We start from the raw sequence: 53,739 nt of genomic DNA on the forward strand, positions 1-53,739 counted from the left end.
CCAACGACCCCAAGGCGCGCGAGGCCCTGGAGCGGGCGCGGGGCGAGGCCTATCACCGGGCCGATGACTCCAAACAGACCGAGGAGGAACTGCGCACCACCCGCGCCCTGAACGCCGAGATCGCCGCCCAGAACGCCCTGGCCGACAAGGCCGACGAGGCCGCTCGGCTGGAATATGACGCCGCCGTGGCCCGGCGCCAGATCGAGATCCGGCGGATCGAAGAGGAGGCGCGAGCGGCCGCCGAGGCGACTCGCGCGGCCCAGGAGCAGTACGACCGCGACTACGCCGCCTGGCGCGAACAGGTGCGCCTGTGCCAGTCGGGCTTCCGCGAAGCCTGCACGGCCCGCCCCGCCTGGGTCAGGCCGCAGCAGTAGTCGGAATCAGCCGGCGACCAGGCTCATGTCGCGCCGGGCCATCATCCGGTCGAACTCGGTCCAGACGCCGTCGGCGCCGTGCCAGCTGCCTTGCGTCGCCGCCTTCGAATATTCGGTGGCGCGGGCCTCGAAGAAGTTGGCGTGCTCGACGCCCGACAGCAGGGCCTGCAGCCAGGGCAGCGGGTTTTCCTTGACCCCATAGACCTCAGGCAGCTTCAGCTGACGCAGGCGCCAGTCGGCGATGAAGCGAATGTACTGCTTGATGTCGTCGGGGGTCATGCCCTCGACCGCGCCCATTTCGAAGGCCAGGTCGATGAACTTGTCCTCCATCTTCACCACCGTCTTGCAGCAGTCGACGATGTCGTCGGCCACGGCCTGGGTGACGGCGCCCGTCTCCTTGTTGAAGGCGTGATACAGCTTGATGATGCCCTCGCAGTGCAGGCTCTCGTCGCGAACCGACCAGGAAACGATCTGGCCCATCCCCTTCATCTTGTTCATGCGCGGGAAGTTCATCAGCATCGCAAACGACGCGAACAGCTGAACCCCTTCGGAGAAGCCGCCGAACATGGCCAGGGTCCGGCAGATGTCGGCGTCCGAATCCACGCCGAACTGGCCCATATAGTCGTGCTTGTCCCGCATGGCCTCATATTCCATGAAGGCGCCGAACTCGCTCTCGGGCATGCCGATGGTCTCGAGCAGCAGGGCGTAGGCCGCGATATGGATGGTCTCCATATTGCCGAAGGCGGCCAGCATCATCTTCACCTCGGTCGGTTTGAACACCCGGCCGTAGCGTTCCATGTAGTTGTCCTGAACCTCGATGTCCGCCTGGGTGAAGAAGCGGAAGATCTGGGTCAGCAGATTGCGTTCATTGTCGTTCAGGGTCGAGGCCCAGTCCTTGACGTCCTCGCCCAGCGGCACCTCTTCGGGCATCCAGTGGACCTGCTGCTGCTTCTTCCACATGTCGAAGGCCCACGGATAGCGGAAAGGCTTGTAGGCCACGGAGGGCGTCAGAAGACCGGCGCGGTCGGGGCGGATGATCGGGGTGATGGCGTTCATCGAACTGGACCTGAAGGAGCGATTCCGGAGAGGCCTGCACCATGCGACTCGGCGCGCCCGGCGCCAAGTCGGAAATCATCTATGTTGCGATCACATTTTGTCCTACCGCTACATCTTGTGTGCGGCGGTTAAGAAGCTGGGGACGGCCCTGGGGATGGGCGCCCCGCCTCAGGCGGCCTGGGCGTCGTCCCGACGGTCAGACGCCGCAGCCAGGGCGGCGTCGATCGCCGCATAGAGGGCCGCCTGGGTGATGGGCTTGGCCAGATGACCGTCCATGCCGGCGGCCAGGCAGCGGGCGGCGTCTTCGGGCATGGCCTCGGCGGTGACGGCCAGGACGGCGACGTCGGCGGCCGGTCCAGCCAGACTGCGGATGGCGCGGGTGGCGGCGATCCCGTCCATGACCGGCATGCGGACGTCCATCAGGACTAGGTCGAAGGCGCCGGCCGCGACGGCCTCCACCGCCTCGGCGCCGTCACACGCCTCGGCCGTGTCGCAGTCGGCCGCCTCCAGCATGACTCGCATCAGATTGCGGTTCAGGGGATGGTCGTCAACGACGAGGATCCGCATGCGCCGCGCCTCCAACGGCTGGGGGGCGTCGCTCTGAACGATTTCGACCGGCTCGGCTGGGATTTCGACGGTGAAGGTCGTTCCCATGCCGGGCGCGCTCTCCACCGAAATGGTTCCGCCCAGTCGGTCCACATGGCTCTTGGCCAGGGCCAGACCCACTCCCGCGCCCTGATGCGCCCGGCTGGTGGTGGCGTCCGCCTGCTGGAACAGGGAGAAGACGCCGCAGAGCACCTCATCCGTCATGCCGCAGCCGGTGTCGTGAATTTGCACGCGGAGATGATCGCCCCGTCGGTCCGCCACGACCCGCACGCCGCCCAGGCCGGTGAATTTCACGGCGTTGGCGCTGAGATGGTGCAGAATCTGGCGCAGACGCCGGCCGTCGGTCCAGACCGCGCCCTGGGCCTCGGGGGCGATGCTGACGGTGAAGTCCAGGCCGCGAACATTCGCCCACTCCCGCGACGGCGCGACCGCCTCTTCGATCAAGGCGGGGATGTCGGTCGGTTTCAGCGCCACCTCGGCCCCGCCGTGGGACACCTCCAGCAGATCCTCAATCAGGCGCAGCATGGCCTCGCCGCACTGTTTGATCGCCTCGACCTGACGGCGCCCCTCGTCGTCCAGCCCAGGACGTCGGGCCAGAAGGTCGGCATAGCCGGTGACGCCGGTCAGAGGCGTGCGCATCTCGTGGCTCATCATGGCCAGGAAGCGGGACTTGGCCTGATCGGCCGTCTCGGCCCGTTTGACGGCGGCTAGGGCGGCCTCGGTGCGCACGCCCAATCGCGTCATCAGCCGCCGCCGCTCGGTCGATAAAGTGGTGATCGGCAGGGCGGTGACGACCAGAGTCAGAAGAAACAGATGCAGGACGCTCATCTGCCGCATGACGGTCGGGACCGTGTCCAGAACCGGGTCAGGCTGAAGGCGCGTCAGGGTGACGGGGCCGTGACCCGTCACGGTGGCGCCCACGGCGATGACCGTAACCCACAGAACCGCCCCTGCGGTCCAGGGCGGAGACAGTCGGAAGGCCAGCAGGATCAGAGGCGGCAGGATCATGAACAGGATCGGCGCCTGGTTCTGGCCGAAGGCCCAGACCACGGCGGCGGTCACAAGAACCATCAGGAGCACGAATTCAGCGGGTCGGGCCTGGGCGTCGGAGCGGAAGCGGTGACTGCGCGCCACCAGCAACAGGGTCGGCGTGACGATCATCATCGCCAGCAATTCCATGTCGAAGAGGTGCCGCATCCGAAAGCCTAGGCTTTCCAACGGCGGTCCGCTGACGACGACGGCGACAAGGCCGGCCAGGAGGGTGGTGAAGGCGACGGAGGGCGCCGCAGCGATCAGGGCGAACCGCAGCAGCCGTTTCGGACGACGCATGTCCAGGGCGGCGCCGCAGAAGCGACGGATCAGCAGGGTGGCGACGATCACCTGGGTCATGTTGAAGGCGACGTTGGTGACCGCGATCACGGCGGCGTCGCCGCGTATGACATTGCTGACCAGATTGATCAGGGCGCACCCGACCAGAACCCCCAGGGCCTTGTAACGCGACAACTGCAGGACGGCGGCCAGCAACACCGCATTAGCCGGCCACATCACCTTGGCGTCCAGCGCGGCCACGCTCCACAGACCCAGAAGCTGGGAGGCGACGAACAGCAGCAGATAGACGGAGGGCGGGGGACCCGCCTCCTGTCCGGCGTCATGGCGGAAGAACCGCCAGCGCCCGCGCCGCATGGATGTCGTCAGACCGACCATGCTTCACCCGTGAATGAATATCCTAAGAATACGGTTTTGCGACGCCTAGGTAGAATTGCGGAGAAGGGGCGCAGGAACCGCCGATGCGGGCCGTCGTTCCACTGCCCTCGCCAATCCAGGGCCCGCCATGTCCGACGTCATCGCCGAACCGACCTTCGAGCCGCCGCCGGACGCCCTGGCCTTCTATGAGGAAAGCCTGGGGTTGCTGAAGGAGAGCGGCATACCCTTCCTGCTCTCGGGCACCTACGCCGTCACCGCCTATACGGGGGTGCGCCGCCCGACCAAGGATCTGGACGTCTTCTGCAAGCCCGGCGACTATCCCCGCATTCTCGCCTATTTCCAGAAGCGCGGCTATCGCACCGACGTCGAGGACGAACGCTGGATCGCCAAGGTCTGGAAGGACGACCGGCATTTCTTCGACGTCATCTTCGCCATGTCGAACGGCGCCATCGCCGTGTCGGACAGCTGGTTCGGCGGAGATGTGATCCGGGTCTATGGCCATGAGGTGCGGATCACCCCGCCCACGGCGCTGATCCTGTCCAAGGTCTTCATTCAGGATCGCTATCGTTATGACGGGGCGGATGTGAACCACGTCATTCTGAAACAGTCCGACGCCGTGGACTGGAAGAGCCTGCTGGACCAGATGGACCTCTATTGGGAGGTGCTGGCCGCCCATCTGCTGAACTTCCGCTTCGCCTATCCGACCGAGCGCGATCGGGTGCCGCGCTGGCTGATGGAGGAGCTGACCGAACGGCTGGCGGCCCAGATTGACCTGCCACCCCCGCGGGTGAAGGTGTGCCGCGGCCGTCTTCTGAGCCCGCGCGACTATGTGATCGACGTCGCCGAATGGGGCTTCGGCGACGTGGTCGGCAAGGGGCTGGAAGAACGCCACGATCCCGTGACCTGAGCCCCCGCCGGAGAGCGACCCATGACCGACGCCCCCCAACCCCCTTCCTCCGCGCCTTCCCTCGCCTCTGGGCAGACGCCCCAGCCGGGGCTGGAGCCGGGACCGGCCAAGAAGATGCGGGTCGCCGCCGTGGGCGATCTGCACGTCGGCGAGGACGCGCGCCGCCCCTATCGCGACCTGTTCGAACGGGTGTCGGACGAGGCCGACGTGCTGTGCCTGTGCGGCGACCTGGTCAACTACGGCAAGACGGCCGAGGTGGAGCGGCTGCTGGAGGATCTGCGGCTGTGTCGTATTCCGATGGTGGGCGTTCTGGGCAATCACGAACACGAATGCGGCCAGCCCGATCAGATCGCCAGGATGCTGGCGGACGCCGGGGTCCGCATGCTGACCGGCCAGGCCTATGAGATCGACGGAGTGGGCTTCGCCGGGGGGAAGGGGTTCGTCGGCGGCTTCGGCCGCTATATGTTGAGCGCCTTCGGCGAGGCGGCGGTCAAGACCTTCGTCCAGGAGGCGGTCGAGGATGCCAATCTGATCGAAAACTCCATCCGCATGCTGCGCACCGAGCGGTCGGTCGTCCTGCTGCACTATGCGCCCGTGGTCGAGACGGTGATGGGCGAGCCGCCCGAAATCCACGCCTTCCTGGGCTCGTCGCGCCTGGCCGAAACCATCGACCGATACGACAACATCAGCCTGGTGGCGCACGGCCACGCCCATCGCGGCGGGCCGGAGGGGCGCACCAATCGGGGCGTGCCCGTCTATAACGTCGCCCTGCCGGTGTTGCGTACCCTGGGCGACAAACCCTATCGGGTCTTTGAAATCTGATCGGACTGTAGGAGGGTGTGACCGGGGCTGGGATGCAGCCTCGTCCTGGGCTGCGAGGGCAGTCCGTCCTGGAGTTTCCCATGCGCCTTGCCTCTTCCATCGCGGCCGTGGCCGTCCTGGCCCTGACCACCCCGGCCTTCGCGGCCGGCCAGGCCGCCGCCCCATCTTCAGCGCCCCAGGCCGCTCCGGCGCCTGCGCCTGCCGAGGAGGACGACAGCCCCGACGAGGCCGCTTTCGAAGCCAAGGCGGAGGCTTTCGGCGAACGCATGGAAGCCATGGTGGCCGAGATGCAGGCCGCGGCCGCCCAGGCCGACAAGGCCAAGGCCAAGGCCGATCTCGACGCAATCCAAGCCAAATATCAGACTGAGGTCGACGCCTTCGCCGAGGCGGTCAACACCTTCGCCACTAGCCAAGCCGCGCCCGCCGAACAGGTCGCGATGGCGATGCAGCAGATCAAAGGCATTCCGCTGCAGGCCCGCACCGAGATCGAACAAGCCGCCGCAGCGCCGGCCGCAGCGCCCCCGGCCCAACCGCAGTAGGCCCAGCCTTACCGCGATTTCACTTGAGACGGGGCGGCTGACGGCGGAGTTTGCGCGGGTCATTCAAAGGGAGATTTCCCATGATCCGCCTGCTCAGCCTGACCGCCGCCCTGGCCCTGTCGCCCCTGTCCTGCGCATTCGCCGGCGCCTTGGCCTCCCCTCAGGAAGACCGGGCCGAGGCCGCCGAGTCGAAGGCTGAAGCCCGTCTGGAGACGGCGGCCGCCGCCTTCGAGGCGCGGATGGAGGCCTTCGGCAAGCGCGCCGAAGCGATTTCCGAAGACGAGAGCCTGGACGAGGCCGTGCGCGGCCAAAGGATCGCCGCCCTCTGGTCCGAATATGCGCCGGACGTGGCCGCCTTCACCGCCGAAGCCACCCGCCACGCCTCCGAGGCGGCGGCCGAGGCTCTAAAGGATATCGACGTCGACGCCCTGGTTCAGGAGGCCCTGAACGATCCCGAGGTGAAACAGGCGATGGAGCAGGGTCTGGCGGCCGGAACCGGCATCGCCCGCAACAGCGCCTGGACCAATCCCGATCCCGAACAGATGGAAACCTATGGGCTGATCGCCCAATATGCGCTGGATCAGGCCGAAGACGCCGTCCTGACCGAGGCGGATGAAGCGCCGGAAGAGCCTGAAGAGGTCGAAGCGCCCGAGGCCCCCGAGCCGCCCGCCCCGCCGCAAGCGCCCCAGGCGCGATAAGGCGCGATAAGGCGCAAGGGGCGCCCCACCGGCCTTGACCGCTACGGCCGATGCAGCGACACGAGCCCGCATGACCGCCCTGCCCGTCGATCCGCACCTCTATCTGACCTTTCTGGGGGTGATGGTGGTGATGGCGATCACGCCCGGCCCCGCCAATCTGTTCGCCGTCGCCGCCGGGGTGGAGCGGGGGCGCGTCCCGGCCCTGATCGGCGTGGTCGGGATGAATACGGCGACCCTGGTCTGGTTCGGCGCGGCGGCCCTGGGCCTGGGCGCCCTGGTCAAGGCCTTCCCCCAGGTCTTTCACCTGATCGCCGTCCTGGGGGCCCTCTATGTGGCCTGGCTGGGGCTGAAGGCCCTGCGCGGCGCCTTCGCCACGGCCGCCGAGCCCGAGGCCGTCGAAATCCACAAGAGCCGCAACGCCTTTCTGGACGGTTTCATGGTCCAGATCGCCAATCCCAAGGCCATTCTGTTCTTCACCGCCGTCCTGCCGCCGTTTCTGGACATCTCCCGCCCTGTGGCGCCGCAGCTGGCCCTGTTCGCCCTGGCCGTGATCGGCATGGACCTGACGTCGATGAGCGCCTACGCCCTGTCCGGCGCCGCCCTGTCGCGGCGGATGCAGACGCCCCGGTTCCGCCGCGGCTTCGGCCTCTTCGTCGGCCTCTTGCTGCTGACCGCCGCGGTCCTGATCGTTTCGCGCCTGCAAGCCTAGCTCCTGCAGGTCTGGACGCGGTCGAGCTTCGGTCTAGAGTGCCGAGGGAACAGGCTCGTTCATGCCCCGTTCAGCCGCCAGCGCGCCCGAATGGGCGATCAAGGAGTTGATTTCATGAAAGCCCCCTCAAGAACGACGTCCGCGCTCAAGGTGCTGGCGACGACGGCCGTCGCCGGCCTCGTCCTGGCCGCCTGCGCCACCGCCACCCCCTATCAGCCCGCCGGCTACAACGGTCAGCGCGGCGGCTATTCCGAACAGCGCGTCGAGAGCAACCGCTATCGCGTGACCTTTGCAGGCAATTCGGTGACCTCGCGCGAACAGGTGGAAATGTCCCTGCTGCTGCGCTCGGCCGAGCTGACGGTCGAAAGCGGCTATGACTGGTTCGCCACCGTCAACCGCGCGACCGAACGCGACACCCGCTTCGTCTCGACGCCCGACCCCTTCTACGGCCCCTATTCCCGCTTCTACGGCCCCTACTGGGGTCCGTCCTGGCGCTATTACCGGAGCGGTTTCTGGAGCCCCTGGGATCGCTGGGGCCCCTGGGGTCCGCAGGACATCGACACCCGCCAGATCGACCGCTACGAGGCCAGCGCCGAAATCATCATGGGTCGCGGTCCCAAGCCCGCCGGCGATCCCAACGCCTTCGACGCCCGCGAGGTGATCCAGAACCTGGGCTCGCGCGTCACCCGGCCCGGCGCCTGACGTCGAACCGCCCCGTCCGCCGCGCGGATGGGGCGGGCCTTTCGGTCAGCCGACGCGGGGCGATTTGAGCCGGCGCTTGTTGGAATGGGTGGCCGGCGCCGCGCCCAGATCCTCGGGCACCTCGCCCTTGAAATAATAGCGCTGCCACGCCTCCTTGGCCGCGTCCGGGTCGCCGCTGGCCAGACGCTGGTTGAAGTCCGTCCGGGCGCGGTTCCAGGCCTCGAACTGACCCTTCATGACGGGATTGGACTGCAGGGTCCGGATCACCGGCTGGAACTGCTCGACCTTCTTGTGCTCGATCAGATTGATGAAGCAGAAGGGTTCGCCCCGCTCGAAGGTCACGCGGCCCGGCCGGGTGAAGATCCAGTTCATCGTGAAGGGGAAGGGCAGCCAGTCGGTTTCGATCAGCCCGACCAGGGGTTGGATGCCGTCCTTCACATGGTTGGGCGAACCCGAACACATCATGCCCCAGCCCGGCGGAGTGCGGAACAGATACTGGGGATGCATGGTCAGAACCCCCCGCGAGAAGTGGGAGGTGACGAAATGGTCCAGGTCGTGCTGGGGCCGATCGGGCGTGATGACGATGTCTTCCTGACGCGGCCCGCCGTTCCATTCGGCGGAGAAGCCGAAGGGGCACAGGATCTCCCAGCCCGTGGTGTTGGCCATGTTCAGCGGCAGGCACCGATAGGGGTGGCGGCTGATGAAGGCGTCCATCCAGTTGCGCGACTGGCGACCGGGCACGAGGTCCGGCGGCCGCGCCGTCATCGGATAGCATTCCAGTTCCAGTTGGCGGGCGGGCGCTGTATCGACCATGACCTGTTCCTAACGCCCGATGTGCGACCACTCAACCATGAGAACGACCGGCATGAGCGAACCGGCTTTCGACCGCGACCGCCTTCTGACCTGGTTCGCCGAAAAGGGCGTAGACCACCGGACCCACGACCATCCAGCCGTCTTCCGCGTCGAGGAGGGGCTCGAACTGAAGGCCGCCCTGCCCGGCGCCCACACCAAGAACCTGTTCCTGAAGGATCATAGGGGCCGGCTGTGGCTGATCTCGGCCCGTCAGGACACGATGATCGACCTGAAACGCGCCGCCGCCGCCATGGGATCAGGCCGGCTCTCGTTCGGAAACGAAACCCTGATGTTCGAAACCCTCGGGGTCCGCCCCGGCTCGGTCACGGCGCTGGCGCTGATCAACGACGCCGAGCGGCGCGTGACCTTCGTCCTGGACCAGAGGCTGTGGGAGGCCGAGATCGTCAACTTCCACCCCCTGACCAACACCGCCACCACGGCGCTGGATCAGGCGGCCTTTCGCCGCATCCTCGCCCTGTTGGAGCGGGAGCCTCTGGTGGTGGACTTCGCCGCCCTGCCCTAGGTTCAATCGACATTCAGCCTACTGCGGTCAGGCCGCTCTTCCCGCGTCAGAGGGCCTTGATGCGGCGACAGGGTTCATCACAGCGATCACGGCGGATTCACAGCGGTCACGACGCCGTCGGAACGCGCCGTGTCCGCCGTGACCTCGTCGTGCACGTTGTGATGAACCCATCCTCAATCGGCGTTCCGCCGCCAGACGTTTTCCTTTCCGCTGACGCGGGAAGGAAGACCGACACTCAATGGAATAGAATCTTCAACGCCCCGAGGCGCCTCTCCTGGGTTGGCGGCTGCGCGCCGCCCGGCAGGACGGCGGCAGGCCCAATGTCGATTAGCCCTTAGGCCCTCAGTTCGCCGGACGGGCGGCGGCCAGGGCGGCCTTCTGGCGGGCGATTTCGGCGTCGCGGGCGCGGTCCTGGGCGGCGAGTTCGTGTTCGATGCGGACCAGTTCGCGATTCTTTTCGGCCGAGGCCTGGGCGCGCGAGACGCCGTTGGGGCGGCCGGTGATCTGGGCGATGGAGATGGGCTGGGCGCAGATGCGGCTGTCCATATCGTACCATTTGCCCGCCGCCTCGCAGCGTTCGCCCGGCGTGACCCAATAGGCCTGGACCGCGAAAACCCCCGCCACGGCGACGCCGAACAGGCCCAGAAAGATCATCGACAGGCGGGGAAAGGTCAGAAAACGCTTCATCTCAGCATCCGTTAGGCGGGTTTTGCACGGGAGCTTGACCCCGCGTTACGTTGACAGGCCTTCGCGACCGCTCCATGTCCTGCCCCTACATTCAGGCGAATTCACGGATAGACCCATGAAGGTTCTCGTCCCCGTCAAACGGGTGATCGACTATAACGTCAAGGCCCGCGTCAAGGCTGACCAGTCCGGCGTCGATCTGGCCAACGTCAAGATGAGCATGAATCCCTTCGACGAGATCGCCGTCGAAGAGGCGGTTCGTCTGAAGGAAGGCAAGGAACACCACGCCGCCGGCACGGCCACCGAGATCGTTGTGGTCTCCATCGGCGTGACCCAGGCCCAGGAAACCATCCGCACCGCCCTGGCCATGGGCGCGGATCGGGGCGTGCTGATCCAGTCGGATACGGATCTGGAGCCGCTGGCGGTCGCCAAGCTGCTGAAGGCCGTGGTCGAGGAGGAGAAGCCCGACCTGGTGCTGATGGGCAAACAGTCGATCGACGGCGACAACAACGCGGTCGGCCAGATGCTGGCCGCCCTGCTGGACTGGCCCCAGGCGACCTTCGCCGGCAAGCTGGTGATCGAAGGCGGCAAGGCCACGGTGACGCGCGAGGTCGACGGCGGTCTGCAGACCATCGCCGCCGAACTGCCGGCGGTGGTGACGGTGGACCTGCGGCTGAACACGCCGCGCTACGCCTCCCTGCCCAACATCATGAAGGCCAAGAAGAAGGAGATCGCCATGAAGGCGGTCGCCGACTATGGCGTCGATGTCGCCGACCGTCTGAAGGTCCTGAAGGTCACCGAGCCGCCCAAGCGCGCCGCCGGGGTCAAGGTCGAGAGCGCCGCCCAGCTGGTCGAATCCCTCAAGTCCGCAGGAGTGCTGTAAGATGGCCGTCCTCGTCATCGCCGATCACGACGGCTCGGCCGTCCGCGACACCACCCACAAGACCGTGACCGCCGCCCTGGCCCTGTCGTCCGAGGTGGACGTTCTGGTCGTGGGCGAGGGGGCCAAGGCCGTCGCCGACGGCGCCGCCAAGATCGCCGGGGTCCGCAAGGTGCTGCTGGCCGAGAGCGCCGGCCTGGGCAAGGTCCTGGCCGAGGCCGTTGAGGCCACCGTCCTGCCGCTGGCCGGCGGCTACGACGCCATTCTGACGCCCGCGACCACGGACGGGAAGAATTTCGCCCCCCGGATCGCCGCCAAGCTGGACGTGGCCCCGATTTCGGACATCGTCGAAGTGGTGTCGGCCGACACCTTCGTGCGGCCGATCTACGCCGGCAATGCGCTTGAGACGATCCAGTCGGGCGACGCCAAAAAGGTGATCACCGTGCGCCCCACCGCCTTCGCGGCGGCGGGCGAAGGCGGCTCGGCCCCGGTCGAGAGCGTGGCGGGCGCCGATGCGCCCAAGACGACCTTCGTCGCCGAGGAAATGGTCAAGTCGGACCGTCCGGAATTGGGCGCCGCCAAGATCATCGTCTCGGGCGGCCGCGCCCTGGGCTCGGCCGAAGAGTTCCACGCCGTGATGGAGCCCCTGGCCGACAAGCTGGGCGCCGCCATCGGCGCAAGCCGCGCGGCGGTCGATGCGGGTTACGCCCCCAACGACTATCAGGTCGGCCAGACCGGCAAGGTGGTCGCCCCGATGCTGTACATCGCCATCGGCATCTCGGGCGCCATCCAGCACCTGGCCGGGATGAAGGACTCCAAGACCATCGTCGCCATCAACAAGGACCCGGACGCCCCGATCTTCCAGGTCGCGGACTTCGGCCTGGTCGCCGACTACAAGACCGCCGTGCCGGAACTGATGTCCGCCCTGGGCTGAGGCTCGAATGAAGCTGCCAGGCGGCAGGCAGGCGGTCGTTCCGGAGGGAAAGATCGAAGCCTACTGCCTGTCGGCGGACCACCCGGAGGGCCGTCACAAGGCCCGGGTCTTCGCGTCCGCCCTGGGGCTGACTCGGGCGGACGCTCCCTATCTGAAACGCCGGCTTCTGGAAGCGGCCAAGGAGGCCGAGGCCGAGGTCGTCAGGACGACCCCGTTCGGGACTCTGTACCGTGTCCGCTTCGTGTTAGAGTTCGGCGGTCGCTCGGCCCTGATCCGCAGCGGCTGGATCGTAGGATCGGACGGGGTTCCCCGCCTGACGACCGCGATGGTGGAGTGACGACCATGATTGAGGAACTCGACGTCGTGGCTCTTAGAGCCGATCTTCCGGACCTGGGCCTGAAGAAGGGCGAGCGCGGCACGGTGGTGATGATGTTCGGCCCGACCCGCTTTCTGGCGGAGTTCGCCGACGACAGAGGCGTGGAACGGGCGACCTCGACCCTGAGCGCCGAAGATGTCGAAGTGGTCTGGCGCGCCGCCGATCATCGCGCCCCGGATCGACGCGCCGCCGGTTGATCCCCTGTCCCGACTGCCCATCAAACTGCAGCCCGGCGCTTCCGGCGACCGGATCGACGGCTGGGACACAGATCCCGAAGGCCGGCCCGTGCTGAAGGTGCGGGTGCGCGCCCGGCCGGTGGACGGCGAGGCCAACGCCGCCCTGGTCAAATTCCTGGCCAAGGCGCTCAGCGTATCGCGGTCCTCGGTCGTACTGGAGCGGGGCGGGCAGTCGCGGCTGAAGATGATTGTGATCGAGGGGCTGGACGAGGCCGGGCTGAAGGCGCGGATCGCCGCAGCCACGGGCGAGGCGGGCTGAGCCGTCCGGAGCCGTGGCGGGAGACGGCGACTGTCACAGGTTCGCGGTAGACAGGTTGGGGCGGTTCGGGGGACGCGGACGACCTTGTCTGATTTGCTGGACCGACGCCCATGACCCCCGCCTCCCTCCGCCTGATTTCCGCCCTTGCGCTTGCGATCGGTCTTTGTGCTTCCGGGGGCGCCTCTGGAAGCGCCTGGGCCCAGACGGCGGCCCGTCCGCCGGTCGAACAGAGCCAAAGCGGGGGCCGGGCGAAGAATGTGATCCTGTTCCTGGCCGACGCCGGGGGCGTGGCCTCGGTCCATGCCGCCAGCGTGATGGCCTATGGCGAGCCGCTGAGGCTGCACGTCCAGCAGTGGCCGAACCTGGGGCTGAGCGAGACCTCGCCGGTCGACGCCTTCGTCTCGGACTCGGCCAACGGCATGAGCGCCATCGTCACCGGGGTGAAGACCCACAACGGGGTGATCAGTCAGGGGCCGGACGGCGAACGCGGCCGGCGCGACGGGACGCCGACCAAGACGGTGCTGGAATACGCCGAGGAGCACGGCCTGCTGACCGGAGTGGTGACCGACCGTCCGATCACCGACGCGACCCCGGCGGCGACCTACGCCCATTCCAATGATCGCGGCAAATGGGGCGAGATCTTCCCCCAGGCCTTTTCGCCGCGCTTCGGCGACGGGGTGGACGTGCTGATCGGCTCGGGCCGGGCGGAGATCGCCGAACAGATGGCGGCGAACGGGGTCAGCTTCGACAGCCTGGCCCGGGCGCACGACCGGCCGATCTATGCGACCCTGGAGGCGGCGCCGGCGGGGAACCGGCGGCCCGTGGTCGTGGCCGAAGAGGTCGACGTGCGGGCGGCGACCCTGAGGGCGCTGGACCTGCTGCAGGCCGGGGACAAGGGCTATCTGCTGGTGGTGGAATGGGACGCCCATACCGACGATCCGCGCGAAGGCCTGGAGCACATCGCCGCTCTGGACCGGCTGATCGCCGAGGTGCAGTCGCGCGTCGATCTGGACGACACCCTGATGATCTTCACCGCCGACCATTCCTTCGGCCTGCAGGTCGACGGCGGGCGGCGCGGAGAGCCCCTGCTGGAAGGCTATGAGGCCTGGAAGGCGCGGGACGGCGACGACCGCGTGGTGCGGCTGGAGAATGTGATGGTCAACCGCACCCATACGGCCGAGGAAGTCCCGGCCCTGGCCATCGGCGCCGGCGCAGAGCGGGTGCGGGGCTATTTCCCCAACACCCACCTGTTCGACGTCATGATGAAGGCCTTCGGCTGGACGCCCTCGTCCGGCGAGTAAGGCTTCGGTCCAGCGGGTTCAGAGACCGGCCTCGGACGGAACGGAGCGGCGTCTCGCGGGTTGCCCTGGCATGCAGCCCGCCGACACCCCTGCGCCCGAGGCGCCCCGCCCCGAAGACATCGACGCCGTTGGCGACGAGGCCGACCGCCTGGAAGAGCGGGCTGAAGACGACGGCGTCCTGCCCAAGCCGGCTGAAGACGACGCGGGCGTCGGTCCGCAGACCGGGGTCGTCCCCTAGGTCGATCGCCGACAGTCTGCCGTCTTCGGCCAACCAGCCGCGTTCGGCCGAGGTCTTGGGTTCGGAAACGGCGCAGGCCGCTGTTCGACAGGCGCCATATTGATACCTTTATAGTTGATGAAACTATGTATTGCAGGGTGGCGAGAGGGGCTGGAAATCGCTAGCGTAGGGGCCATGAATTCGACAGAAATCGCCCCCTCCTCCAGCGCCGAAGCCCTGCGCCCCCTTCGCATCAATGATCCGGCGCCGGACTTTATCGCGCGCACGACCCAGGGGGAAAAGCGGCTCAGCGATTACCGGGGGCGCTGGCTGGTGCTGTTTTCGCATCCGGCCGATTTCACCCCGGTCTGCACCAGCGAATTCATCGCCCTGGCCAGGCAGGCGGATGCGTTTGAGGCCCTGGGCTGCGACCTGATGGCCCTGTCGGTGGACAGTCTGTATTCCCACCTGGCCTGGCTGAAGGACATCTATCGCCGCTTCGGCGTCAAGGTGGCCTTTCCGATCATCGAAGATCCTTCCATGGCCATCGGTCACGCCTTCGGCATGGTGGATGCGGGCTCCAGCGACAGCGCCACAGTGCGGGCGAGCTTCGTCATCGATCCGGACGGAATCGTGCGGGCGGTCAGCTGGTATCCGATGAACATCGGCCGTTCGGTCGATGAACTGCTGCGGCTGGTGACGGCGCTGCAGACCGCCGACCGCGAACAGGCGTCGACCCCGGCGGGATGGTCCCCGGGCGAGCCCCTGCTGGAGCCGGCCGCCACCACCCTGGACGCGGCCCTTGCCGACGGCGAGGGCGAGACGCCCTGGTATTATCGCGAGCGCAGCGCATGAGCGACGACTCGATCGCCGCCATGGAGCGGCTGAAGGACAAGGCCCCCCAGGCCGCCGAACTGTTGCGTCAGCTGGCCAACGCCAATCGGCTGTTGATCCTCTGCCACATCGCCGCAGAGGAACGATCGGTCGGACAGCTCGAGACGGATCTGGGCATCAGACAGCCGGCTCTGTCGCAGCAGTTGGCCGAGCTGCGCCAGTACGGCCTGGTGAAGACCCGGCGGCAGTCGCGGTCGATCTACTATTCCATCGCCGATGATCGAGCCCAGGCGGTGATGGACATGTTGCACGACATCTTCTGCGGCGACGGACAGCCGGTTTCCACGCGCGCCAAGAACCCCCGCGTGGAAACGCCGGCGCGTCCCCGCGGGGATGCGGCCCAGTTCGCCCGCGTAGCGCCTGTTCTCCGCCGCTAGAGAATGATCCATGCTTCAATCTGAGCGGCCCCTCTGCGTCCCCGCCGCTCGCAGCACGGCGTCATCGGGTCGCCGGTTTTCCGTCATCCCGCAACACGACATAGATGGCGGGAATGACCAGGACGGTCAGCAGGGTCGAGGAGGCCAGGCCGAACAGCAGCGAGATCGCCAGACCCTGGAAGATCGGGTCCGTCAGGATCACAGCCGCCCCGATCATGGCCGCCAGGGCGGTCAGCAGGATCGGCTTGAACCGGATGGCGCCCGCCTCGATCAGCACGTCGCGCAAGGGTTTGTCGGGCGAAGCCGTGTGCCGGATGAAGTCCACCAGCAGGATCGAATTGCGCACGATGATGCCGGCCAGGGCGATGAAGCCGATCATCGAGGTGGCCGTGAACGGCGCGCCGAACAGCATGTGGCCGATGACGATGCCGATCAAGGTCAGGGGGATGGGGGTCAGGATGACCAGGGGCAGTCTGAAACTGCGGAACTGGGCCACGACCAGCACATAGATGCCCAGCAGGGCGACCATGAAGGCGGCGCCCATGTCGCGGAAGGTGACCCAGGTGATCTCCCACTCGCCGTCCCACAGCAGCGAGGGGACGGACTCGTCCTCCGGCTGGCCGTTGAGACGGATCGCCGGCTTTTGCAGGCCCAGGGCGTCCCAGTCGTGGGCCTGAATGGCGCGATTCACCGCCTGCATGCCGTAGACGGGCGCCTCGTACTGGCCCGCCAGTTCGGCGGTCACCATGTCGACCGGTCGTCCGTCGCGGCGGAAGACGGCGTAGCTGCCGGTCTCGCGCCGGCTGTCCACGACCTCGCCCAGTTCGATCAGGCGCGGACCGGCGGGACCGGCCGTCACGGCGACCGGCGTCGTGGCCAGGGTGCGGCTCCAGCTGCGCGCCGACTGGGGCAGGGCGACGGTGATCGGCAGGGGGGCGCGACCGTCCCCGCGCGGGGCGTAACCGACCGTGGAGCCGCCCAGGATCGCGCCTATGGAATCCTGCAACTCGCGTTCGGACAGGCCGTAATAGTCCATACGGTCCCGGATGGGGATCAGCCGCAGCCGCGGCCGTTCCTGGCCGAAGCTGTTGTCGACGTCGACGACATAGGGAACGGAACGGAAGAGCTTCTCGACCTCCAGGGCGGTCTTGCGACGGGTCTCGGCATCGGGTCCGTAGATCTCCGCCAGCAGCGTCGCCAGGACGGGCGGTCCGGGCGGCGTCTCCACCACCTTGATCGAGGCCCCGGCGGGCAGGGACAGGGCCTTCAGCCGGGCGCGCAGATCCAGGGCGACGGCATGGCTGGACCGGCTGCGCGCGTCCTTGGGCAGGAGGAAGATCATCAGATCGCCCATCTCGGGCCGGTCGCGCAGGAAATAGTGCCGCACCAGGCCGTTGAAGTTGAACGGCGCCGAGGCGCCGGCATAGACCTCCATGGCCTCGGCCTCCGGCAGGGCGCGGATCTGGGCCGCAGCCTCGTCCAGGGTGCGGGCGGTGGCTTCCAGGCTGGTCCCTTCGGGCATGTCGACCACCACCTGGATCTCCGACTTGTTGTCGAAGGGCAGCAGCTTCACCGTCACCGCCTTGAAATAGAACATCGAACAGGCCAGCAGGGTGGCCACGCCGACCCCGATCAGGAAGTTGCGGGCCGAGGCGCGCGTGCCGATCACGCGATGGGCCACGCGGGCGTACAGCCGCCCCAGCTTGCCGCCGCCCTCTTCATGGGCGTGATCGGGCCCGCCGTGGGCCAGGGTCTTTCGCGCGAACCGGATCATCAGCCAGGGCGCGATCACCACGGCGACGAAGAAGGAGAAGATCATCGCCGCCGAGGCGTTGACCGGGATCGGCGCCATATAGGGGCCCATCAGCCCCGAAACGAACAGCATGGGCAGCAGGGCCGCCACCACGGTCAGGGTCGCCACGACGGTGGGGTTGCCGACCTCCGCCACCGCCTCGACAGCCGCCTCCGTTCGGCTGCGGCCGTCGCGCATCCCCCAGTGACGGGCGATGTTCTCGATCATGACGATGGCGTCGTCGACCAGTATGCCGATGGAGAAGATGAGGGCGAACAGGCTGACGCGGTTGATCGTATAGCCCATGACATAGGAGGCGAAGAGGGTCAGCAGGATGGTGGTGGGAATGACCACGGCGGTGACGGCGGCCTCGCGCCAGCCGATGGCGAAGCCGATCAGCACCACGATCGAAACGGTCGCCAGGGCCAGATGGAACAGCAGTTCGTTGGCCTTTTCGTTCGCCGTCTCGCCGTAGTCGCGGCTGACCGCGACCTCGACCCCCTCGGGGATCAGCTTGCCTTTCAGGTTTTCGACGCGCTGACGCACGGCCTCTGACACCACCACCGCATTGGCGCCTGCGCGTTTGGCGATGGCGAGGCTGACGGCGGGCGCGCCGGCCCACTGACCGTCATGTCGGGCCCAGCGCCAGACGCGAGCCTGGTCTTCGCGCGGCCCCTGGGCCACGTCGGCGACGTCGCGCAGATAGACCGGCGCGCCGGTGACGGATCGGACGGTCAGCAGCCCGACCTCCTGGGCCGAGGTCAGGGTGCGGCCGGAGGTGACGGCGACGGCCTGACCGTCTTCGCGAATATTGCCGACGGGGAAGCTGCGGTTGGCCTGGGACGCCGCCTCCGTCACCTGGCCCAGGGGCACGCCGTACAGGTTGAGCTTGGCCGGATCGGGGGCGATGCGAATCTCGTCGGGCCGGCCGCCGGTGATGAAGGTCAGGCCCACGTCGTCGACCTTGGCGATTTCGGTGCGCAGCTTGTGCGCCAGGTCATAGAGGGCCTGATCGGTCCACTGGCCCGCCGCGCCAGGCTTGGGCGTGAGGGTCAGGACGATGGCCGGCACGTCGTCGATGCCGCGCACCGTCACCTTGGGATCGGGGACGCCCACGGGAATCCGGTCCTGGTTGGCGCGGAGCTTTTCTTCGATCCGTATGGCGGCGTCCTCGGGGTTTGATCCCACCAGGAAGCGCGCCGTCACCAGCACTCCGTTGTCTTCGGCCTGGGTGTAGACGTGCTCGACCCCGTTCACGCTCTTGACGATGGTCTCGAGCGGAACGCCGATCAGTTCGACGGCGTCGGCGGCCGCCAGGCCCGGCGCCACCACCTGGATGTCGACCATGGGCACGCTGATCTGCGGCTCTTCCTCGCGCGGGATCGAGAACAGGGCCAGGAGGCCGACGGCTATGGCCGCCAGCAGGAACAGCGGCGTCAGAGGCGAGGCGATGGTGAAGCGCGTCAGGCGCCCGGAAAGGCCCAGTTTCATCCCTGCGTCCTCGTCGCGACCAGCCGGTCCCCGGCTCTGACGCCGCTCAGGATTTCCAGCGTGTCGGGATCGTCCGTCGGCGCGGTCTGGACTGGAACGGCGCTGCGCCTGCGGTCAGGAGAGACGACCTCGACATAGTCGAGGCCGTAGCGGGTCGCGACGAAGCGGCGGGGCACGGTCAGGGCCTGCCTTTGACCGATCTCGATCGAGGCGGCGACGCGACGACCGACCAGTTCGGTGGTCAGGCCCGGAACGGCGGCGTCGACCTGAACCCGCCCGCCGACGATGGCGGGATAGACCTGGGTCACCTGTCCCTGGCGCGCTTCGGCCGGAAGATCATCGGCCGCCAGCAGGACGCGGGCGCCGGGCTTGACCTGACCGGCGAGGGATTCGGGCAGTTCAAGACGCAGGACGGGCGGACCGGCGGTGATGGTCGCGATGGACATGCCGGGGCTGACCGCCGACCCCGCCGTAACCTCGACCTTCAGCACGCGCCCGGCGGCCGGCGCCAGGATCGCCCCCTGCCCCGCCATACTGGCGCTGGCGCCCCGTTGCGCGCGAGCGGCGGCGGCCTGGGCGTCGGCGGCGCGGGCGGCGGCGACGGCCTGGTCCAGACGCGCCCTGGCGTAGATATTGTGGTCGTACAGATCCTGAATCCGCGTCAGGTCGGCGCGGGCGCGGGTCGCCTCGGCCTCGGCGGCGGCGACCTGGGCGTCATAGGCCCGAGTCTCGAAGCCGATCCGGTCGTCGACGACTCGGCCGATCTGCTGGCCCCTACTGACCCTATCCCCTTCGCGCACCGACAGGGCGACGAGAAGGCCGGGGATGCGCGCCCGGGCTTGCGACTGGTCGCGGGTGGTGATCTCGCCCGCCACCGTCTTGGTGTCGGCAAGGGCGTTCGACGTCAGAACAAGCTCCTCGCCGGCAGGCGCGGTCCGGGCGGCCGGCGTCCTGCTCTCTTCCGAGCCGCCGCAGGCGGACAGGGTCAGGGCGACCGCAGCCATGAGGGTCCACTTCTTCATCGGCGTCGTCCTTCCGTCGTCACCGCGCCGATCAACCGCGCTCGACCGGGAGGCTCGCCGACTTCCAGGCGCCCAGGCCGCCGGCCAGATGGGTGTCGATCGCGGCCTGAGCCTCGGCGCAGCGGTCCAGCGCCATGCCGGATCGCTTTCCGCCGGCGCACTGGAGGATGACGGTCTTTCCGACCGCCGCGGGCAGGCGGGCCGGATCGAACGAGGAGAGGGGCAGGTTGACGGCGCCGGCGATGTGTTCGGCTGCGAACTCTCCCGGCTCGCGCACATCGATCACCAGCGCCTCGCCTTGATCGAGCATGGCCTTCAGCTCGGCCGGGCCGATCTCGCGATGCTTTGCGCTTTTTCCAAATCCGAACATTCCAATCTCCCGAGGTCCGCAGGCCGCAGTCTCATACTTTTATGATTGTATATATCATGTAATCATTATATCCAGTCAAGCGCATAAGGGCGATGGAAACGCCTGCTGGAGGAAGACATGGCCAAACCCAGGATTGTGATCATCGGGGCGGGGTTGGGCGGAACGATCGCCGCCTACGAGATCAAGGCGGCGGTCAAGGGTCGCGCCGACGTCCTGATGATCGCCGAGTCTGAGACATATTCGTTTGTGCCTTCAAACCCTTGGGTCGCCGTCCGGTGGCGGGAGCCCGAGGAGATCCAGGTCCATTTGCCGCCGATCTTCGCCCGCAAGAAGATCGGCTTCACCGCCGTCGGCGCGAAACGGCTTCATGCCTCGGAGAAGCGGGTCGAGCTCAATGACGGCGAGAGCGTTGATTACGATTATCTTGTAATTGCGACAGGGCCGGATCTGGCCTTCGATGAGATCGAGGGGCTCGGTCCAGGCGGTTATACGGCCTCGGTCTGTCAGACGGCTCACGCCTCCCACGCCGCGACTCTGTTCGACGCCTATCTGGAGAACCCCGGCCCGATCGTGGTCGGGGCGGTCCAAGGCGCCTCCTGCTACGGCCCCGCCTACGAATTCGCCCTGATCCTGGACACCGAGCTGCGCAGGCGAAAGATCCGGGACCGGGCGCCGATAACCTTCGTCACCGCCGAACCCTATATCGGCCATCTGGGCCTGGACGGGGTGGGGGACACCAAGTCGCTTCTGGAAAGCAAGCTGCGCGATCGACACATCAAATGGATCACCAGCGCCCGCGTCGCCAAGGTCGAGCCCGGCCTGATGCATGTGGAGGAGGTGGCCGAGGACGGGGCCGTCGCCAAGACCCACCAGCTCCCCTTCGGCTATTCGATGATGCTGCCGGCGTTCCGCGGCGTGCCGGCTGTCCGCGACATCCCCGGACTGACCAATCCGCGGGGCTTCATCCTGGTCGATGAGCACCAGCGCAACCCAGCCTTTCCGGAAATCTTCGCCTTGGGCGTCTGCGTCGCCATCGCCCCCACCGGTCCGACGCCTGTGCCGGTGGGGGTGCCCAAGACCGGCTTCATGATCGAGAGCATGGTGACGGCGGTGGCCGCCAATCTGGCCGCCCTCGTCGCCGGCGAGACGCCGGCTGCGGAGGCGACCTGGAACGCCGTCTGTCTGGCGGATTTCGGCGACGGCGGCGTCGCCTTCGTCGCCCAGCCGCAGATTCCGCCCCGCAACGTCAACTGGGCCGCCAGCGGCAAATGGATCCATCTGGCCAAGGTGGGCTTCGAAAAATACTTCCTGCGCAAGGTGCGCAAGGGCGAGAGCGAACCCTCCTACGAGCGGCTGGCGATGCACATCATGGGCATCCGCAAGCTTCGCATGTGACCCTTCCTCTAGATCTGGAGCCTACCGATGAACCTCGATCGCGCCGTCATGATCTTCGCCGGATGCGTCGTGCTGGCGGGCGTGGGCCTGTCCTACGCCGTCCATCCGTGGTGGATCGCCCTGACCGTCTTCGCGGGGTTGAACATGATCCAGGCCGGGTTCACGGGCTTCTGTCCGGCGGCCATGGTCTTCAAGGCCATCGGCCTGCGCCCCGGGAACGCCTTCCGATGAGCCTGAGACGCGCCGCCCCCTGGGCCTTTGCCCTGATCCTCGCTTCGCCGGGTCTGGCCCAGGCGACGACGCTGGAGGAGGCGATCGCCGCCGCCCTCGCCCACGCGCCCGAGATCGCCGCCGCCGAGGCCGAGGCCGAGGCCGCGGAAGGCCGGTTGCAGCAGGCCCGCTCGGCGCGCGCCCCCTCCCTCAGCCTCAACGGCACGGTCGGCCAGGGCTGGCTTGATCCGAAGGCCTTCTTCGGCCTGGACGCGGCGGACGTCACGCCTCGGGCGGCCCAGCTGACGCTGGAACAGCCCCTGTTCACCGGCGGGCGTGCGGCGGCGGGAATCGCTCGGGCCCGCGCCGACATGGCCGCAGCCGAGGCCGGCGGCGAGGCCGTTCAAGGCCAGGTCGTCACGGCGGTGGTTCAGGCCTATGGCGACATGCTCGCGGCCGATGAAGTGCTGAGGCTGTATCGCGCGCTGGCGGCCCAGATGACGGAAATCGAGCGACAGGCGCGCGAGCGCTTCCGGGCGGGAGAAACCCCGAGCACGGACGTCGCCCAGGCCGCGTCGCGCGCCGCCGAGGCCCGCGCCGATCTGGCCCGGGCGGAGGGAATGCAGGTGTCCGCCCGCGCCCGTTATCGCAATCTGACCGGCCTGGAGCCGGTGGATCTGCAGCCGATTCCGCCCAATCCGCCCCTGCCCGCCTCCCTTGAGGACGCGATGGCGACGGCGCTCGGCGCCAGTCCCGCCCTGCGGCGGGCGCAGGCCGATGTCGAGGCGGCCGAGGCCGGCGCCCGCGCCGCGCGCGGCGAACGCCGGCCCACCGTCAGCGCCTTCGTCGAGGCGGGATCGGTTCGGGATCAGTTTTTCCCCGACTATCGCGCCGACAGCGCGACCGTGGGGATCCGTGGACGCTGGACCCTGTTCAGCGGCGGCCTGACGTCGGGCAGGATCGCCGAGACTGCCGCCGATGTCCGCGCCGCCCTTGCCCGCCTGCGCGCCGCCCGCATGGGCCTGGAGGAACAGGTGCTCTCCGCCTGGCAGGACATCCACACTGCCGAACTGGTGGCCCAGGCCTCCGACGAACAAGGCGCGGCTGCGGACCAGGCCCTGACCAGCGTCCGGCACGAGGTCCGCGTCGGTCTGAAGCCGCAGATCGACCTGCTGAACGCCGAACGCGAAGCCACGGCCGCCGCCGCCGCCGCCGCTCAGGCCAGAACCGCCCGGATCGTCGCCGCCTATCGGCTGAGAGCCCTGATCGGATCGGCTTGAGGTCAGAGCCGGTGATCCGCTTCCCAGACCGAGCTTGCGCAGACCTTCGGCACGCGACGAGGGCGTCAAGCCGCCGCTGGCGGAGTTCTCGGCTTTAAACCAAAGTGGCGCACCCGACACGATTCGAACGTGTGACCTTTGCCTTCGGAGGGCAACGCTCTATCCAGCTGAGCTACGGGTGCGTGGTCGGCGAGAAGGCCGGAAGAGGCCGCTTACAGCAAGCGGCGGGCGGCCTCAATCCCCGAATACGCAGATGAGGGGCGGATACCGTTCCAAACTGGCGCCGGTGCGAAATGCCGGAGCGCGCCCACGGCCTCAAGCAGCGCGAAGCGCGGTAGGCCCCCAAAAGAAAGCCATAGGGCGCCTGGGCCCTATTGCGCGGTCATGCCGCCGTCGATCTTGAATTCGGACCCTGTGACGAACCTGGATTCGTCGGAGGCGAGATAGAGGACGCAGTACGCCACGTCGTCCGGGTCGCCGATCCGCTTCAGGGGAATGCCGCGGGTCAGGCGTTCGTGGGCCTTGGCCTCGTCGCCGCCGGCCATGGCGATGAAGGGATCCAGGATCGGGGTCTTGATGAAGACCGGATGGACCGAGTTGCAGCGCACGTTCCAGTCGGCCTTGGCCGCCTCGAGCGCCAGGGTCTTGGTGTACATCCAGACGGCGGCCTTGGTGGCGTTATAGGCGCCCATGCCGGGGGCGGCGACCAGGCCGGCGATCGACGAGATGTTGATGATCGAGGCCGGTGCGGCGGCGCGCAGGTGCGGCATGGCGTATTTGGCGCCCAGCATGATCGAGCGCAGATTGATCTCGTACTGACGTTGCCAGTTGTCGACCGTGTCCTGTTCGACGAAGGCCAGGGGGCCGCCGACGCCGGCGTTGTTGACCAGGACCGACAGGCCGCCGAGGTCGGCCACGGCGGCGGCGATCACCTGTTCCCACTGGGCTTCGTCGGCCACGTCGTGGGCGTAGGCGAAGGCGGCGCCGGGGATTTCGGCGTTGATGCGGGCGGCCAGGGCGGCGGCGCGGTCGCCGTCGATGTCGGTCAGGGCCAGGCGGGCGCCCTCGCGGGCCATCATGAAGGCCATGGCCTCGCCCAGGCCGCCGGCGGCGCCGGTGATCAGGACGGTCTTGCCGGCGACGCGGCCGGGGCGGGCGTGGGGAGCGCTCACGAGATCGCCCCCGTTTCGGCGGCGGCGCGATCGATGAACCGGGCCAGGGTCACGTCCTTGTCCGTCACCCCGTCGGCGTCATGGGTGGTCAGCAGCACCTCGACCCGGTCGTAGACGTTCGACCATTCGGGGTGATGGTCCATCTTGTCGGCCATCAGTGCGACGCGGGTCATGAAGCCGAAGGCGGCGTTGAAATCGGCGAACCTGAGCGAGCGCCCGATCGCGGGGCGGTCGCCGTCGTCGGCGCGCCAGGCGGGCAGGGTTTCGAGCGCTTTCGCGACCTCGATGCGGACGTCGGTCATGGGGCTTCCTCTTTTTTCCAAGGCGTAAGGCGTTCGGGAGAGCGCCGCAAGCGTACAGGCGACGCCGCAACATGACCCCGAAAGGGTCGCGGAACGCGGGATCAAGCTTGGGCGTTGGGCGTGGACGAAAAGCGTTGCTGCTGACGTCGGATGTAGAGGAAAGAGGATGATGGACAATCTGTGGATCGCCGCCCTCGATCCGGCGGACCGCGAGCGGATCGAACCCTATCTGGAGGAACGCGAGGTCGCGCGTGGCCAGATGCTGTACGACGCCGGCGAGGCGGTCGATCAGGTCTGGTTCCCGATCAAGGGGGTGGTGTCGTTGATGACCGTCCTGCCTGACGACAAGACGGTGGAGACGGCCGCCATCGGCCGCGAGGGCCTGGTCGGGGTGACCTGCGGCCCGTTCAACGCCCGGGCCGCCAGCCGCGCCATATCCCAGGGCGACGGCGTCGCCGCCTGCTGCTCGGCCGAGGTGTTCGGCGCGGCGCTGGACGCCAGCGAAACCCTGCGCCAGGCCCTGTCGCGCTTCACCGAAGGCCTGATGGCCCAGGTGCAGCAGGTCGCCGCCTGCAACGCCCAGCACCGGCTGGACGAGCGGCTGGCGCGCTGGCTGCTGACCCTGCACGACCGGGCCGAGGACGACCGGATCGACCTGACCCAGGCCGACATCGCCGGCATGCTGGGCGTGCGGCGCGCCACCGTATCCGAAGTGGGCACGGTGCTGGAGGACAGGAAGCTGATCCAGCGCGGCCGCGGCTGGGTGCGGGTGCGGGACCGCGACGGTCTGGAGGCGGCGTCCTGCGGCTGCTACGGCCTGATGCGCCAGGTGATGAAGGATCTGGCCCTGCCCCAGCCGGAAGCCGGGCCTGAAGCCGGATCCGAGGCGGCCTGATCGCGTGACGGGCGGCTCGTGACGCGCTAGACCCCCGATTATGACCGACGCCTCCTCCCACGGCCCGCATTCGTCGGGCGACCGTTCCTCCTTCGGTTTCCGCGACGTCGACGCGCGCGAAAAGGTGAAGATGGTGCGCGGGGTCTTCGACTCCGTCGCCTCGAACTACGATGTGATGAACGACCTGATGAGCGTCGGCGTCCATCGGGTGTGGAAGGACATCGCCGCCGCCAAGCTGAACCCGCGCCCCGGCGAGACCATCCTGGACGTGGCCGGCGGCACCGGCGACATGGCGCGGCGCTATTCCAAGATGGCGCGCGCGGCCCAGGAGCGTCGCGGCGGGGCGGACGCCTCGGTCATCGTGCTGGACTATAACGTCGAGATGATCCTGGCGGGCGTGGCCAAGGGCGGCGAGCCGGAGATGAGCTGGTCGGTCGGGGACGCGATGAACCTGCCCCTGCCGGACGCATCGGTCGACGCCTATTCGATCAGTTTCGGCATCCGCAACGTGGCCCATATCGACAAGGCCCTGGCCGAGGCGCGGCGGGTGCTGAAACCCGGCGGGCGGTTCCTGTGCCTGGAGTTCTCGCGCCCCACGGCGGGGCCGGTGCGCAAGCTTTATGACGCCTGGTCCTTCCACGCCATTCCGCGCATCGGCGGCTGGGTGGCCAAGGATCGCGACAGCTATCAGTATCTGGTCGAGAGCATCCGCCGCTTCCCCGACCAGGCGGCCTTCAAGACCCTGATCGAAGAGGCCGGGTTCAAACGGGTGTCGGTGACCAATCTGTCGGGCGGGATCGCCGCCATCCACCACGGGTGGGCGATCTGACCGGCCGGATCTATCGCACGGCTCCGCCGCCGCCCGCCGCCGTCGCGGTGCGCAACCCCGTGGCCGCCTTCCTGCGCCTGGTCGGCTGGCTGTGGGTGCTGGCGCGCCACGACGCCCTGATCCCGCGCGAGGTCACCCCCCTGCTGCCGGTCTGGGCCCGGCCCTTCGCCCGGTCCGTGCAGATGCTGTCGGGTCGCGACGGGCGCGAGGGGCGGCCGGGCCAGAGGCTGGGCAAGGCCTTCGAACATCTGGGGCCGGTGGCGATCAAGCTGGGCCAGGTCCTGGCCACGCGGGCCGACATCTTCGGCATTCAGTTCGCCCGCGACCTGGGCCGGCTGAAGGACGCCCTGCCGCCCTTTTCGCTGGAAGAGGCGCGGCGCGAGATCGAGAAATCCCTGGGTCGCTCGGTCGAGAGCCTGTTCATCGACCTGAGCCCGCCGGTCGCCGCCGCCTCCCTGGCCCAGGCGCACCGGGCGACCTTGGCGGACGGTCGGGCCGTGGCGGTCAAGGTGCTGCGGCCGGGGGTCGAGCGGCGGGTCGCCGACGGTCTGGACGCCATGCGGCTGGGCGCCGCCCTGGTGTACCGGCTGGTTCCCCTGTCGCGCCGGCTGGAGCCCCAGGCATTCGTCGAGACCATCGCCAATTCGCTGGAGCTGGAGCTGGACATGCGGCTGGAGGCGGCGGCGGCCAGCGAAATGGCCGACGTCCTGGCCAAGGACGGCTATATGTCCGCCCCAGCCGTCGTCTGGGACGGGGTCGGCAAGCGGGTGTTGACCCTGGAATGGGCGCCAGGTCTGCCCATGACCGACCCGACCCTGGCCGAGCTGCCGGGGCTGGACACCGACCTCCTGGCTGACAATGTGGTGCGCGCCTTCCTCGTTCAGGCCCTGGATCACGGAGTTTTCCACGCTGACCTGCACGAGGGCAATCTGTTCGCCAGCGCCCCGGCCCATCTGACGGCCATCGACTTCGGCATCGTCGGGCGGCTGGGTCCGGCCGAGCGACGCTATCTGGCCGAGATCCTGTGGGGCTTCATCAGCCGGGATTACGACCGGATCGCACGAGTCCATTTCGAGGCGGGCTATGTGCCGCCGCACCATTCGGTCGAGACCTTCGCCCAGGCCCTGCGCGCCGTGGGCGAGCCGGTGATCGGACGCGCCGCCAGCCAGGTGTCGATGGGCCGGCTGCTGGGCCAGCTGTTCGAGATCACCGCCCTGTTCGACATGCGGCTGAGGCCCGAGCTGATTCTGCTGCAAAAGACCATGGTCTCGGTCGAGGGGGTGGCCCGCCGGCTTCAGCCGGACCACGACCTGTGGAAGGCCGCCCAGCCGGTGGTGGAGCGGTGGATTCGCCGCGAACTGGGGCCCCAGGCCCAGGCGCGCGACGCCCTGAACGAGGTGATCGCGGCGGCGCGGGCCCTTTCGCGCCTGATCCATGATCCGCCCGCCCCGACGGCGATGGTCATCGAAAAGCCGAGAACTCCGGCTTGGGTCGCGACTTCATTGACGGTCGCGGTCGTCGCGGCCCTGACGGCCCTGGGCCTTTCGCTCTGGCCCTATCTGCACTGACCGGAGCCTTCGCATGAAGACCATCCTGATCGTGGCCCTGGCATTGACCGCTGTCGCCGCGCCGCACGCCGCCCTCAGCCAGGTCGCGGCCGGCGCCGTGGCCAACACCTTCGACGGCGCAGCCCCGGCGGCCCAGGTCCCCCCCGTTCAAACGCCCACCCAGGCCCAAGCCGAACCTCAGACCCCAGCCCAGGCGCCCGACATCGCTCGTGCGGAAGACGCGCTGCGCAACGTCATCGCCTCGGCCCAAGGCGCCGGTTTCAACTACGCCGTCTTCACCCCCGACCTGGGCGGGCGCATGCGCCAGTTGGCGCCCCAGCTGATCCCCCTGATCAAGAGCTTCGGGGAGGTCCGCTCCATCGACTTCGTGGCGGCCGAAGGCGACGCCCAGTTGTTCCGCATTACTTTCGACAACAAGGTGACCGAATGGATGATCCTGTTCGATCCCGAAGATCGGATCGCGGGCCTGCGTTTCCGCCCGGTCGAAGAGTGATCCGAGCCTAGTCGAGCGACGGTCGGCCCCGCCCCGACTTGATCGAGGCGCGGCTGGTCTTGGCCTTCAGCCGGCGCTCCTTCGACGCCCTGGTGGGCCGGGTCGGGACGCGGACGACCGGCTTGATCGAGGCCTCGTCCACCAGGGCCTGCAGCCGTTGGATCGCATCGGCGCGGTTGCGCTCCTGGGTGCGGAAACGGACGGCGTTGATCAGGATCACCCCGTCGAGCGTCAGCCGACTGCCGGCCAGCTTCATCAGCCGCGCCTTGACCGGTTCGGTCAGGCTGGAGGAGTTCTTCACGTCGAACCGCATCTGGACGGCGGTCGAGACCTTGTTGACGTTCTGCCCGCCGGGGCCGCCGGCGCGATAGAAGCGGAACTCCAGCTCCTCCTCGGGAATGACGGTGCTCATGGAGCGGCCTTGCGCGCCTTGACCACGGCCTGGTCCAGGGCCTGGAGGAAGCGCGACCGGTCGGCGGCCGAGAAGGGCGGCGGGCCGGAGGTGGCCACCCCCATCGACCGCAGATGCTCGCCCACCATCCGCCCGGCCAGGGCCGAGCCGATGGAGTCCGGGGTGAAGGCCTGGCCGTTCGATTTCAGCGCCTGGGCCCCGGCCTTCAGGCAGCGGTCGGCCAGGGGAATGTCGGCCGTGATCACCACATCGCCCACACCCGCCCGTTCGGCGATCCAGTCGTCGGCCACGTCGGGGCCTGCGTCCACCACCACCTGTTCGATCAGGGCCTCGCGCGGCACCTGCATCCAGCCGTTGGAGACCACATAGGTCTTCAGCCCATAGCGCCGCGCCACGCGATAGACCTCCTCCTTCACCGGGCAGGCGTCGGCGTCGATGTAGAGGGCGGTCGGCATGGGCCTGACCTAGCGCGGACGGGGGTGGGGCGCCACACCCTCCCTCATGCGATCGGCGACGGGGGCTCCAGAGGGAAGACGATCTCCACCTCCAATCCTTCACTCGCCCAGTTGCGGCTCAAGGCGCCGCCCAGTTGCCGGGCCATATTGGTTTGCAGCGAAGAGCCGAAACCCTGGCGCGTCGGCGCACTGACGGGCGGGCCGCCAACCTCGCGCCATCTCAGGGTCGCCTGACCGTCCTTGATCGCCCAGTCCACGCAGATGCGACCGCCGCTGCGGCTGCAGGCTCCATATTTGCTGGCGTTCGTCGCCAGCTCATGCAGCAGCATGCTGAGGGGCTGCACCTGTTCGGGGGACAGATCGACCGGCGGACCCTCGACCTCCACCGCCTCTTTCGGACACAGGGCGTCCAGTTCTTCCCAGACGACGTCCTCCAGCCGCCCGCCCTCCCAGCGCCGGCTGGCCAGGGAGGTCTGGGCGCGGGCCAGGGCGCCGATCCGGCCCGCCAGGACCGACCTGTAGTCGTCCAGATCGTCGGCGCGGGTCAGGCGCACCAGGGACTGGACGATGGCCAGAAGATTGCGCGCCCGGTGGTCCACCTCGTGCATCAAGAGGTTGCGGACCTCGGCGTTGCGCTTCTCCTCGCTGATGTCGCGCGCCTCGATCACGGTCCCGATCACCTGGGCGCCCTCGCCGTGGATGGGGCTGGCGGTGAAGGCGACGGGATAGAAGCCGCCGTCCTTGTGGACGAAGACCTCTTCCCCCTGGACGCCGGCCCGATCGGGGAAGGCGCGGTCGATGGCGCATTCGGACAGGGGGAAGTGGGATCCGTCCGGACGGGTATGGTGGATGACGTCGTGCAGCGGTCGCCCGGTGGTCTCCTCGAAGGCGTAGCCGGTCAGTTTTTCCGCCGCCCGGTTCATGAAGACGCAGTGCTGCCGGTCGTCCATCAGGAAGACCGCCATGGTGGTATTGTCGAGGATGACGTCCAGCCGCTGGGCCGTGTCGCGCAGCTGCTGCTCCACCCGCCGGTACTGGGTTGTGTCCTGGATGGCGGCGTAGAAGACCGGGTCGTCGCCGTCGTCGAACAGCTGGAGCTTGACGGAGACGTCGTATTCGGACCCGTCCTTGCGCCGATGGACGGTGTCGAAGTCGAGCCGATCGACTTCGCCGGCGAGGAGCGGCCGGATCAGAGCCAGGAAGTCGTCGCGACGGATGCGGGGCTTCAGATCCCAGGGCGTCAGGCGGGACAGTTCGTCCGCGTTGTAGCCCAGGTTTTCCCGGGCGCCCTTGTTGACGAGTCGAAAATAGAAGTCCTCTACGCCGAAGACATAGACCTCGCTCGCGGCCTCCTCAACGATCCGCCCCAGGCGCTCGCTGGTCACCGCGATGGATCTGGTCATGCCCGGCGTCTGCCTCCGATGGTTCGACAACCCTAGATAAGCCGGGGTTATCTGGCAATGATTTTGATTATACGAGAAAAATTGGTGCGAAGGATCGGAACAGGATGACCCAGGCTCAGCTCTCGGACCGGTTCGGGCTTCAGCACGCGGCCTCGCGGGCGGAGGGGGCTGCGTCGGCCCAGGAGCGGCGCGGGCGGCTGGAGACGCTGAAGGCCCTGGTGCTGGAGCGGCGCGAGGCCTTTGCGCGGGCCATAGATGCGGATTTCGGGGCGCGGTCGGCGATGGAGACGGGGCTGCTGGAGGTCACGCCCCTGATCCGCAGCCTGGACCATGCGCGCGCCCGTCTGGGGCGGTGGATGCGCGACGAGCGGCGGCCGGTGGACCTGATGTTCCAGCCGTCGCGGGCCTGGATCCGGCATGAGCCCCTGGGCGTGGTCGGGGTGATCGCGCCGTGGAACTATCCCCTGCTGCTGGCGCTGGGGCCGACGGTCGACGCCCTGGCGGCGGGCAACCGGGTGATGATCAAGCCGTCCGAGCTGACGCCCGCCTTCGGCGCCCTGCTGGAGGCCGCCGTGGCCGAGCGGTTCGATCCGGCGGTGCTGACCGTGGTCAACGGCGGGATCGACGTGGCCCAGGCCTTTTCGCGTCTGGCCTTCGACCATCTGGTCTTCACCGGATCGACGCGGGTGGGGCGCGAGGTGATGCGGGCGGCGGCGGAAAACCTGACGCCGGTGACGCTGGAGCTGGGCGGCAAGTCGCCGGCCGTGGTGGCGCCCGACTATCCGCTGGACAAGGCGGCGCGGTCGATCACCTTCGGCAAATTCCTGAACGCGGGCCAGACCTGTATCGCCCCCGACTACGCCCTGGTCCCGGCCGGTCAGGTCCGGGCCTTCGCCGAGGCGGTGCTGGATCAGGCGCGCCGGGCCTATCCGAGGCTTCAGGACAATCCCGACTACAGCGGGGTGATCAGCGACCGTCACCGGGTGCGGCTGCGCGAGGCGGTGGCGGCGGCGAAGGCGGCGGGGGCCGAGGTGCTGGAGCACCCGGATGCGGGCGACGGGAACACCGGCAAGATCGCCCCGACCCTGGTGCTGAACCCGCCGAGCGACAGCCTGCTGATGCAGGAGGAGATCTTCGGCCCGGTCCTGCCGGTGGTCGGCTATGACAGCCTGGATGAAGCCCTGGCCTTTGTCGCCGCCCGGCCCCGGCCCCTGGCCCTCTACGGTTTCACCAACCAGGCGCGGACGCGCGACCGGATCCTGGGCTCGGGCCTGTCCGGCGGCGTGACCCTGAACGGGACCATGCTCCATATCGCCCAGAACGACCTGCCGTTCGGCGGGGTCGGCCCCAGCGGCCTGGGCGCCTATCACGGGCCTGAGGGCTTCAAGCGCTTCAGCCATGCGCGGGCGGTCTATGACGTGGGGCCGGTGAACGCCTTCGAACGGCTGGGACCGCCGTGGGACGGGGCGGCGGGCCGGCTGGCGCGCGCGGCCCTGCGGTTTCTGGCCCGTTAGGCAAGACGCAAAAGGGCGGAACCCTGCGGTCCCGCCCTTCCGTTCAGACCTGAAAGGCCGTCAGTTGCGATAGGCCGGCGGCATCGGCGTCTGTTGACGATAACGGTCGCGCAGCAGCAGGGCGCGGCTGGTCAACGGTTGCTCGACCCCGTCGATGAAGACGGCCGAGGGCTGGCTGAGCGGCTCCAGCGGGTCGCCGGACCAGACCACGACGTCGGCGGCGGCGCCCGGCGCGATCTGGCCGAACTGTCCGGCCATGCCGAAGATCTTGGCCGGATTGACCGTCAGGGCGGCGATGGCGGCGCCGTAAGGCAGGCCGTGCGAGACGGCGTTGCCGGCGTTGTAGCGGGCCTCGCGGGCGCGGTGGGTCGAACCCTCGTTGCCCTTGATGGCGATGACGACGCCGGCCGCGTTCAGGGCCGCCGCATTCTCCATCCGCGCCGCCCGCATCTCGAAATCGGCGGGCAGGTTGGAGATGGGGTTCAGCAAGACGGGCACGCCCGCCGCCGCGATCTCGCCGGCGACCAGCCAGCCTTCCTCGGCGCCGTCCAGGATCAGCTTGATCCCTTCCTCGCGCGCCAGACGCAGCACCTGCTGGATGTCGGACGCCCGGTGGACGGTGACGATCAGGGGCATCGAACCGTTGGCGACCGGGATCAGGGCCTCCAGGTCGGCGCGCGACAGGCTGAGGTCGCGCAGGCCCGCCCGCTCATAGGCCGACTTGTTGCGGGCGTAGAGACGGACCTCGGCCAGGGTCTCCTTGAACAGGACGAACTGGGCGCCGCGCGCGCCGCCGGCGATGTCGGCCCCGGCCTCGCCGAAGGGGGCGACCATGGCCACGCGCGGCTTGACCAGGATGTTCGCATCCTGACCCAGGTCGATGACCGCCGCCTGGCCGGCGAACAGGCCCGGCGTCTGATAGCCGCCGTCGCCGGCGCCGGCCGTCTCGTCCTCATGCACATGGCCGCCGGACGAGCCGGGGTGCTGGGGCACGACCACGGCGCGGGTGATGCCGCCCAGACGCGCCACCGGCAGGGTGAAGGACCAGGGGTCGAGGCCATAGGAGATGTCGAAGGCGGCGCTGAGGGTGTTGGACGCGTTGCGCAGCTCATTGGTGCCGCCGACCGAGCCCACCTCGGTCCCGGCCAGGCCGGAATCGACGGCGACGAAGCCAGGGGCGACCGTCTTGCCGGTCGCGTCGATGACGCGGGCGCCGGCCGGGGCGGCGCCCGTTCCGACCGAGACGATCTTGCCGTCGCGGATCACCACCGTGCCGCGCTCGATGACGGAGGTTCCGGTCAGAACCCGCCCGCCCGTGATCGCAACAGTGTCCTGGGCGACCGCAGGCGCGGCGACAGACAGGGCGGCCACAGCGGCCGCAAGGATGTGAGGCAGACGCATCAGCGGGCTCCTTCGGCGACGTTGGCGGCGGTCAGGCCATAGCCCGGCTGGCCCAGCTCGAAATCGCTGGTCGGCTGATAGGCGGGGTTGGTCCGGTCGAAGGCCAGGGCGCCGTCGATGAAGACCTGGTCTGCGCGGGCGTAGATGGAGAAGGGATCGGCGCTCCAGATCACCACGTCGGCGCGCTTGCCGGCCTCCAGCGAGCCGGTCTGGTCGGCGACGCCGATGGCCTTGGCGGCGTTGGAGGTGATCCAGCTGATGGCGTGTTCTTCCGAAATGTTCAGGCCGGCGCGGCGACCGGCCGACAGGGCGGCGGCGGCTTCCTGGTTCAACCGTTGAGTCAGTTCGGCGTCGTCGGAATGGATCACGGCGCAGGAGCCCTGGGCTGCGTCCACCAGGGCGGCGTTCTCCTCGATGGCGTCGAGCGCCTCCATCTTGAAGCCCCACCAGCCGGTCCACATGGCCGCGCAGACGCCGGCCTGGGCCAGTTGCGGGGCCAGCTTATAGGCCTCGGTGGCGTGGTGGAAGGTGGTGATGCGGTAGCCGAACTCCTTGGCCATATCCATCATCAGCGCCATTTCGTCGGCGCGGTAGCAGTGGTTCTGGATCAGGATCGAGCCGTCCAGCACCCCGGCCAGGGTCTCGTTCTGCAGGTTACGGGTCGGGGGCGAACCCTCGTGATCCGCCTGCCACTTGTCCCACTTGGCCTTGTATTCGCGCGCGGCGATGAAGGCGGCGCGATAGCCGGCCATATTGCCCATGCCGGTCGCCGGGCTCTGGTTGCGGCCGCCATAGACCCGCGACGGGTTCTCGCCGCAAGCCATCTTGAGCGTATAGGGGGCTTGCGGAAACTTCATGCCCTGCATGGTGATGGAGGGCGTATTGCGGATGGTGACGCCCCGGCCGCCGAACAGATTGGCCGAGCCGGGCAGGATGTGGAGCGTGGTCACCCCGCCGGCGCGGGCGGTGTTGAAGCCCGGATCCTGGGGCCAAAGCGAATGTTCGGCCCAGACCTGGGCGGTGTTCGGGCTGGTCGCCTCATTGCCGTCGCTCATGCCCTGGACCCCGGGGGACGGATAGACGCCCAGGTGGCTGTGGACGTCGATGATCCCCGGCGTGACATAGCGGCCGCGCGCCTCGATCAGCCGATAGCCCGCAGGGACGGGGGTCGAGGCGTCGCCGACGGCGGCGATCTTGCCATCGGTGACCACGACCACGCCGTTTTCGATCTTGCGGTCCGTCCCGGTCAGGACCGTAGCCCCGACCACGGCGAAATTCTCGCGCGGCAACGGTTGATAGGTCGAAGGATAGGGGTCCGACCTCGTCGCCGGGTCCAGCCCGGCCGCCAGGCTCCTGTCCTTGGCCGGGGCGGTCCCGCCCTGGTCCGGCTCCGTCGTGGCGCAGGCCGACAGGCCCAAGGCGCACGCCAAGGCCGCGAGGCCGACGCCCCGCAGATGATGTCTGATCATCAGATCCCTCTCCCGACGACACGCCAGCCCCGGCGTGTCTTGCAGCTGTCATAGAAGGGGCTCGCCGCCCGGCCGTCAAAAGATTTCGACGTTCTTTCTCGATCGCGCCATGCTCGCACGGCCGGGGGAGTTGTGTTGGGCCGGTAAGGCGACCATCTGGGGTTCTAAGGCTCTTCGATACACGGACTTCCCCATGACCTTCGCCGACCCGACCCTGGACCCGCGCCCTTCCGGCGACCTGATCAAGGAAGGCACGGACGCCTCCTTCATGAAGGACGTGATCGAGGCGTCGAAGACCCAGCCGGTGATCGTCGACTTCTGGGCCACCTGGTGCGGCCCCTGCCGAACCCTGGGCCCGGCGCTGGAGAAGGCCGTGCGCGCCGCCAAGGGGGCGGTCAAGATGGTCAAGATCGACGTCGACGCCAACCCGGCCTATGCGGGCCAGCTGCGCGTGCAGTCGATCCCGACCGTCTACGCCTTCGTCAACGGCCAGCCGGTGGACGGCTTCCAGGGCGCCATTCCCGAAAGCCAGATCAAGGCCTTCATCGACAAGCTGACCGGCGGCCAGGGCGGCTCCGCCGAGACCGCTCAGCTGCTGGAGCTGGGCGAAGAATCGCTGGGCCTGAACGACTTCGGCGGCGCGGCCCAGGCCTTCGCCCACGTCCTGTCGATCGAGCCGGAGAACGAAAAGGCCATCGCCGGCTTGGCGCGCGTCTACATGGCGGGCGGCGACGTCGAACAGGCGGCCCAGACCATCGCCATGGCGCCGGCCGAGTCCAAGGAACCGGCGGTTCAGAGCGTGCGGGCCCAGCTGGCCCTGGCGGCCAAGGCGCCCGCCGGCGCATCGGCCGAGCTGGAAGCCAAGGTCGCGGCCGATCCGAACGATCATCAGGCGCGCTTCGACCTGGCCGAAGCCCAGAGCGCGGCCGGCGACTTCAAGGGGGCGATCGACAATCTTCTGTCCATCGTCCAGGCCGATCGCGAATGGAACGATCAGGCCGCGCGCAAACAGCTTCTGGTCATCTTCGAGGCGGCCGGCCTGGGGTCGGACGTCTCCAAGGACGGGCGCCGCCGCCTGTCCTCCATCCTCTTCTCCTAGGGCGGACACCTCCATGCCCCAGGGCTATGTGCGCGCTTTGGACCTGCCCCAGGTCATTCCGGTGTTTCCGCTGGGCGGCGCCATCCTGTTGCCGCGCGGACAGCTGCCGCTGAACATCTTCGAGCCGCGCTATCTGAACATGGTGGACGACGCCATGGCGGGCGACCGGATCATCGGCCTGATTCAGCCCAAGGGCGGGACGCCGGCCCTGCCCGGCCTGTCTTCGGTCGGCTGCGCCGGACGGATCACCGGCTTCGCCGAGACGTCGGACGGGCGCTATCTGATCACCCTGACCGGGGTGTCGCGATTCCGCGTCGCGGCCGAACTGCCGACCAAGACGCCGTATCGACAGGTGCGGGCGGCGTTCGACGCCTATGAGGACGATCTGGCGCCCCCGCCTGAGGAGCCGGATTTCGACCGCCACGCCTTTCTGGACGCCTTGCGGGATTATATGGCCCACCGCGCCCTGGACATCGACTGGGACACGGCCGAGACCGCGCCTATGGAGGCCCTGGTCAACAGCCTGGCCATGGCCCTGCCGTTCGAACCCGCCGAAAAACAGGCCTTGCTGGAGTCGATGAGCCTGATGTCGCGCGCCGAGGCCCTGACCGCCCTGTTGCGGATCGACGCCGCCGACGGGGGCGACGACTCCGCCTCGTCGATCCAATAGGCCCGCCCATATGGCGCAAAGCGCGCCGTGACCCTAAACAGCCTTTCCGACCTGGTTTTCGCAGACGACAGGAGCCCTCATGAGCGACGCCTTCCAGACGCCGGTTTCCGTCGATCCTCGCCTGCTCGAGGTGCTGGTCTGTCCGGTAACGCGGGGCCGCCTGACCTATGACCGCGAGGCCGGCGAGCTGATCTCGCCGGGCGCCAAACTGGCCTATCCGATCCGGGAAGGCGTGCCGATCATGCTGGCCGAAGAAGCCAGGCCGCTGGACTGAACCGCAGCAGACGAAGACGAACCCACGGCTCGGGCGCCTCGCGCCGATCGGGCCCAAGCAGCGCAAGGCGCGATAGGCCCCAGACACCATGACCCTCAAAGTCGCCATCCAGATGGACCCGATCGAGGCCGTCAATATTGAGTCCGACACCACCTTTCTGATGGCCGAAACGGCCCAGGCGCGGGGGCACCGGCTGTGGGTCTATGATTTCCGCACCCTGGCCCTTGAGGAGGGTCGGCTCTACTGCCGCGCCCGTCCGGTCGCCGTTCGTCGCAAGGCCGGCGATCATGTCGATTTCGGCGACCCCGTTCGGCTGGACCTGGGACAGGACGTCGACGTGGTTCTGATGCGTCAGGACCCGCCGTTCGACATGGCCTATGTGACCGCCACCTATCTCTTGGAAACGATCCACCCTTCGACCCTGGTGGTCAACGATCCGGCCGAGGTGCGTTCGGCGCCGGAGAAGTTGCTCGTGACACGCTTCCCCGACCTGACCCCGCCGACCCTGATCAGTTCCGACCCCGTCCAGCTGGGCGACTTCCACCGGCGCCACGGCGAGGTGGTGCTGAAGCCCCTGCATGGGGCCGCAGGCTCGGGCGTGGTCCGGCTGAAGGCGGATGATCCCAATCTGGATGCTCTGATCGAAATCCACGCCATGGGATCGCGCGATCCTCTGGTGATCCAGAAATTCATTCCCGCCGTGTCCAGGGGCGACAAGCGCATCCTGCTGGTGGACGGCGAGCCGGTGGGCGCCATCAACCGAATTCCGGCCAAGGACCAGGTCCGGTCCAACCTGCGGGTCGGAGGCACGGCCGCGCCGGTCGAGCTGACGCCGCGCGATCTTGAAATCTGCGCCGCCATCGGTCCGACCCTCAAGGCGCGGGGTCTGATCTTCGTCGGGATCGACGTGATCGGCGACTGGCTGACCGAGATCAACGTCACCTCCCCCACAGGCGCCCAACAGTTGAAGACCTTCACCGGCGTCGACGCCACGGCGCGGATGTGGGAGGTCATAGAAGCGAAACGCGCCGCACAGGTTGCGTAATCGCTACTTGAATTAGAGCCAAGTTCATGGTTCGTTCCTCGCTCCAAAAAGGGGGGCGGAGCCATGGTCGCGCGAGTCGTTACGGTCGCCTTTGACGGGGTCGAGGCGCGGCGCGTGGACGTCGAGGTCCAGCTGGTCGGCCAGGATCAGCAGACGGTGTTCAACATCGTCGGCCTGCCGGACAAGGCGGTGGCTGAAAGCCGCGAGCGGGTGCGCGGCGCCTTCGCCGGGATCGGTCTGGCCCTGCCCTCGCGGCGGATCATCGCCAATCTGGCCCCCGCCGACCTGCCCAAGGAGGGCAGCCATTTCGACCTGCCCATCGCCCTGGCCTTGATGGCGGCCATGGGGGTGATCGGGCCGGACGCCCTGGACGGCTGGGCCGCCATCGGCGAACTGGGGCTGGACGGGCAGATCGCCCGGGTCGGGGGCGCCCTGCCCGCCGCCGTGGCCGCCGACGCCCTGGGCCTGGGTCTGATCTGCCCGGAAGCCACGGGGCCGGAAGCCGCCTGGGCCGGCGGGGCGCGTATTCTGGCGCCGCGGTCCCTGATCGCCCTGATCAATCATTTCAAGGGAAGCCAGGTGCTGCGCGCGCCGGAACCGGGCCCCCTGGCCGGCGGCAAGGCCGTGCCCGACCTGCGCGAGGTCAAGGGGCAGGAAGGCGCCAAGCGGGCGCTGGAGATCGCGGCGGCGGGCGGCCACAATCTGCTGTTCATCGGCCCGCCCGGATCGGGCAAGTCGATGATGGCCCAGCGCCTGCCCGGCCTGTTGCCGCCCTTGACCTCGCAGGAGCTGCTGGAGACCTCCATGGTCTGGTCGGTCGCCGGCCTGATCGAGCGGGGCGCCCTGACGAGGGACCGCCCCTTCCGCAGCCCGCACCATTCGGCCTCAATGGCGGCCCTGACGGGCGGGGGTCTGCGCGCCAAGCCGGGCGAGGCGTCGCTGGCCCACAACGGCGTCCTCTTCCTTGATGAACTGCCCGAATACAGCGCCCAGGCCCTGGACTCGCTGCGGGCGCCCCTGGAGACGGGCGAGATCGTCGTGGCCCGCGCCAACGCCCATATCCGCTATCCGGCCCGGTTCCAGCTGGTGGCGGCGATGAACCCCTGTCGCTGCGGCATGGGCGGCGCCGGGCGCGGCGCCTGCGGCAAGGCGCCCCGCTGCCAGCGGGATTATCAGAACCGAGTGTCCGGTCCGATGTTCGACCGGATCGACCTGACGGTCGAGACGCCGCCCGTCACCGCCGCCGACATGATCCTGCCGCCCCCTTCAGAAGGCACGGCCGAGGCCAGGGCGCGCGTCGCCGCTGCCCGCGCCCTGCAGGAAGACCGGGCGCGGGCCGCCGGCCTGGACCCCGCCCAGGGGCTGAACGCCCGGGCCTCCGGCGAGGCGCTGGACCGGTTCGCCACGCCGGACGAAGCGGGGCGGATGCTGCTGATGCGGGCCGGCGAGGCCGGGGGGCTGACGGCGCGGGGCTGGACCCGCACCCTCAGGCTGGCACGCACCATCGCCGATCTGGACGGCTGCGACGGGGTCTTGCGCCGCCATATCGCCGAGGCCCTGATCTATCGCCGCAACACGGTCGGCGCCGAGGCCGATTTCGACCGCCGCGTCGCCGCCCGCTCGGGCCTGGCCGAGGCCGCCGGTCGGGCGGCCTTCATCCACGATTGATCCAGGCCTCTTGAAGCGTCCTTAACTCCGCTCGGCTTAGACGTCGTCCCTCGCGGAGACGGAACAGACCATGGCGCGGCGGGCGGCGACGAAACGAACCGAAGGCTTGACGGCGACGGCCGATCCGGCCCAGCAGTTCCTGCGCCTGATGAGTCACGAGATGCGCACCCCCCTGAACGGGGTGCTGGGCATGATCCATCTGTTGCAGCGGACCCGATTGGACGGCGCCCAGCGCGCCTATGCCGAGAACGCCCGCCAGTCGGCCGAACATCTTTTGGGGCTGGTCAACGACCTTCTGGACTATGCGCGGCTTGAGGCCGGGGCGCTGGAGTTCGACCTGGCGCCGGTCGATGTGGAACCCCTGGTCCGCAGCGTCGCCGAACTGCTGAGTCCGCGCGCCCATGACAAGGGGCTGGAGATCGTCTGGTCCGTCGGCGCCGACGTGCCTGACATCAGGGCCGACGAAGGCCGGCTGAAGCAGGTTCTGTTCAACCTGGCCGGCAATGCGGTCAAGTTCACCGAGACCGGCGGCGTCTACATCGCGGTCGAACGGCGGAACGGCGCCGGCAGGGCGGCGCACCTGGCCTTCATCGTCGATGACACGGGCCCCGGCGTGCCGCACGAAGCCCACACGCGCATCTTCGAAGAGTTCGGCCACGCCGACGTTTCCGATGCCGTGCGACATGACGGGGCGGGCCTCGGGCTGGCGGTTGTCCGAAAACTGGCGCGGGCCATGGGCGGGTCTGTCCAGGTCGCAGACCGCCCGGGCGGCGGCGCCCGCTTCTGTTTCGAGGCCGCCTTCGATGTCGTCCCCGGCACGCGAGACCAGCCTTTGGTGGGCCTGACCGTCGCCGTCCGCTCGCCCGACATCTTCGTCCAGACCGCCGCCATCGCCCAGATCGAGGCGTCCGGTGGGCGGTTCGCCGCATCGGCGCCGGTCGTTCTGGTCGATCACGTCGGCGCCTTGTCCGGCGACTTGGCGCTTCCGCCGTCGGAGGGCCGGGGCGTGATCCTGCTGAAACCGTCCGAGCGCGATCTGATCGCGCGCTACCGCGCCCAGGGCTTCCACGGCTATCTGATCAAGCCTCTGCGCCGCGCCTCTCTCGCCGAACGGGTGCTGGCCGTCGCGGCCCAGGACGATCCCATGCGCGAGGCCGGCGCCGCCTCTCCGGCGGCTGAGGACGACCGGGTCGTCCCTGCCCGCTTCGCCGGGACGCGCATCCTGCTGGCCGAGGACAATCCGGTCGGCGCCCTGCTGGCCCGCACGCTGTTGCAGCGCGAGGGCTGCATCGTCGAAAGCGCCGCCAGCGGTCAGGAGGCCGTCGCCTCCCTGGCCCGCGCCCGTTATGATCTGGTCTTCATGGACATGCGGATGCCGGGCATGGACGGCCCCGCCGCCGCCCGCGCCATCCGCGCCACAGGCGACGCCACCCCCATACTGGCCCTGACCGCCAACGCCTTCGCCGAAGACCGCCGCCTGTGCCTGGAGGCGGGGATGGACGACCATCTGGTCAAGCCGCTGGACGCCGAGGCCCTGCGCGCCGCCCTGACCCGCTGGACGAAGCGCGACATCCGCGCCAAGGTCGGCTGAGTTAACGGCGTCCGTCTCCGGCCGCCGCCGGAGCCGTGCATGACCGACCAGACCACCCCCGCCGCAGAAGTCGCCGCCTTGCGTCCGCAGCCAAAGGGATTCGGCGTCATCAGGGCCGCATTCCGCGAACGTCGAACCCTGGCCATGCTTCTGCTCGGCTTCTCGGCCGGCCTGCCTTTCGCCATGCTGTTCGGCACTCTGAACGCCTGGCTTTCCGAGGTGGATGTCTCCGTCGCGACCATAGGCATACTGTCTTGGGTGGGTCTTTTCGGCGCCTTCAAGTTTCTGTGGTCGCCAGCGGTCGGTCTGCATCTGCCGTTGCTGTCCCGCCTGGGGCGACGGCGGTCCTGGCTGGTCATATGCCAGTCCGTTCTCGCCCTGGTCTTCATCGTCATCGCCGCATCCCATCCGACGGGGGGCGCCATCGGCCTTCTGGCCTCGGCCGCCGCTATCGGCGCCTTTGCCTCCGCCACTCAGGACATCGTCATCGACACCTGGCGGATCGAGGCGGCGGATGACCATCTGCCGGTCGATCTGTTGTCTTCCGTGTATCAGCTCGGATTTCGCACCGCCGCTCTAGTCGGCGGCGCCGGCGCCCTCGTCTTGGCCGACACGGCGGGCTGGCCCGCCACCTTTTTCGCGGCGGCTGTGCTAATGGGGCTGGGCCTGCTTGGAACCTTCATCGCGCCTGAACCGCTCGTCGCGGCGGAAAAGGCCGTAGAGCGCGAGCGTATCGGCTCGCCTGCTCTGCGCAGGACCGCCCTTTTTGTGACCCTCGCAGCCTGGGCCTGGGCCGGCTTCATGCTGATTCGTTTCATGATTATGGCGCTGACGACTGTGCCGGCGCCGAGCGCGGGGCAATTCATCCAGTCCTGGGGGCCCTGGATTGTGGCCGCGGCGGTTTTGCTGCCAGCCGCCCTTGCCGGCGTCCTGGTCTGGCGCGGTCGCTCAACCGCCCCGGAGAGCCAGCCGGCGAACACCGTCACGGAGCGGTTTTATGACGCGATCCTGGCGCCCCTGGTGGAGCTGATGGGCCGCTTGGGTTGGGGCGCTTTAATCGTCCTGGGGTTGGTGCTCAGCTATCGTATTACGGACGGCGTCTGGGGTCCGTTCGCCTATCCCTTTTATCTTGGAACGGAAGGCGGGGGGCTGGGCCGCACGATGACCGAGGTGGCCTTGGCGTCCAAGACCTTCGGCGTCGTCATGACCATCCTGGGCATCGGCCTGGGAGGTTGGGCGCTTGTGGTCGTCGGCCGCATGCCCTGCCTCCTGATCGGCGCGGTCCTCAGCGCCGCCACCAATCTGCTGATGATGGATCTGGCTATGGGCGCGCCCGTCATCGACCCGTTCATGAGGGCGACAGGCCTCTACGGCCTGTTCAGCGTCTTCGGCGTCGGCGAACCCTTGGCCCGTCTTATGGCGGCGATCGCGGGCGAGAACATCGCGGGCGGCTTCGCCGGCGCGGCCTTCGTCGCCTATCTGTCGGCTCTGTCGAATCGACTGTTCGGCGCCGTCCAGTTTGCGGTTTTCGCCTCTCTAGCCTTGTTGATCGGCACTCTGGGCCGGGCGCCTCTGGGCGAGCTGGTGGACCGCGAAGGCTTCGCCCCGATGTTCCAGTTCGCCGCCCTCATCGGCCTGGTCGCGGTAGTGTTCTGTCTTATTGAATGGGTGCGTCTGACCCTGGAACGCCGAAAGGTTGAACGCCTCCAAGCTAAGAGCTCGAAGGCGCTCTAGCCGCTCAGTGTTTCGCCCGTTCCGCGCCCGAGCTGACGGCCGAACCGGCGGCCGAGACGTCGCGGCCGACGCCGGCGACGGTGTTGCAGGCCGAGACGGCCAGGGCGGCGGCGACGAGAGACAGGGTGATGATCTTGCGCATGGCGAACCTCGTTTATGGTCAAGCTCCGCACGAACGCCCAAGCTTGGCCTTGGTTGCGCTTCTCTGTCGCAAACAATGGATTTTCGCCGTCGTTCGAGGCTAAAGGGCCGCCATGTCCTTCACCGCCCCCCCTTTTCTGGCCACCGTCCTGACCATGTTCCCCGAAGCCTTTCCGGGCCCGCTCGGGGTGTCGCTGATCGGCACGGCTTGGCGCGAGAAGGGGCTGTGGAGCCTGGATACGGTTGACATCCGCGCCTTTTCCACAGATACGCGCGGCTTCCTGGACGACACCCCTGCGGGGGGCGGTCCAGGAGCCGTGCTTAAGGCGGACGTGGTGGCCAGGGCGGTCGATAGCCTGCCTGGGCCGAAACGGCCGCTTTTGTACATGAGCGCCCGGGGTCGGCCCCTGACCCAGGCGCGCGTCAAGGAATGGGCGACAGCGGACGGAATCGTCGTGCTGTGCGGCCGTTTCGAGGGGGTGGATCAACGGGTGCTGGACGCCCGGGGGTTCGAGGAGGTCTCGGTCGGAGACGCGGTCCTCGCCGGCGGCGAGGCGGCGGCCATGGTCGTGATCGAGGCGTGCGTAAGACTGATCCCCGGAGTGCTCGGTTCAGGCGACAGCCTGTCGTCCGAAAGTTTCGAGGACGGGCTTCTGGAGCATCCGCAGTACACGCGACCGCGGACGTTCGAGGGGCTTGAGATTCCCGAGGTGCTGCTGTCGGGCGACCATAAGAAGGTCGCCGAATGGCGTCAGGCGCAGCGGGAGCAGACCACGCGGGAGCGACGGCCGGACCTCTGGCAGGCGCATCTCGCCAACTCACAGGTAAAGAGCGCCAAGCTCGAGGAGAAATGACATGAACATCGTTCAACAGCTGGAAGCTGAAGAAAAAGCCCGCGTTCTGGGCGACCGCAAGATCCCGGACTTCCAGCCCGGCGACACCCTGCGCGTCAATGTGAAGATCAAGGAAGGCGAGCGCGAGCGCGTCCAGGCCTTCGAAGGCGTCTGCATCGCCCGTGACGGCGGCGGCGTGAACGAGACCTTCACCGTCCGCAAGATTTCGTTCGGCGAAGGCGTCGAGCGGAAGTTTCCCATTCTGTCGCCGAACGTCGAGTCGATCGAGGTGAAGCGCCGCGGCGTCGTGCGTCGCGCCAAGCTCTATTATCTGCGCGACCGTCGCGGCAAGTCGGCCCGGATCGCCGAGCGTCAGACGGTTCGTCCCGCCAAGGGCGTGGTGGTCCCGGAGACCGGCGCCGCCGACAAGGGCGACGAAGCCTGATCCCAGGCGCGTTCGCAAAACGATAAGGGCCCCGGCGGCGACGCCGGGGCCTTTTTTGTTCGTCCGGCGCGCCTCCTACTGCGGAAACAGCGGGTTGGACGCATCCCTTTGGCCTTCCAGACTGTGTTTCAGCCCCTCCATCTGATCATGGCCCGTCTTGATGGAGGCGTAGGCGCGACGAATGGTTTCACGGGTGGTGGCCGAGATGGCCGTGTCATCCAGAGCCTTGTCGAACTTTGCGGCGATGAACCCCTCGCCGCTGTTGATCGACCCCACCACGCTGTCGTCATTCCTCAACAGGGCGTGTTTGACGTCCAGAAAGGCGCGGTGGGCCTTGGCCAGGATGGAGCCGTGAGCCTCGGGGTCGCCGCCCAGTCCGGACACGGCGGCCGACAGATCCTCGACCACCTGGCGGCGCTCCTCGCTGCGGCGCTCGAACAGGCTGCGGAAATGGGGATCGGTCGTCTCTTCGGCCGCCTGGGCGTAGCCGTCGGCGCTGTCCAGGGTGGTCTCGATCAGGCCGTTCAAGACCTTGATGTCATGGGCGTTGGGATTGCTCATTGCGTCGGCTCCTCCGCTTAGGCGGTCAAGCGGACAATGGCCGGACGCGGCGAAGGTTGCCGGATGCGGCGCCGCGCCCGATCAACAGGCCGTCAGAGGGCGGTCCGCAGCGACCACAGCTCAGGAAAGCACCGCTTGGTCAGGGTCGTGGCCAGATAGGCCGCCCCTTCCGTTCCGCCCGTCCCACGGCGCCGGCCGATGATGCGCTCGACCGTGACGACGTGCTTATGTCGCCAGGTCAGCAGGGCGTCGTCCAGGTCGACCAGCTTCTCGGCCAGCTGATACAGGGCCCACCAGCGCTCCGTGTCCCGATAGACCTCGAGCCAAGCCGCCTCTACCGCCTCGGACGGTTCATAGGGCTGGGTCACGTCGCGGTTCAGCACGGCCTGCGGCACCGGCAGGCCGGCCTTGGCCAACTGGGCCAGGGCGTCGTCATACAGACTGGGCGACGCGATCGCCGCCTCCAGCGCCGCATGGGCCTGGGGTCGGTCCACATGGAACTTCAGGAAGGCGGGGTCCTTCAGCCCCAGCATGGCCTCGAAGCGACGGAACTGGTCGCTCTGGAAACCGGAGGACGCGCCCAGCACGCCCCGGAACCGCAGATAGTCGGCCGGGGTCATGGTCGCCAGAATGTCCCAGCTCTGGGTCATCACCGCCTGGATGCGGCTGACCCGCGCCAGGCTCTTATAGGCGGGGACCAGGTCGCCGGCCCGCACCAGGGTCTGGGCCAGGGCCACTTCGTGCAGCATCTGCTTCAGCCACAACTCCTTGGTCTGGTGGATGACGACGAAGAGCATTTCGTCGTGCTGATCCGACAGCGGATGCTGGGTCGAAAGCAGATCGTCCAACGCCAGATAGCCGGCGTAGGTCATGTCGCGGGATTGGGTCATGCGCCGCTATCGCCCGCGGCCGGGAAAGGCGCAAGTCCGCCTATTGCTGACCCTGGCCCGACACATTGGCGGCCATCTGGCGGCCGGCGTCGAAGGCGTCGCGCGCGCCCTTATAGATGAAGCCGTAGGTCGGATAGACGGTCGTGCCCAGGCCGTTGATCGGATTGTACCAGACCTTGACCTGAGACCAGTCGTTGGCGGGCGAGACGTCCACGACGGTGACGTTCTCCTCCACCTTGCCGCGGCTGCCGCCCCAGTTGGCGTGGGTCACGCGCACCACCCGGTCGGTCAGAATGTCGGAAACGACGGCGACATGGCCGCGGCTCATCCGGCCTTCCGGGCGGAAGACCAGGACCGAACCGGTCTCGGGCGCCTTGCCCGTGCGGAACTTCTCGGCGGCCTGACGCCACCAGGTCCAGGCGTCGCCGAAGATGTTGATGCCCGAGAACATGCGGGCGAAGGTCACGCACTGCCAGTACGGCTCGTCAGCCTTTGCATTGGAGGGAACTGCGCCCAGTGCAAAAAAACCGAGGGTCGCCGCAACCGCGGCGGCTTTGAGCCGTTTTGTCATGCTGAGGCCGTATCCCGACTGCCGATGGTGTTTTTAGAACACAGGCTCTCAGGATTCGACAACCGTTTTCGACATACCGCCGTCAGGCGACGGACGGTCTTCTGTAGCGCTTGACACGGATTTCGGCCGCTCGGCCAACCCCCTCAAAGCCTGTCGCGCCGGGCGTTCGACCAGGTGATAGGAGACCGCCGCCACGACGGGCAAAAGGGCCAGAATCGCCAGCCACACGAAAATTTGAAGTTGCTTGTCAGCGGCGCCCGTCAGCTTCGCCGCCAGGCCGACGGCCAGCAGATTCCACGGCACGCAGACCATATAGACCGAATAGCTGATCTCACCCAGATAGACGGCCGGGCGCGAGGCCAGCCAGCCGGCGCTTGCATTGGGAAGGACAGCCAGGGCGAGGATCAGAGCGCCGGCGCACAGGACGGTGATCCCATCCCACAGCCCCAGGGCCGCGCTGACCATCATCAAGACGAAGGCGATCGCCGCCGCCCCGCCCGCCAGGAGAGCGGACAGCCGCTGCCCCACCTTGCGATAGACCAGATAGAGGGCGCACCCGAGGGCGAAACAGGGCACGATCCGAAGCGCCCCCCAGCGGATGGTGGCCTCCGTCAGAGGAAAACCCGCCGCCTGCTCGAACACGAAATACAGCACCGTCAGAAAGGCCGCCGCCCCAACCACGGCCGCGACCGGCTTGTCGCGCAGACGCCAGAAGACGAAGGCGAACAGGGGAAAGCACAGATAGGCGAACCATTCCGCCGAGATCGACCAGGACGGATGGTTCCAACCGGCCACCGGCGCCAAGCCCCAGGCGTGGAGCATCAGCAGATTGGCGGGAAGCGACGACCAGGACAGGACGTTGGCGTCCACGCTCATTCCCGCGATCAGAGCCGCCGCCGCCAGCCCTCCGACCCCGATCAGGGTGGCGAGATGCAGCGGATAGACCCTGGCGATCCGCGCCCACAGGAAGCCGCGATAGGAAAACCGCTTCTCGCCCGCCGCCTGAAGATAGACGTGGCTCAGAATGAAGCCGGACAGGACGAAGAACAGTTCGACGCCCAGATAGCCTTTGGCGACCACGGCCGTCTGCGGCGCCCCGGCCAGATTGGGCCAGAAGGTGTAGACGGCGACCCACAGGGCTGCGGCGAACCGCAGGGCCGTCAAGGGTCGAAGATCGGCAGGCGTCTGAACCGGGGTCATGGTCTCACCTTGGCACGTCAGGCTTTGCGAACCATGAAGGCCGCAAGAACGGCGCCTGCCGCCTTTTGGCCCGGCCGGGGCACTAACCGACCCAGGCCCCGTGGAAGCCGGCGGGCAGGGCGAAGTCCGCAGCCCAGCTGACGACCGGCCCGTCCGCGATCCGGGCGGCGTCGAACACATGCAGTTCGGTGCGACCGGCGTCCAGATTGATGGAGGGGCCGATCAGCCAGGCGTCCCGCTCGGCCGTCGCGCCGGGCTTGGGCGCGAACAGCACCTCTTCAACGACCTGATGGCGGCCGAAGGTGAAGCCCTCGGATCGACCCGTCTCCCAGTCCTGCAAGGCCAGGCCGGTGGGCAGAGGCCGGCCGCGCGTTTCTCCGCCCGTATGGATGGTCAGGCGTCGCTTAAGCCCCCGACGACGCGGATCGCTCTGCGGAAACTCCCCGACGGCGTTGGAGCGCGTCATTTCGGCCCGCCCGTCAGGTCGAAGGGTGATCAAGGCCAGGGTCGCCGGATCCCCTGGAACTGTGCCCTGCCCCTCCACCAGCACCCTCGCCCCATCGACGGCGAAGCGCGGATCCTCGCCGGCGGCGACGTCGAAGCGAATGGTCCCGTCCGCCTCCGCCCAGGCGTCGCCCAGGTGGAAGTGGAAGAAGCCGGGCAGTTCATAGATCCTCCGCCGGCTCAGATCGTCCTTGTCCAGCACCATGACGTGGGTTCCCGCCTCAGGCCGCCAGACCAGGCCGTTGATGATCGGCGTCGTCTGGGTCTCGAACAGCCAGGGCTGCATCACCAGGATCAGATGCCGGTCCGTCGCCGTGAAATCGTGCATATAGCTGGCGCGCGGCAGACGCAGGACCTCCGCCTGATTCAGTCCCCCGTCGGGATTTAGCCGCCAGATCACCGCCCGATCGCCTGCCGCGCCGACGTTCCAGATCGAGCCGTCCGGTCCCCGACGCGGGTGGGCCTGGAAGGGCATGCCCTTCAGATCGCTCCGCAGGGTGACGAACGCCTGGGTGGACAGGTCGGCGGCGTCCATGGCCAGGGGCGACCCGCCCTCCCACAGGGCCCAGACCCGATCGCCCGCCGGCATGATCCCCGTATTGGCGGCGTTGGCGTCGTCATTGGAGCCGACTCGCGCGCGGGCGTCGCCGCGTGTGCCGAAGCCGGGGGTAACGACGGCGTCCAGCTCCGTCTCGGTTCGGCGCTTGGGCGTATCGGCGAAACGGGCCTCCAGCGTGGCCTGACCGTCCTGAATCCTAAAGGCCCGCATCAGGCCGTCGCCGTCGAACCAGTGGGTCGCCGATCCGCCCGGCCGACGGAAGCGCCCCGGCCCATTGCGATAAAGCACGCCCTCCAGACCCGACGGCGCGCGGCCGTGGATCAGGCGCAGGGCGTGACGGGGCGCGTCGGCGGCGACATCGCGCGTCGCCAGGGCCCAGTCGGCCTTCAGTTCGGCGACGGCGTTCAAGGCGGCGGCCGCGCGCGTCATTTCGGGCGTGGCCACGGCGGCGGACAGGGCGGCGGCGCCCATCAGAAAGGCGCGGCGGGAGGGGATCATGATCAGGCTCTTGAAGTTGAAAACGGCAGGTCGGCGGCGGGATCTATTTTAGCGTAATCGTCTGTTCGACCGACCCGGCCGCCGGGAAGCGGGCGCGGTCCCAGGAGGCCGGGCCCATATTGCCGACGGCATTGTTGGAAAAGGCGAAGGGTTCGGTCGGCATGCCGAAGGGATTGGTGTTCATCCGCGCGTCTGCGTTCAGATCGTGGAAGGCGCGCACCGCATAATCGCCGTCGGGCAGATCGTCGAAGGTGATGCGGGTCTCGCCTGCTGCGGCGTCCAGCTGGGCCGCCTTGACCGGTCGGCCCGCCTGATAGGCCTCGGCGCTGTCGAAGACGGCGACCATGATCCGGCCTTCTGCGGCCGCGTCCGGAAAGACGACGGTCAGGTCGGCGGCGAAGGCGGGCGCGGCGGCGAGAGCGGCGACGGCGGCGGAAAGGATGAGGGCGGAGAACTTCACGGCGGCGATCCTGTTGGGTGAGAACCGACGGCCGGCTCTCGATGACCGGACCGTGCCGCCCGTCCGCAGCCGCCGCCAGCGGACTTGCGGCGCTGGACAGTCCGTTTTCGCCAGTGACCGTGCGCCGCCGCCGGCGAAGCGTGAACGCCCATGTCGGATCCGCCGCACAAAGAAAAGGCCCGGAACCTGGGTTCCGGGCCTGTCTCTGTGGGGGCTTGCGAACCCGGACCTAGTCCAGGGTGCGCTTGATCTCTTCGACCGTGAAGCACTCGATGTAGTCGCCTTCCTTGATGTCCTGGAAGCCCTGGAACTGCATGCCGCACTCCTGGCCCGAGGGCACCTCGTTGACCTCGTCCTTGAAGCGTTTGAGCGTGTTGAGCACGCCCAGCTCCAGCACCACCACGTCGTCGCGGATGATGCGGACGCGGGCGCCCTTGCGCACGACGCCTTCGGTGACGCGGCAGCCGGCGATCTTGCCGACCTTGGAGATGTCGAAGACCTGAAGCACGTGGGCGTTGCCCAGGAAGGTTTCGCGTTGCAGCGGCGCCAGCATGCCCGAGAGCACGCCTTTCATGTCGTCCAAGAGGTCGTAGATGATCGAATAGTAGCGGATCTCGACCCCCTCGCGGTCGGCCAGATCGCGCGCCTGTTTCGAGGCCCGGACGTTGAAGCCGAGGATCGGCGCCCCGGCCGACTTGGCCAGGTTTACGTCGCTCTCGGTGATGCCGCCTGCGCCGGAATAGACGATGCGGGCGCGGACCTCGTCGTTGCCCATCTTCTCCAGCGAGGCGGCGATGGCTTCGCCCGAACCCTGGACGTCGGCCTTGATGACCACCGGCAGCTCGTTGATCTTCTTGGAGCCCAGCTTGGCCATCATGTCGACCAGCGAGACCGAGCCGCCCGAAACCTGGGCCTTTTCGCGCTTCACCCGCTGACGATATTCGGTCAGCTCGCGGGCGCGGGCCTCGGAATCCACCACGGCGAAGACGTCGCCCGGCGACGGCGCCTCGTCCAGACCCAGGATCTCGACCGGGACGGAGGGGCCGGCGTCGGTCAGCTGTTCGTTGCGCTCGTTCAGCAGGGCGCGAACCTTGCCCCAGGCGCCGCCGGCCACGACGATGTCGCCGCGCTTCAGCGTGCCGCGCTTGACCAGGACGGTGCCGACGGGGCCGCGACCCTTGTCCAGCTTGGCCTCGATGACCACGCCCTCGGCCGATCGGTCGGGGTTGGCGCGCAGGTCCATGACCTCGGCCTGGACCAGGATGGCTTCCAAGAGGCCGTCCAGGTTCATCCGCTCCTTGGCGGAGACCTCGATGATCTGGGTGTCGCCGCCCAGGCTCTCGGCGATCACTTCGTACTGCAGCAGTTCGTTGACGACCTTCTGCGAGGTGGCGCCGGGCTTGTCCATCTTGTTGACGGCGACGATCAGCGGCGCCTCGGCCGCCTTGGCGTGCTGGATCGCCTCGATCGTCTGGGGCATGACGCCGTCGTCGGCGGCCACGACCAGAACCACGATATCGGTCACATTGGCGCCGCGCGCCCGCATGGCCGAAAAGGCGGCGTGGCCCGGGGTGTCAAGGAAGGTGACCTTCTGGCCGTCTTCCAGACGCACCTGATAGGCGCCGATATGCTGGGTGATGCCGCCGGCTTCGCCGCCCGCCACATCGGTGGTGCGCAGCGCGTCCAGCAGCGAGGTCTTGCCGTGGTCGACGTGGCCCATGATGGCCACGACCGGGGCGCGGACTTCGGAGGCATCGGCGTCGTCCGCCTCGCCCAGGAAGCCGGTTTCCACGTCGGACTCGGACACACGCTTGACGGCCATGCCGAATTCCTCGGCCACCAGTTCGGCGGTGTCGGAATCGATCACGTCGTTGATCTTCATCATCATGCCCTGCTTCATCAGGAACTTGATGATGTCGACGCCGCGCACGGCCATCCGGTTGGACAGCTCCTGCACGGTGATGACGTCGGGGATGACCACTTCACGCGGACGGTTCGGCGTATCGGTCGAGCCGCCCTTGCGCTTTTCCTTCTCGCGTTCGCGGGCGCGGCGGACCGAGGCCAGGGAGCGCATGCGCTCGGCGGCGTCGCCGTCGCCGACCACGGACTGGATGGTCATCCGGCCTTCGCGGCGCTTGGGTTCGCCGCGCGTGCGACTGACCGCCTTGCCGGCGTCGGAGAAGCGCTTGTCGCGGTCGTCGTCGCGCGCGACCGGACGGCCGAAGCCGGCGCCGGGCGCGCGGCTGGGACGGGCCACTTCGGGGGTGGCGGGCGGGGCGTTCGGGGCCGCACGGCCGCCGGGGCCGGTGCGCGGGCCGCCGGGACGGGCGGCGCCGGGAGCCGGGCGGGGGTTCAGGGCCGAATAGCGGACCGGCTCGGCCGGCTTGGCGCCCTGGGGACGCTGGCCGCCGGGGCCGGGGCGGCCGCCCTGGGGACGGTCGCCTTGCGGACGCTCGGACGACTGGGGACGATCTGAATAGGACCGGTCGCCGCCGCCCATGGCCTGTTCGCGGGCCGAACGGCCGCCGAAGGCGGGGCGTTCCGGCGCCGCACGCTGCGGATTGCCGGGCTTGGGCGCGCGTTGGCCGAAGTTGACGGTCGGACGCGCCGGGGCGGCGGGACGGGCAGGCGCCGGCGTCGGAGCGACCGGCGCCGGGGCGGGCGCGGACGCAGCCGGCGTCGGAGCTGGGGTCGGCTTGGGCGCAGTCTTGACCGGCTGAGGCGCGGCGGCGGCCAATTTGGCGGCCTCGGCGCGGGCGGCCTCGGCTGCGGCCTTGGCGGCGGCGGCCTCTTCGCGCGCGGCCTGGGCGGCGCGTTCATTGGCGGCGGCGCGCTCACGCTCGGCGGCTTCGCGCGCGGCCTTTTCAGCGGCGGCGGCGCGTTCACGTTCGGCGTTGGCCTGGGTCGCCAGGGCGATGGCGCGGCGACGGGCCTCCTGCTCCTCAGGCGACAGACCCCCGCCGGCGGGCTGGGCCGGGCGCTGGCCCTGCGGACGCGGCGCCTGTCCCGCCTGCTGCGGGCGAGCGACATCGAAGCCTTGCGGGCGTTGCGGCCCGCCGGCGCCGGGGCGTCGCTTGGTCTCGACCACCACCGTCTTGGATCGGCCATGGCTGAAGCTCTGCTTCACGGTGCCGGTCGAAACCGATCCCGCGGCGCGCGGCTTCAGGCTCAGCGGCGCCCGCGGTCCCGTTTGGGACGGCGTTCCGCCGGTGTTCGAACCCTGGCCTTGGTTGGTCTTGTCGTTTTCGTCGCTCATCCGGTCGCTTTACTTGGGGCGGAAAAGCCCGCCGTCGTCTCAATACCCATAAACGGCCGTGAGCCCGTCTCCGCCCCTGGAGACAGGCCCTCGGCCGCCAAAATCCTCAGCTCGCCCCACCGTGATTAAAATCAGTCGGGGGTGCGCCCGCCGGTCCGTCCTCGACACCGGAAATCTCCCAGTGAAGGGGGCGAAGCGGCCGAAATCCAGCCAGTCGTTCGACCTCTAGGGTCCACCGATCGGCGCGTCCGCCCGCAAGCAGGACGGCGTGTATCGCATTTTCCAGCCCAAGGGCCAAACTCAAATCGTCCGCCGTAAAGGCGCCGCAGACCTTGGCGGTCTGATGGCGGGCCAATGCGAGGATTTTGCCACGGCCGTCGGCGGCCCCGTCGGAGGCCTCGATCACCCAGTCGGCCTTGCCGGCCCGCAGGGCCGCAGCGGACTTTTCGAAGCCTGAGATAAGCACGCCTTCGCGCCGGGCAAGACCCAGCTGGTCCAAACAACGCCGGACCAGCAGCCGCTCGACCAGATCCGCCAGATCGGCCGGCGCGGTCAGCTTCGTCTTTGCGGCGCGCGTGAAGCCGTTCTTCTTGACCGCCGCCTCGACCGAGGCGCGA

Annotated in this window: 57 protein-coding genes and 1 tRNA gene (2 of these 58 running past the window's edge); 34 read left to right on the top strand and 24 right to left on the bottom strand. The window is 68.4% G+C overall.

Annotated features, from left to right (window positions below; all coding sequences use genetic code 11):
* Positions 1-374 carry the 3' portion of a hypothetical protein gene (locus tag GGQ93_RS07765; protein ID WP_183216198.1) on the top strand. Its footprint begins 121 nt before the window's first position, so only the last 374 of its 495 coding nucleotides appear in the window; its start codon lies beyond the left edge, outside the window; the stop codon is at positions 372-374.
* Between the two features lie 6 nt (positions 375-380).
* Here the strand turns inward: GGQ93_RS07765 and GGQ93_RS07770 are convergent, their stop codons facing one another.
* The gene (locus tag GGQ93_RS07770; RefSeq protein WP_054764531.1) at positions 381-1,430 is read right to left on the bottom strand and encodes a ribonucleotide-diphosphate reductase subunit beta; all 1,050 of its coding nucleotides are present in this window, start codon (positions 1,428-1,430) and stop codon (positions 381-383) included.
* A gap of 168 nt (positions 1,431-1,598) precedes the next feature.
* The gene (locus GGQ93_RS07775) at positions 1,599-3,740 is read right to left on the bottom strand and encodes a hybrid sensor histidine kinase/response regulator (protein WP_224764304.1); all 2,142 of its coding nucleotides are present in this window, start codon (positions 3,738-3,740) and stop codon (positions 1,599-1,601) included.
* 127 nt (positions 3,741-3,867) lie between these two features.
* Here GGQ93_RS07775 and GGQ93_RS07780 point away from each other — a divergent pair, with 127 nt between their 5' ends.
* From GGQ93_RS07780 to GGQ93_RS07805, 6 genes are all read left to right on the top strand, one after another.
* Positions 3,868-4,647, top strand: a complete 780-nt coding sequence (locus GGQ93_RS07780) for a nucleotidyltransferase family protein (RefSeq protein WP_054764530.1) — start codon at positions 3,868-3,870, stop codon at positions 4,645-4,647.
* Positions 4,648-4,668: 21 nt separating this feature from the next.
* A complete protein-coding gene (locus tag GGQ93_RS07785) occupies positions 4,669-5,469 on the top strand; it encodes a metallophosphoesterase family protein (RefSeq protein WP_183216199.1) in 801 nt (266 codons plus the stop codon).
* 80 nt (positions 5,470-5,549) lie between these two features.
* Positions 5,550-6,008 carry a hypothetical protein gene (locus tag GGQ93_RS07790; RefSeq protein WP_054764528.1) on the top strand — a complete coding sequence of 153 codons (459 nt, stop codon included), beginning with the start codon at positions 5,550-5,552 and terminating at the stop codon, positions 6,006-6,008.
* An 80-nt stretch (positions 6,009-6,088) separates the two neighbouring features.
* Positions 6,089-6,706, top strand: a complete 618-nt coding sequence (locus GGQ93_RS07795) for a hypothetical protein (RefSeq protein WP_183216201.1) — start codon at positions 6,089-6,091, stop codon at positions 6,704-6,706.
* 70 nt (positions 6,707-6,776) lie between these two features.
* Complete coding sequence (locus tag GGQ93_RS07800; protein ID WP_183216209.1) at positions 6,777-7,415, top strand: LysE family translocator; 639 nt, start codon at positions 6,777-6,779, stop codon at positions 7,413-7,415.
* 114 nt (positions 7,416-7,529) lie between these two features.
* Positions 7,530-8,117: a CC0125/CC1285 family lipoprotein gene (locus GGQ93_RS07805; protein WP_054764525.1), complete on the top strand. Its 588-nt coding sequence runs from the start codon at positions 7,530-7,532 to the stop codon at positions 8,115-8,117.
* A gap of 45 nt (positions 8,118-8,162) precedes the next feature.
* On the opposite strand, the gene GGQ93_RS07810 is transcribed toward GGQ93_RS07805, so the two are convergent.
* Positions 8,163-8,930, bottom strand: coding sequence for a DUF6065 family protein (locus GGQ93_RS07810; RefSeq protein WP_152949343.1), 768 nt, complete (start codon positions 8,928-8,930; stop codon positions 8,163-8,165).
* 52 nt (positions 8,931-8,982) lie between these two features.
* Here GGQ93_RS07810 and GGQ93_RS07815 point away from each other — a divergent pair, with 52 nt between their 5' ends.
* A complete protein-coding gene (locus tag GGQ93_RS07815; protein WP_183216211.1) occupies positions 8,983-9,492 on the top strand; it encodes a prolyl-tRNA synthetase associated domain-containing protein in 510 nt (169 codons plus the stop codon).
* 342 nt (positions 9,493-9,834) lie between these two features.
* On the opposite strand, the gene GGQ93_RS07820 is transcribed toward GGQ93_RS07815, so the two are convergent.
* Positions 9,835-10,179, bottom strand: a complete 345-nt coding sequence (locus GGQ93_RS07820; RefSeq protein ID WP_152949341.1) for a hypothetical protein — start codon at positions 10,177-10,179, stop codon at positions 9,835-9,837.
* Between the two features lie 115 nt (positions 10,180-10,294).
* Between GGQ93_RS07820 and GGQ93_RS07825 the strand changes: the two genes are divergently transcribed.
* The 9 genes from GGQ93_RS07825 to GGQ93_RS07865 all read left to right on the top strand — a co-directional run bounded on the left by GGQ93_RS07825 (position 10,295) and on the right by GGQ93_RS07865 (position 15,650).
* Positions 10,295-11,059 carry an electron transfer flavoprotein subunit beta/FixA family protein gene (locus GGQ93_RS07825; RefSeq protein WP_183216213.1) on the top strand — a complete coding sequence of 255 codons (765 nt, stop codon included), beginning with the start codon at positions 10,295-10,297 and terminating at the stop codon, positions 11,057-11,059.
* 1 nt (position 11,060) lies between these two features.
* Positions 11,061-11,990: an electron transfer flavoprotein subunit alpha/FixB family protein gene (locus GGQ93_RS07830; protein WP_183216215.1), complete on the top strand. Its 930-nt coding sequence runs from the start codon at positions 11,061-11,063 to the stop codon at positions 11,988-11,990.
* Positions 11,991-11,997: 7 nt separating this feature from the next.
* Positions 11,998-12,327: a DUF6883 domain-containing protein gene (locus tag GGQ93_RS07835; protein ID WP_183216217.1), complete on the top strand. Its 330-nt coding sequence runs from the start codon at positions 11,998-12,000 to the stop codon at positions 12,325-12,327.
* A gap of 5 nt (positions 12,328-12,332) precedes the next feature.
* Positions 12,333-12,563, top strand: a complete 231-nt coding sequence (locus tag GGQ93_RS07840) for a DUF4926 domain-containing protein (protein WP_183216218.1) — start codon at positions 12,333-12,335, stop codon at positions 12,561-12,563.
* Entirely contained in the window at positions 12,502-12,861 is a 360-nt protein-coding gene (locus GGQ93_RS07845) for a DUF167 domain-containing protein (RefSeq protein WP_183216220.1), read from the top strand. The genes GGQ93_RS07840 and GGQ93_RS07845 overlap by 62 nt, the downstream gene beginning before the upstream one ends.
* A gap of 110 nt (positions 12,862-12,971) precedes the next feature.
* Positions 12,972-14,162, top strand: coding sequence for an alkaline phosphatase (locus GGQ93_RS07850; RefSeq protein ID WP_183216222.1), 1,191 nt, complete (start codon positions 12,972-12,974; stop codon positions 14,160-14,162).
* 70 nt (positions 14,163-14,232) lie between these two features.
* Entirely contained in the window at positions 14,233-14,400 is a 168-nt protein-coding gene (locus tag GGQ93_RS07855; protein WP_183216224.1) for a hypothetical protein, read from the top strand.
* 174 nt (positions 14,401-14,574) lie between these two features.
* Complete coding sequence (locus tag GGQ93_RS07860) at positions 14,575-15,234, top strand: peroxiredoxin (protein ID WP_183216226.1); 660 nt, start codon at positions 14,575-14,577, stop codon at positions 15,232-15,234.
* A complete protein-coding gene (locus GGQ93_RS07865) occupies positions 15,231-15,650 on the top strand; it encodes an ArsR/SmtB family transcription factor (protein ID WP_183216228.1) in 420 nt (139 codons plus the stop codon). Before GGQ93_RS07860 ends, GGQ93_RS07865 begins: the two co-directional genes overlap by 4 nt.
* 61 nt (positions 15,651-15,711) lie before the next feature.
* Here GGQ93_RS07865 and GGQ93_RS07870 read toward each other — a convergent pair whose 3' ends face one another.
* Genes GGQ93_RS07870 through GGQ93_RS07880 form a run of 3 tightly spaced genes read right to left on the bottom strand, consistent with a single transcriptional unit; the run spans position 15,712 to position 20,325 of the window.
* Positions 15,712-18,933: an efflux RND transporter permease subunit gene (locus GGQ93_RS07870; RefSeq protein ID WP_183216230.1), complete on the bottom strand. Its 3,222-nt coding sequence runs from the start codon at positions 18,931-18,933 to the stop codon at positions 15,712-15,714.
* Positions 18,930-19,955, bottom strand: coding sequence for an efflux RND transporter periplasmic adaptor subunit (locus GGQ93_RS07875; RefSeq protein WP_183216233.1), 1,026 nt, complete (start codon positions 19,953-19,955; stop codon positions 18,930-18,932). The genes GGQ93_RS07870 and GGQ93_RS07875 overlap by 4 nt, the downstream gene beginning before the upstream one ends.
* A 31-nt stretch (positions 19,956-19,986) precedes the next feature.
* The gene (locus GGQ93_RS07880; protein WP_183216235.1) at positions 19,987-20,325 is read right to left on the bottom strand and encodes a rhodanese-like domain-containing protein; all 339 of its coding nucleotides are present in this window, start codon (positions 20,323-20,325) and stop codon (positions 19,987-19,989) included.
* A 117-nt stretch (positions 20,326-20,442) separates the two neighbouring features.
* On the opposite strand from GGQ93_RS07880, the gene GGQ93_RS07885 reads away from it, so the two are divergent.
* From GGQ93_RS07885 to GGQ93_RS07895, 3 genes are read left to right on the top strand one after another with little or no spacing between them, the layout of a single operon-like run.
* The gene (locus GGQ93_RS07885; RefSeq protein WP_183216237.1) at positions 20,443-21,720 is read left to right on the top strand and encodes an NAD(P)/FAD-dependent oxidoreductase; all 1,278 of its coding nucleotides are present in this window, start codon (positions 20,443-20,445) and stop codon (positions 21,718-21,720) included.
* A 27-nt stretch (positions 21,721-21,747) separates the two neighbouring features.
* Complete coding sequence (locus tag GGQ93_RS07890; RefSeq protein WP_152949331.1) at positions 21,748-21,951, top strand: YgaP family membrane protein; 204 nt, start codon at positions 21,748-21,750, stop codon at positions 21,949-21,951.
* Positions 21,948-23,210 carry a TolC family protein gene (locus GGQ93_RS07895; RefSeq protein WP_183216239.1) on the top strand — a complete coding sequence of 421 codons (1,263 nt, stop codon included), beginning with the start codon at positions 21,948-21,950 and terminating at the stop codon, positions 23,208-23,210. Before GGQ93_RS07890 ends, GGQ93_RS07895 begins: the two co-directional genes overlap by 4 nt.
* 105 nt (positions 23,211-23,315) lie before the next feature.
* On the opposite strand, the gene GGQ93_RS07900 is transcribed toward GGQ93_RS07895, so the two are convergent.
* The 3 genes from GGQ93_RS07900 to GGQ93_RS07910 form a co-directional block, all read right to left on the bottom strand.
* Positions 23,316-23,392, bottom strand: a tRNA-Arg gene (locus GGQ93_RS07900).
* Between the two features lie 189 nt (positions 23,393-23,581).
* Positions 23,582-24,382: an SDR family oxidoreductase gene (locus GGQ93_RS07905; protein WP_054764511.1), complete on the bottom strand. Its 801-nt coding sequence runs from the start codon at positions 24,380-24,382 to the stop codon at positions 23,582-23,584.
* A complete protein-coding gene (locus GGQ93_RS07910; RefSeq protein WP_182714345.1) occupies positions 24,379-24,684 on the bottom strand; it encodes a 4a-hydroxytetrahydrobiopterin dehydratase in 306 nt (101 codons plus the stop codon). Before GGQ93_RS07910 ends, GGQ93_RS07905 begins: the two co-directional genes overlap by 4 nt.
* A gap of 166 nt (positions 24,685-24,850) precedes the next feature.
* Between GGQ93_RS07910 and GGQ93_RS07915 the strand changes: the two genes are divergently transcribed.
* From GGQ93_RS07915 to GGQ93_RS07930, 4 genes are read left to right on the top strand one after another with little or no spacing between them, the layout of a single operon-like run.
* Complete coding sequence (locus GGQ93_RS07915) at positions 24,851-25,579, top strand: Crp/Fnr family transcriptional regulator (protein ID WP_224764305.1); 729 nt, start codon at positions 24,851-24,853, stop codon at positions 25,577-25,579.
* 40 nt (positions 25,580-25,619) lie between these two features.
* Entirely contained in the window at positions 25,620-26,408 is a 789-nt protein-coding gene (locus GGQ93_RS07920; protein ID WP_183216241.1) for a class I SAM-dependent methyltransferase, read from the top strand.
* Positions 26,396-27,976 carry a 2-polyprenylphenol 6-hydroxylase gene (ubiB, locus tag GGQ93_RS07925; protein ID WP_183216243.1) on the top strand — a complete coding sequence of 527 codons (1,581 nt, stop codon included), beginning with the start codon at positions 26,396-26,398 and terminating at the stop codon, positions 27,974-27,976. The genes GGQ93_RS07920 and ubiB overlap by 13 nt, the downstream gene beginning before the upstream one ends.
* A gap of 13 nt (positions 27,977-27,989) precedes the next feature.
* Positions 27,990-28,469, top strand: coding sequence for a hypothetical protein (locus GGQ93_RS07930; RefSeq protein WP_183216245.1), 480 nt, complete (start codon positions 27,990-27,992; stop codon positions 28,467-28,469).
* A gap of 7 nt (positions 28,470-28,476) precedes the next feature.
* Here GGQ93_RS07930 and arfB read toward each other — a convergent pair whose 3' ends face one another.
* The 3 genes from arfB to GGQ93_RS07945 are packed head-to-tail and all read right to left on the bottom strand — an operon-like array spanning position 28,477 to position 30,739.
* Complete coding sequence (arfB, locus tag GGQ93_RS07935) at positions 28,477-28,881, bottom strand: alternative ribosome rescue aminoacyl-tRNA hydrolase ArfB (protein ID WP_183216248.1); 405 nt, start codon at positions 28,879-28,881, stop codon at positions 28,477-28,479.
* Positions 28,878-29,336, bottom strand: a complete 459-nt coding sequence (locus GGQ93_RS07940) for a YaiI/YqxD family protein (RefSeq protein ID WP_152949325.1) — start codon at positions 29,334-29,336, stop codon at positions 28,878-28,880. The genes arfB and GGQ93_RS07940 overlap by 4 nt, the downstream gene beginning before the upstream one ends.
* 44 nt (positions 29,337-29,380) lie before the next feature.
* A complete protein-coding gene (locus tag GGQ93_RS07945) occupies positions 29,381-30,739 on the bottom strand; it encodes a PAS domain S-box protein (protein ID WP_183216250.1) in 1,359 nt (452 codons plus the stop codon).
* Positions 30,740-30,843: 104 nt separating this feature from the next.
* Between GGQ93_RS07945 and GGQ93_RS07950 the strand changes: the two genes are divergently transcribed.
* Positions 30,844-32,253, top strand: a complete 1,410-nt coding sequence (locus tag GGQ93_RS07950; protein ID WP_183216252.1) for a coniferyl aldehyde dehydrogenase — start codon at positions 30,844-30,846, stop codon at positions 32,251-32,253.
* A 60-nt stretch (positions 32,254-32,313) separates the two neighbouring features.
* On the opposite strand, the gene GGQ93_RS07955 is transcribed toward GGQ93_RS07950, so the two are convergent.
* The gene (locus GGQ93_RS07955) at positions 32,314-33,654 is read right to left on the bottom strand and encodes an amidohydrolase family protein (RefSeq protein ID WP_183216254.1); all 1,341 of its coding nucleotides are present in this window, start codon (positions 33,652-33,654) and stop codon (positions 32,314-32,316) included.
* Entirely contained in the window at positions 33,654-35,123 is a 1,470-nt protein-coding gene (locus tag GGQ93_RS07960; protein ID WP_183216256.1) for an amidohydrolase, read from the bottom strand. The genes GGQ93_RS07955 and GGQ93_RS07960 overlap by 1 nt, the downstream gene beginning before the upstream one ends.
* Before the next feature lie 193 nt (positions 35,124-35,316).
* Between GGQ93_RS07960 and trxA the strand changes: the two genes are divergently transcribed.
* From trxA to GGQ93_RS07995, 7 genes are all read left to right on the top strand, one after another.
* Positions 35,317-36,222, top strand: coding sequence for a thioredoxin (trxA, locus tag GGQ93_RS07965; protein WP_182714352.1), 906 nt, complete (start codon positions 35,317-35,319; stop codon positions 36,220-36,222).
* Between the two features lie 13 nt (positions 36,223-36,235).
* Positions 36,236-36,892: an LON peptidase substrate-binding domain-containing protein gene (locus GGQ93_RS07970; RefSeq protein ID WP_182714353.1), complete on the top strand. Its 657-nt coding sequence runs from the start codon at positions 36,236-36,238 to the stop codon at positions 36,890-36,892.
* Between the two features lie 79 nt (positions 36,893-36,971).
* Entirely contained in the window at positions 36,972-37,166 is a 195-nt protein-coding gene (locus tag GGQ93_RS07975) for a Trm112 family protein (RefSeq protein ID WP_054764499.1), read from the top strand.
* An 88-nt stretch (positions 37,167-37,254) separates the two neighbouring features.
* Complete coding sequence (gene gshB / locus GGQ93_RS07980) at positions 37,255-38,211, top strand: glutathione synthase (protein ID WP_183216258.1); 957 nt, start codon at positions 37,255-37,257, stop codon at positions 38,209-38,211.
* Positions 38,212-38,274: 63 nt separating this feature from the next.
* Complete coding sequence (locus GGQ93_RS07985; protein ID WP_183216260.1) at positions 38,275-39,879, top strand: YifB family Mg chelatase-like AAA ATPase; 1,605 nt, start codon at positions 38,275-38,277, stop codon at positions 39,877-39,879.
* 70 nt (positions 39,880-39,949) lie between these two features.
* On the top strand, positions 39,950-41,470 hold the full coding sequence (locus tag GGQ93_RS07990; RefSeq protein WP_183216262.1) for a response regulator: 1,521 nt from the start codon (positions 39,950-39,952) through the stop codon (positions 41,468-41,470).
* A gap of 39 nt (positions 41,471-41,509) precedes the next feature.
* Positions 41,510-43,204 (top strand): AmpG family muropeptide MFS transporter, encoded by a 1,695-nt coding sequence (locus GGQ93_RS07995; protein WP_183216264.1) that lies wholly within the window; start codon positions 41,510-41,512, stop codon positions 43,202-43,204.
* A 4-nt stretch (positions 43,205-43,208) separates the two neighbouring features.
* Here the strand turns inward: GGQ93_RS07995 and GGQ93_RS08000 are convergent, their stop codons facing one another.
* Positions 43,209-43,346: an entericidin A/B family lipoprotein gene (locus GGQ93_RS08000; RefSeq protein ID WP_183216266.1), complete on the bottom strand. Its 138-nt coding sequence runs from the start codon at positions 43,344-43,346 to the stop codon at positions 43,209-43,211.
* A gap of 112 nt (positions 43,347-43,458) precedes the next feature.
* Here GGQ93_RS08000 and trmD point away from each other — a divergent pair, with 112 nt between their 5' ends.
* Both trmD and rplS read left to right on the top strand, forming a co-directional pair.
* The gene (gene trmD, locus GGQ93_RS08005; protein ID WP_183216268.1) at positions 43,459-44,199 is read left to right on the top strand and encodes a tRNA (guanosine(37)-N1)-methyltransferase TrmD; all 741 of its coding nucleotides are present in this window, start codon (positions 43,459-43,461) and stop codon (positions 44,197-44,199) included.
* 1 nt (position 44,200) lies between these two features.
* Entirely contained in the window at positions 44,201-44,623 is a 423-nt protein-coding gene (gene rplS, locus GGQ93_RS08010; protein ID WP_054764492.1) for a 50S ribosomal protein L19, read from the top strand.
* A gap of 75 nt (positions 44,624-44,698) precedes the next feature.
* Here the strand turns inward: rplS and GGQ93_RS08015 are convergent, their stop codons facing one another.
* The 8 genes from GGQ93_RS08015 to GGQ93_RS08050 all read right to left on the bottom strand — a co-directional run.
* Entirely contained in the window at positions 44,699-45,184 is a 486-nt protein-coding gene (locus tag GGQ93_RS08015; RefSeq protein ID WP_182714359.1) for a PA2169 family four-helix-bundle protein, read from the bottom strand.
* Between the two features lie 92 nt (positions 45,185-45,276).
* On the bottom strand, positions 45,277-46,074 hold the full coding sequence (locus GGQ93_RS08020; RefSeq protein ID WP_054764490.1) for a tryptophan 2,3-dioxygenase: 798 nt from the start codon (positions 46,072-46,074) through the stop codon (positions 45,277-45,279).
* Between the two features lie 40 nt (positions 46,075-46,114).
* Positions 46,115-46,645 (bottom strand): CHAP domain-containing protein, encoded by a 531-nt coding sequence (locus tag GGQ93_RS08025; protein ID WP_054764489.1) that lies wholly within the window; start codon positions 46,643-46,645, stop codon positions 46,115-46,117.
* 48 nt (positions 46,646-46,693) lie between these two features.
* Positions 46,694-47,845 carry an acyltransferase family protein gene (locus GGQ93_RS08030; RefSeq protein ID WP_054764488.1) on the bottom strand — a complete coding sequence of 384 codons (1,152 nt, stop codon included), beginning with the start codon at positions 47,843-47,845 and terminating at the stop codon, positions 46,694-46,696.
* Positions 47,846-47,927: 82 nt separating this feature from the next.
* Positions 47,928-49,406: a carotenoid oxygenase family protein gene (locus GGQ93_RS08035; RefSeq protein ID WP_183216270.1), complete on the bottom strand. Its 1,479-nt coding sequence runs from the start codon at positions 49,404-49,406 to the stop codon at positions 47,928-47,930.
* 43 nt (positions 49,407-49,449) lie between these two features.
* Complete coding sequence (locus GGQ93_RS08040; RefSeq protein WP_224764306.1) at positions 49,450-49,866, bottom strand: DUF2141 domain-containing protein; 417 nt, start codon at positions 49,864-49,866, stop codon at positions 49,450-49,452.
* Between the two features lie 229 nt (positions 49,867-50,095).
* On the bottom strand, positions 50,096-53,122 hold the full coding sequence (infB, locus tag GGQ93_RS08045; protein ID WP_183216272.1) for a translation initiation factor IF-2: 3,027 nt from the start codon (positions 53,120-53,122) through the stop codon (positions 50,096-50,098).
* A gap of 106 nt (positions 53,123-53,228) precedes the next feature.
* Positions 53,229-53,739, bottom strand: partial view of an RNA-binding protein gene (locus GGQ93_RS08050; protein ID WP_054764484.1) — the 3' portion only. 164 nt of this gene lie beyond the right edge of the window; only the last 511 of its 675 coding nucleotides appear in the window; the start codon falls outside the window, past its right edge — the gene reads right to left on this strand; the stop codon is at positions 53,229-53,231.

It is taken from the genome of Brevundimonas aurantiaca (genome assembly GCF_014199955.1).
GTDB classification, from domain to species: Bacteria; Pseudomonadota; Alphaproteobacteria; order Caulobacterales; family Caulobacteraceae; genus Brevundimonas; species Brevundimonas aurantiaca.

Bases quoted from the DNA above. Each gene is read 5' to 3' on its own strand.
- GGQ93_RS07865 (WP_183216228.1), top strand. From the start codon at position 15,231: ATGAGCGACGACTCGATCGCCGCCATGGAGCGGCTGAAGGACAAGGCC.
- GGQ93_RS07995 (WP_183216264.1), top strand. From the start codon at position 41,510: ATGACCGACCAGACCACCCCCGCCGCAGAAGTCGCCGCCTTGCGTCCG.
- GGQ93_RS07775 (WP_224764304.1), bottom strand. From the start codon at position 3,740: ATGGTCGGTCTGACGACATCCATGCGGCGCGGGCGCTGGCGGTTCTTC.
- GGQ93_RS07920 (WP_183216241.1), top strand. From the start codon at position 25,620: ATGACCGACGCCTCCTCCCACGGCCCGCATTCGTCGGGCGACCGTTCC.
- GGQ93_RS08015 (WP_182714359.1), bottom strand. From the start codon at position 45,184: ATGAGCAATCCCAACGCCCATGACATCAAGGTCTTGAACGGCCTGATC.
- GGQ93_RS07845 (WP_183216220.1), top strand. From the start codon at position 12,502: ATGTCGAAGTGGTCTGGCGCGCCGCCGATCATCGCGCCCCGGATCGAC.
- GGQ93_RS07875 (WP_183216233.1), bottom strand. From the start codon at position 19,955: ATGAAGAAGTGGACCCTCATGGCTGCGGTCGCCCTGACCCTGTCCGCC.
- arfB (WP_183216248.1), bottom strand. From the start codon at position 28,881: ATGAGCACCGTCATTCCCGAGGAGGAGCTGGAGTTCCGCTTCTATCGC.
- GGQ93_RS07945 (WP_183216250.1), bottom strand. From the start codon at position 30,739: ATGACCAGATCCATCGCGGTGACCAGCGAGCGCCTGGGGCGGATCGTT.
- GGQ93_RS07870 (WP_183216230.1), bottom strand. From the start codon at position 18,933: ATGAAACTGGGCCTTTCCGGGCGCCTGACGCGCTTCACCATCGCCTCG.
- trmD (WP_183216268.1), top strand. From the start codon at position 43,459: ATGTCCTTCACCGCCCCCCCTTTTCTGGCCACCGTCCTGACCATGTTC.
- GGQ93_RS07830 (WP_183216215.1), top strand. From the start codon at position 11,061: ATGGCCGTCCTCGTCATCGCCGATCACGACGGCTCGGCCGTCCGCGAC.
- GGQ93_RS07895 (WP_183216239.1), top strand. From the start codon at position 21,948: ATGAGCCTGAGACGCGCCGCCCCCTGGGCCTTTGCCCTGATCCTCGCT.
- GGQ93_RS07815 (WP_183216211.1), top strand. From the start codon at position 8,983: ATGAGCGAACCGGCTTTCGACCGCGACCGCCTTCTGACCTGGTTCGCC.
- GGQ93_RS07915 (WP_224764305.1), top strand. From the start codon at position 24,851: ATGATGGACAATCTGTGGATCGCCGCCCTCGATCCGGCGGACCGCGAG.
- GGQ93_RS07800 (WP_183216209.1), top strand. From the start codon at position 6,777: ATGACCGCCCTGCCCGTCGATCCGCACCTCTATCTGACCTTTCTGGGG.
- GGQ93_RS07950 (WP_183216252.1), top strand. From the start codon at position 30,844: ATGACCCAGGCTCAGCTCTCGGACCGGTTCGGGCTTCAGCACGCGGCC.
- GGQ93_RS07890 (WP_152949331.1), top strand. From the start codon at position 21,748: ATGAACCTCGATCGCGCCGTCATGATCTTCGCCGGATGCGTCGTGCTG.
- GGQ93_RS07955 (WP_183216254.1), bottom strand. From the start codon at position 33,654: ATGCGTCTGCCTCACATCCTTGCGGCCGCTGTGGCCGCCCTGTCTGTC.
- GGQ93_RS07780 (WP_054764530.1), top strand. From the start codon at position 3,868: ATGTCCGACGTCATCGCCGAACCGACCTTCGAGCCGCCGCCGGACGCC.
- infB (WP_183216272.1), bottom strand. From the start codon at position 53,122: ATGAGCGACGAAAACGACAAGACCAACCAAGGCCAGGGTTCGAACACC.
- GGQ93_RS08000 (WP_183216266.1), bottom strand. From the start codon at position 43,346: ATGCGCAAGATCATCACCCTGTCTCTCGTCGCCGCCGCCCTGGCCGTC.
- GGQ93_RS07985 (WP_183216260.1), top strand. From the start codon at position 38,275: ATGGTCGCGCGAGTCGTTACGGTCGCCTTTGACGGGGTCGAGGCGCGG.
- GGQ93_RS07930 (WP_183216245.1), top strand. From the start codon at position 27,990: ATGAAGACCATCCTGATCGTGGCCCTGGCATTGACCGCTGTCGCCGCG.
- GGQ93_RS07835 (WP_183216217.1), top strand. From the start codon at position 11,998: ATGAAGCTGCCAGGCGGCAGGCAGGCGGTCGTTCCGGAGGGAAAGATC.
- GGQ93_RS07785 (WP_183216199.1), top strand. From the start codon at position 4,669: ATGACCGACGCCCCCCAACCCCCTTCCTCCGCGCCTTCCCTCGCCTCT.
- rplS (WP_054764492.1), top strand. From the start codon at position 44,201: ATGAACATCGTTCAACAGCTGGAAGCTGAAGAAAAAGCCCGCGTTCTG.
- GGQ93_RS07880 (WP_183216235.1), bottom strand. From the start codon at position 20,325: ATGTTCGGATTTGGAAAAAGCGCAAAGCATCGCGAGATCGGCCCGGCC.
- GGQ93_RS07820 (WP_152949341.1), bottom strand. From the start codon at position 10,179: ATGAAGCGTTTTCTGACCTTTCCCCGCCTGTCGATGATCTTTCTGGGC.
- GGQ93_RS07860 (WP_183216226.1), top strand. From the start codon at position 14,575: ATGAATTCGACAGAAATCGCCCCCTCCTCCAGCGCCGAAGCCCTGCGC.
- gshB (WP_183216258.1), top strand. From the start codon at position 37,255: ATGACCCTCAAAGTCGCCATCCAGATGGACCCGATCGAGGCCGTCAAT.
- GGQ93_RS07990 (WP_183216262.1), top strand. From the start codon at position 39,950: ATGGCGCGGCGGGCGGCGACGAAACGAACCGAAGGCTTGACGGCGACG.
- GGQ93_RS07770 (WP_054764531.1), bottom strand. From the start codon at position 1,430: ATGAACGCCATCACCCCGATCATCCGCCCCGACCGCGCCGGTCTTCTG.
- GGQ93_RS08025 (WP_054764489.1), bottom strand. From the start codon at position 46,645: ATGACAAAACGGCTCAAAGCCGCCGCGGTTGCGGCGACCCTCGGTTTT.
- GGQ93_RS07960 (WP_183216256.1), bottom strand. From the start codon at position 35,123: ATGATCAGACATCATCTGCGGGGCGTCGGCCTCGCGGCCTTGGCGTGC.
- GGQ93_RS07855 (WP_183216224.1), top strand. From the start codon at position 14,233: ATGCAGCCCGCCGACACCCCTGCGCCCGAGGCGCCCCGCCCCGAAGAC.
- GGQ93_RS07940 (WP_152949325.1), bottom strand. From the start codon at position 29,336: ATGCCGACCGCCCTCTACATCGACGCCGACGCCTGCCCGGTGAAGGAG.
- GGQ93_RS07810 (WP_152949343.1), bottom strand. From the start codon at position 8,930: ATGGTCGATACAGCGCCCGCCCGCCAACTGGAACTGGAATGCTATCCG.
- GGQ93_RS07840 (WP_183216218.1), top strand. From the start codon at position 12,333: ATGATTGAGGAACTCGACGTCGTGGCTCTTAGAGCCGATCTTCCGGAC.
- GGQ93_RS07795 (WP_183216201.1), top strand. From the start codon at position 6,089: ATGATCCGCCTGCTCAGCCTGACCGCCGCCCTGGCCCTGTCGCCCCTG.
- GGQ93_RS07975 (WP_054764499.1), top strand. From the start codon at position 36,972: ATGAGCGACGCCTTCCAGACGCCGGTTTCCGTCGATCCTCGCCTGCTC.
- GGQ93_RS07885 (WP_183216237.1), top strand. From the start codon at position 20,443: ATGGCCAAACCCAGGATTGTGATCATCGGGGCGGGGTTGGGCGGAACG.
- trxA (WP_182714352.1), top strand. From the start codon at position 35,317: ATGACCTTCGCCGACCCGACCCTGGACCCGCGCCCTTCCGGCGACCTG.
- GGQ93_RS07790 (WP_054764528.1), top strand. From the start codon at position 5,550: ATGCGCCTTGCCTCTTCCATCGCGGCCGTGGCCGTCCTGGCCCTGACC.
- GGQ93_RS07850 (WP_183216222.1), top strand. From the start codon at position 12,972: ATGACCCCCGCCTCCCTCCGCCTGATTTCCGCCCTTGCGCTTGCGATC.
- GGQ93_RS08020 (WP_054764490.1), bottom strand. From the start codon at position 46,074: ATGACCCAATCCCGCGACATGACCTACGCCGGCTATCTGGCGTTGGAC.
- GGQ93_RS08030 (WP_054764488.1), bottom strand. From the start codon at position 47,845: ATGACCCCGGTTCAGACGCCTGCCGATCTTCGACCCTTGACGGCCCTG.
- GGQ93_RS07805 (WP_054764525.1), top strand. From the start codon at position 7,530: ATGAAAGCCCCCTCAAGAACGACGTCCGCGCTCAAGGTGCTGGCGACG.
- GGQ93_RS07910 (WP_182714345.1), bottom strand. From the start codon at position 24,684: ATGACCGACGTCCGCATCGAGGTCGCGAAAGCGCTCGAAACCCTGCCC.
- GGQ93_RS07970 (WP_182714353.1), top strand. From the start codon at position 36,236: ATGCCCCAGGGCTATGTGCGCGCTTTGGACCTGCCCCAGGTCATTCCG.
- GGQ93_RS08035 (WP_183216270.1), bottom strand. From the start codon at position 49,406: ATGATCCCCTCCCGCCGCGCCTTTCTGATGGGCGCCGCCGCCCTGTCC.
- GGQ93_RS07825 (WP_183216213.1), top strand. From the start codon at position 10,295: ATGAAGGTTCTCGTCCCCGTCAAACGGGTGATCGACTATAACGTCAAG.